The 41,647-nt window shown below is 74.1% G+C and carries 39 protein-coding genes; 15 read left to right on the top strand and 24 right to left on the bottom strand.

Going from position 1 to position 41,647, the window contains the following annotated elements; translation table 11 throughout:
* Positions 1-94 precede the first annotated feature (94 nt).
* The 4 genes from ACI8AA_RS16765 to ACI8AA_RS16750 all read right to left on the bottom strand — a co-directional run bounded on the left by ACI8AA_RS16765 (position 95) and on the right by ACI8AA_RS16750 (position 3,442).
* On the bottom strand, positions 95-1,063 hold the full coding sequence (locus ACI8AA_RS16765; RefSeq protein ID WP_457045535.1) for an SDR family oxidoreductase: 969 nt from the start codon (positions 1,061-1,063) through the stop codon (positions 95-97).
* A gap of 178 nt (positions 1,064-1,241) precedes the next feature.
* The gene (locus tag ACI8AA_RS16760; protein ID WP_457045534.1) at positions 1,242-1,655 is read right to left on the bottom strand and encodes a VOC family protein; all 414 of its coding nucleotides are present in this window, start codon (positions 1,653-1,655) and stop codon (positions 1,242-1,244) included.
* Between the two features lie 117 nt (positions 1,656-1,772).
* On the bottom strand, positions 1,773-2,435 hold the full coding sequence (locus tag ACI8AA_RS16755) for a GAF and ANTAR domain-containing protein (RefSeq protein ID WP_457045533.1): 663 nt from the start codon (positions 2,433-2,435) through the stop codon (positions 1,773-1,775).
* Between the two features lie 275 nt (positions 2,436-2,710).
* Positions 2,711-3,442 carry a GAF domain-containing protein gene (locus tag ACI8AA_RS16750; protein WP_457045532.1) on the bottom strand — a complete coding sequence of 244 codons (732 nt, stop codon included), beginning with the start codon at positions 3,440-3,442 and terminating at the stop codon, positions 2,711-2,713.
* Between the two features lie 451 nt (positions 3,443-3,893).
* On the opposite strand from ACI8AA_RS16750, the gene trhA reads away from it, so the two are divergent.
* A complete protein-coding gene (trhA, locus tag ACI8AA_RS16745; RefSeq protein ID WP_457045531.1) occupies positions 3,894-4,604 on the top strand; it encodes a PAQR family membrane homeostasis protein TrhA in 711 nt (236 codons plus the stop codon).
* Between the two features lie 150 nt (positions 4,605-4,754).
* On the opposite strand, the gene ACI8AA_RS16740 is transcribed toward trhA, so the two are convergent.
* Complete coding sequence (locus ACI8AA_RS16740) at positions 4,755-4,985, bottom strand: hypothetical protein (protein ID WP_457045530.1); 231 nt, start codon at positions 4,983-4,985, stop codon at positions 4,755-4,757.
* A gap of 757 nt (positions 4,986-5,742) precedes the next feature.
* On the opposite strand from ACI8AA_RS16740, the gene ACI8AA_RS16735 reads away from it, so the two are divergent.
* Together ACI8AA_RS16735 and ACI8AA_RS16730 are read left to right on the top strand one after the other, a co-directional pair.
* Positions 5,743-6,705 (top strand): AraC family transcriptional regulator, encoded by a 963-nt coding sequence (locus ACI8AA_RS16735; protein ID WP_457045529.1) that lies wholly within the window; start codon positions 5,743-5,745, stop codon positions 6,703-6,705.
* A 35-nt stretch (positions 6,706-6,740) separates the two neighbouring features.
* Positions 6,741-7,718 carry a helix-turn-helix transcriptional regulator gene (locus tag ACI8AA_RS16730; RefSeq protein ID WP_457045528.1) on the top strand — a complete coding sequence of 326 codons (978 nt, stop codon included), beginning with the start codon at positions 6,741-6,743 and terminating at the stop codon, positions 7,716-7,718.
* A gap of 407 nt (positions 7,719-8,125) precedes the next feature.
* Here ACI8AA_RS16730 and ACI8AA_RS16725 read toward each other — a convergent pair whose 3' ends face one another.
* On the bottom strand, positions 8,126-8,401 hold the full coding sequence (locus ACI8AA_RS16725) for a hypothetical protein (RefSeq protein WP_457045527.1): 276 nt from the start codon (positions 8,399-8,401) through the stop codon (positions 8,126-8,128).
* A 336-nt stretch (positions 8,402-8,737) separates the two neighbouring features.
* Between ACI8AA_RS16725 and zwf the strand changes: the two genes are divergently transcribed.
* The gene (zwf, locus tag ACI8AA_RS16720; RefSeq protein ID WP_457045526.1) at positions 8,738-10,228 is read left to right on the top strand and encodes a glucose-6-phosphate dehydrogenase; all 1,491 of its coding nucleotides are present in this window, start codon (positions 8,738-8,740) and stop codon (positions 10,226-10,228) included.
* 506 nt (positions 10,229-10,734) lie between these two features.
* On the opposite strand, the gene ACI8AA_RS16715 is transcribed toward zwf, so the two are convergent.
* From ACI8AA_RS16715 to ACI8AA_RS16705, 3 genes are read right to left on the bottom strand one after another with little or no spacing between them, the layout of a single operon-like run.
* Positions 10,735-11,475, bottom strand: a complete 741-nt coding sequence (locus ACI8AA_RS16715; RefSeq protein ID WP_457045525.1) for an SDR family NAD(P)-dependent oxidoreductase — start codon at positions 11,473-11,475, stop codon at positions 10,735-10,737.
* A gap of 1 nt (position 11,476) precedes the next feature.
* The gene (locus ACI8AA_RS16710) at positions 11,477-12,493 is read right to left on the bottom strand and encodes a zinc-dependent alcohol dehydrogenase (protein WP_457045524.1); all 1,017 of its coding nucleotides are present in this window, start codon (positions 12,491-12,493) and stop codon (positions 11,477-11,479) included.
* An 11-nt stretch (positions 12,494-12,504) separates the two neighbouring features.
* A complete protein-coding gene (locus ACI8AA_RS16705; protein ID WP_457045537.1) occupies positions 12,505-13,356 on the bottom strand; it encodes a fumarylacetoacetate hydrolase family protein in 852 nt (283 codons plus the stop codon).
* Positions 13,357-13,587: 231 nt separating this feature from the next.
* Between ACI8AA_RS16705 and ACI8AA_RS16700 the strand changes: the two genes are divergently transcribed.
* On the top strand, positions 13,588-15,297 hold the full coding sequence (locus tag ACI8AA_RS16700) for an IlvD/Edd family dehydratase (RefSeq protein ID WP_457045523.1): 1,710 nt from the start codon (positions 13,588-13,590) through the stop codon (positions 15,295-15,297).
* A gap of 274 nt (positions 15,298-15,571) precedes the next feature.
* Here the strand turns inward: ACI8AA_RS16700 and ACI8AA_RS16695 are convergent, their stop codons facing one another.
* The 11 genes from ACI8AA_RS16695 to ACI8AA_RS16645 form a co-directional block, all read right to left on the bottom strand.
* Positions 15,572-18,610, bottom strand: a complete 3,039-nt coding sequence (locus tag ACI8AA_RS16695; RefSeq protein WP_457045522.1) for an ATP-binding protein — start codon at positions 18,608-18,610, stop codon at positions 15,572-15,574.
* A gap of 32 nt (positions 18,611-18,642) precedes the next feature.
* On the bottom strand, positions 18,643-19,014 hold the full coding sequence (locus ACI8AA_RS16690) for an alpha-L-rhamnosidase C-terminal domain-containing protein (RefSeq protein ID WP_457045521.1): 372 nt from the start codon (positions 19,012-19,014) through the stop codon (positions 18,643-18,645).
* A gap of 448 nt (positions 19,015-19,462) precedes the next feature.
* On the bottom strand, positions 19,463-20,563 hold the full coding sequence (locus tag ACI8AA_RS16685; protein ID WP_457045520.1) for an FAD-dependent oxidoreductase: 1,101 nt from the start codon (positions 20,561-20,563) through the stop codon (positions 19,463-19,465).
* Positions 20,560-21,864, bottom strand: coding sequence for an FMN-binding glutamate synthase family protein (locus tag ACI8AA_RS16680; RefSeq protein ID WP_457045519.1), 1,305 nt, complete (start codon positions 21,862-21,864; stop codon positions 20,560-20,562). The genes ACI8AA_RS16685 and ACI8AA_RS16680 overlap by 4 nt, the downstream gene beginning before the upstream one ends.
* A gap of 10 nt (positions 21,865-21,874) precedes the next feature.
* The gene (locus ACI8AA_RS16675) at positions 21,875-22,606 is read right to left on the bottom strand and encodes a GltB/FmdC/FwdC-like GXGXG domain-containing protein (RefSeq protein WP_457045518.1); all 732 of its coding nucleotides are present in this window, start codon (positions 22,604-22,606) and stop codon (positions 21,875-21,877) included.
* The gene (locus tag ACI8AA_RS16670) at positions 22,594-23,487 is read right to left on the bottom strand and encodes a hypothetical protein (protein WP_457045517.1); all 894 of its coding nucleotides are present in this window, start codon (positions 23,485-23,487) and stop codon (positions 22,594-22,596) included. Before ACI8AA_RS16670 ends, ACI8AA_RS16675 begins: the two co-directional genes overlap by 13 nt.
* Positions 23,488-23,519: 32 nt before the next feature.
* Entirely contained in the window at positions 23,520-24,878 is a 1,359-nt protein-coding gene (gene glnT / locus ACI8AA_RS16665) for a type III glutamate--ammonia ligase (protein ID WP_457045516.1), read from the bottom strand.
* A 199-nt stretch (positions 24,879-25,077) separates the two neighbouring features.
* Positions 25,078-26,049: a heme-dependent oxidative N-demethylase family protein gene (locus ACI8AA_RS16660; RefSeq protein ID WP_457045515.1), complete on the bottom strand. Its 972-nt coding sequence runs from the start codon at positions 26,047-26,049 to the stop codon at positions 25,078-25,080.
* Positions 26,046-27,026: a PDR/VanB family oxidoreductase gene (locus ACI8AA_RS16655; protein WP_457045514.1), complete on the bottom strand. Its 981-nt coding sequence runs from the start codon at positions 27,024-27,026 to the stop codon at positions 26,046-26,048. Before ACI8AA_RS16655 ends, ACI8AA_RS16660 begins: the two co-directional genes overlap by 4 nt.
* A complete protein-coding gene (locus ACI8AA_RS16650) occupies positions 27,023-27,484 on the bottom strand; it encodes a dimethylamine monooxygenase subunit DmmA family protein (protein WP_457045513.1) in 462 nt (153 codons plus the stop codon). The genes ACI8AA_RS16655 and ACI8AA_RS16650 overlap by 4 nt, the downstream gene beginning before the upstream one ends.
* Positions 27,485-27,541: 57 nt before the next feature.
* Positions 27,542-27,898, bottom strand: coding sequence for a cupin domain-containing protein (locus ACI8AA_RS16645; protein WP_457045512.1), 357 nt, complete (start codon positions 27,896-27,898; stop codon positions 27,542-27,544).
* Positions 27,899-28,029: 131 nt separating this feature from the next.
* On the opposite strand from ACI8AA_RS16645, the gene ACI8AA_RS16640 reads away from it, so the two are divergent.
* Positions 28,030-28,644, top strand: coding sequence for a helix-turn-helix domain-containing protein (locus tag ACI8AA_RS16640; protein ID WP_457045511.1), 615 nt, complete (start codon positions 28,030-28,032; stop codon positions 28,642-28,644).
* A 70-nt stretch (positions 28,645-28,714) separates the two neighbouring features.
* Here ACI8AA_RS16640 and ACI8AA_RS16635 read toward each other — a convergent pair whose 3' ends face one another.
* Positions 28,715-30,076: an ammonium transporter gene (locus ACI8AA_RS16635; protein WP_457045510.1), complete on the bottom strand. Its 1,362-nt coding sequence runs from the start codon at positions 30,074-30,076 to the stop codon at positions 28,715-28,717.
* Positions 30,077-30,767: 691 nt separating this feature from the next.
* Positions 30,768-30,947, bottom strand: a complete 180-nt coding sequence (locus ACI8AA_RS16630; RefSeq protein ID WP_457045509.1) for a hypothetical protein — start codon at positions 30,945-30,947, stop codon at positions 30,768-30,770.
* Positions 30,948-31,230: 283 nt separating this feature from the next.
* Here ACI8AA_RS16630 and ACI8AA_RS16625 point away from each other — a divergent pair, with 283 nt between their 5' ends.
* Positions 31,231-31,527 carry an antibiotic biosynthesis monooxygenase family protein gene (locus ACI8AA_RS16625; RefSeq protein WP_457045508.1) on the top strand — a complete coding sequence of 99 codons (297 nt, stop codon included), beginning with the start codon at positions 31,231-31,233 and terminating at the stop codon, positions 31,525-31,527.
* Positions 31,528-31,790: 263 nt separating this feature from the next.
* Here ACI8AA_RS16625 and ACI8AA_RS16620 read toward each other — a convergent pair whose 3' ends face one another.
* Together ACI8AA_RS16620 and ACI8AA_RS16615 are read right to left on the bottom strand one after the other, a co-directional pair.
* Positions 31,791-32,675 (bottom strand): MBL fold metallo-hydrolase, encoded by an 885-nt coding sequence (locus ACI8AA_RS16620; RefSeq protein WP_457045507.1) that lies wholly within the window; start codon positions 32,673-32,675, stop codon positions 31,791-31,793.
* Between the two features lie 50 nt (positions 32,676-32,725).
* Complete coding sequence (locus tag ACI8AA_RS16615; RefSeq protein ID WP_457045506.1) at positions 32,726-33,391, bottom strand: GntR family transcriptional regulator; 666 nt, start codon at positions 33,389-33,391, stop codon at positions 32,726-32,728.
* Between the two features lie 253 nt (positions 33,392-33,644).
* On the opposite strand from ACI8AA_RS16615, the gene ACI8AA_RS16610 reads away from it, so the two are divergent.
* From ACI8AA_RS16610 to ACI8AA_RS16575, 8 genes are all read left to right on the top strand, one after another.
* Positions 33,645-35,408 (top strand): PEP-utilizing enzyme, encoded by a 1,764-nt coding sequence (locus ACI8AA_RS16610; protein ID WP_457045505.1) that lies wholly within the window; start codon positions 33,645-33,647, stop codon positions 35,406-35,408.
* Between the two features lie 10 nt (positions 35,409-35,418).
* A complete protein-coding gene (locus ACI8AA_RS16605) occupies positions 35,419-36,297 on the top strand; it encodes a PEP/pyruvate-binding domain-containing protein (protein WP_457045504.1) in 879 nt (292 codons plus the stop codon).
* A 105-nt stretch (positions 36,298-36,402) separates the two neighbouring features.
* Entirely contained in the window at positions 36,403-37,248 is an 846-nt protein-coding gene (locus tag ACI8AA_RS16600; RefSeq protein WP_457045536.1) for an FAD binding domain-containing protein, read from the top strand.
* Entirely contained in the window at positions 37,245-39,374 is a 2,130-nt protein-coding gene (locus tag ACI8AA_RS16595) for a xanthine dehydrogenase family protein molybdopterin-binding subunit (protein WP_457045503.1), read from the top strand. The genes ACI8AA_RS16600 and ACI8AA_RS16595 overlap by 4 nt, the downstream gene beginning before the upstream one ends.
* A complete protein-coding gene (locus tag ACI8AA_RS16590) occupies positions 39,371-39,826 on the top strand; it encodes a (2Fe-2S)-binding protein (RefSeq protein ID WP_457045502.1) in 456 nt (151 codons plus the stop codon). The genes ACI8AA_RS16595 and ACI8AA_RS16590 overlap by 4 nt, the downstream gene beginning before the upstream one ends.
* Positions 39,823-40,671 carry a fumarylacetoacetate hydrolase family protein gene (locus tag ACI8AA_RS16585; protein WP_457045501.1) on the top strand — a complete coding sequence of 283 codons (849 nt, stop codon included), beginning with the start codon at positions 39,823-39,825 and terminating at the stop codon, positions 40,669-40,671. The genes ACI8AA_RS16590 and ACI8AA_RS16585 overlap by 4 nt, the downstream gene beginning before the upstream one ends.
* A 1-nt stretch (position 40,672) precedes the next feature.
* Positions 40,673-40,966 (top strand): putative quinol monooxygenase, encoded by a 294-nt coding sequence (locus ACI8AA_RS16580; protein ID WP_457045500.1) that lies wholly within the window; start codon positions 40,673-40,675, stop codon positions 40,964-40,966.
* A complete protein-coding gene (locus tag ACI8AA_RS16575) occupies positions 40,959-41,642 on the top strand; it encodes a phosphoglycerate mutase family protein (RefSeq protein WP_457045499.1) in 684 nt (227 codons plus the stop codon). Before ACI8AA_RS16580 ends, ACI8AA_RS16575 begins: the two co-directional genes overlap by 8 nt.
* Positions 41,643-41,647 lie beyond the last annotated feature (5 nt).

The raw sequence follows: 41,647 nt of genomic DNA, 5'->3' as shown, positions 1-41,647 counted from the left end.
GCGCGTAGCTGGTGCAGGTGGGGCCGTCCGGCGCCAGGGGGGGGGTGCCGGGGCCCGGGGCCGCCCGGGGGTGTGGGGGGCCGCCCCGGGACGGTCAGCGCGGGAGGGGGCGCACCCCGTCGGGCGCGGCCGCGGGGAAGGACACCCCCGTCAGCTGCTCGGACAGGCGCCACATCCGCTCGGCGTCCCCGGTACCGCGCACCGGGCGGTAGGGCTCCTGCTCCGCGGGGGCGCCGGCGGCGGAGCCGGGACCGTCCGGGCCGTAGAACCGGCCGCCGGCGTCCGGCGCCGTCGCGGCGAGCAGAGCCGGCAGCGCCGCGCTCTCCGCGGTCCCGGCGAGGCCCAGCCGGGACAGCACGCGGACGAGCCGCACCCCGGTGGTGTCCCGGGCGCGGCCGACCTCCGGCCGGGCCGCGAGCAGGCTGGTCGGCGCGATCCCGGGATGCGCCAGGTTGCTGGTGACCCCCCAGCCGCCGGCGGCGCTGCGCCGGTGCAGCTCGAGGGCGAACAGGCCGACGGCGACCTTGGACTGGGCGTAGGCGCGCTGCCCGTCGTAGGACCGCTCCCGGTTCGGGTCGTCCCAGTTCACCGTCCCCCGGCGCGCCGCGACGCTGGTCTGCGAGGTCACCCGCGCCCGGCCGGCCCGCAGCAGCGGCAGCAGCGCGGCGACGAGCGCGACGTGCCCCAGGTGGTTGGTGCCGAACTGCAGCTCGAAGCCGTCGGCCGTCGTCTGCCGCTCCGGCGGCGTCATGACGCCGGCGTTGGCGACGAGCAGGTGCACCGGCCGCTCCTCGGCCCGCAGCGTCTCGCCCAGCGCCGCGACGGAGGCGAGGGAGGACAGGTCGAGGTCGCGCAGGGAGACCTCGGCGTCCGGGACCTGCGCGCGGATCCGGGCGACCGCGGCCTCGCCCTTGCGCGGGTTGCGGACCGGCAGGACCACCTCGGCGCCGGCCGCGGCGAGCCGGCGGGCCAGCACGAGGCCGACGCCGTCGCTGCCTCCCGTGACGACGGCGCGGCGGCCGGTGAGGTCGGGGATGGAGATGTCGGGTCGGGTGCGCGGCATCGGGTGCTCCTCGGGTCGTGGGGACCCCAGCCTCACCGCGCGAGGCGCCCGTGTTCAGGGACGGCCGATCCGCGGATCGCCGGTCCCCCGCTGCGGCGGCGCCCGCCGGGACGCACCCCCGCGGGCCCGCGCGGCCACCGTCCGGCGACGGCGCGGGAGCCGCCGCTGGGGCCGGACGCTACGGCTGCTCCTCCACGGGGCCGAAGACGGTCAGCAGGAGCCCTTCCGGGCCGTGGAGCCGGGAGTTGAGCGTGTCCCACGGGGTGAGGGTCGGCTCGGCGACCAGTTCCGCGCCGGCCCCGACCAGGTCCGCGGTCGCGGCGCGGGTGTCGGGTACCTCGAACGCGACGCGGATCCGGCCCGGGACGCGGTGTCCCACCTCGACCTCGTCGATGTAATCGGCGTAGGCCGGGTCGTTGATCTCCAGCGTCGCCCGCCCGGCGTCGAGGACGACGACGTGGCCGCCCCGGGCCTCGTGGGCCTCCTGCTGCGGCAGCCCCAGCACGTCGCGGAAGAAGCGGACGGCGGCCTCGTGGTCCGTCGCGGTGACCACGAGGCGGAGTTCGGTGACCCGCTGCCGTTGCTGCGTCATGGGAGCCTCCTCGGCCGCGGTGGGGGCGTGCCGCGCGAGGTCATCGTGTCGCACGCGCGCAGGTCGGCCCGGACGCCGGCGCGCATCCGGCGGTGGTGACCGGTGCCGCCGGGGCGGTCAGCCCTCCCCACCCGCCGGGCCGGCCGGCAGCTCCCCCGTCCGCGCCGGGTCGGGGGTGACGTCGCGGACCCGGCGGGCCGCGCCCGCCGACGCCCGGACCAGCGCCCGGACCGCCTGGTCGGCGGTGAGCCCGAACCGCTGCATCAGCACGCCCGCAGCCTGGTCGACCACCGCGCGGGCCTCCAGGCCGATCCGCAGGTCGTCGGCCATCGCGCGGGCGCTCTGCATCGAGTGCAGGTCACCGGCCGCCGCCGCGGCGTGCGGGCCCAGGCGGGTGGCGGCGGCCCGGGCGCCCTCGTCGAAGGCGTGGGCCTCGCGGGCGTAGATGTTCAGCGCGCCGGTGACGCCGCGGTCGGCGTCGATCACCAGCGGGACGGACAGCGAGCTCAGGGCGCCGTGGGCGACCGCTCGCGGCATGTAGTCCGGCCACCGGCTGTCGGTGCGGGTGTCGGCGACCTCGACCAGCTCACCGGTGCGCGCGGCGTGCAGGCAGGGCCCGTGGTCACGCTCGTACTGCGCCTCGTCGACGTCGACGGCCAGCCGACCGGTGGCGATCACCGTGGTGGGCACGTCGTCGACGAGCAGCGACACCGACGTCTCGGTGTCGCCGGGCACCACCGTCCTGGCCAGCGCGGCCACGGTGTGCAGCAGGTCCTCCATCGACAGCTCCGGAGCAGGGAGGCGCCCCCGGCGCCGGACTGCCCGGGCAGCGTCGTCGGGGTGGGGGTCCTGGCTGCTGTCCACGGCACGGCTCCGGTCTGCTGTACCGGGGCGGGCACCTCGGTTGCGGACTCCGCCTCGGAGCCCGCGCTGACGTGGCACGCCGGGGTCGGACGCACGGTCGGCGCGGGGTGGCTCCCACGACCGGACCCGAGCGTACGCAGCTCTCCGTCGGGGCGGGCGCATCGCCGCGTCGAGGACGGCGACGGCTGGGGCTAGAGGTCGCCGCCGCGGTCGAGCAGGCCGCTCAGGGGGATCTCTCCCGCGACGACGCGCCGGGCGAGCTCGTCGAGGTCCCCGCCGCGGGTGTAGGCGTGCGCCCGGAGCAGCGCCAGCGCGTCGGTGCTGCTGACCTCGAGGCCGGCGTTGACGAAGCCCATGGCCCGCCACACGACCGACCGCCGTCCGGCGGCCGGCGCGTCCAGCCACACCGGCCCGCCGCTCTCGCCGCGCGTCGCCTCGCTGTGCTGCTGGAACGCCGAGGTCACCTCGGCGCTGATCGCCAGCGCGTGCGCCAGGCTCAACGCCGTCACGTCGTTCGGCGGGACCGTGTACAGGTCCAGCGCCCCGATGCCGCGCAGTCCCCCGTGCAACGGCAGCGAGATGACCCCGCGGATCGGGGTGCTGGTGACCAGCCCGTCGTGGAACGCCGGCCACCGGGACCGGATCGTCGCCTCGTCGGCCACCACGGGCCTGCCCTCGGCGTGCGCCGTCAGGCACGGCCCCGCCCCGATCGTGAACTGCAGCCGCTCTGCCGTCGCCGCCGCCGCGTCACTGGAGCCCAGCGGCAGCCGTTGGCCGTCGACGAAGAAGAGCCCGATGCCCGCACCGTCGACCGGCAGCACCCGGGCGCAGGCGCGGGCCAGCCGCTCGGGCAACAGCTCGGGACCGGCCAGCTCCCCCGCCAGCTCGGCGAGCACGGCCCGGAACTCCCCGACGACCGTCACGTTCCTCCCGTCCCGACCCGTCGGTGGCGCCGGCCCCGTCCGCCGGGGCCGGGCGGCGAACCGCCCCGGGCGTCGCGCGTCGGCACGGTGGGACCGCCTGCGGTCCCTACCTCCCGCAAACGACGGGTGCCCAAACTCCGGACGCCGGGTGACCCCCCCCCGTTCGCGCGAGTGCGAGCCGGGACGGCGGGAGAGGTCGGGCCGGCGTCCGCGTGGCTGCCCGGCCCGGCCGGCGCGTGGGTGCTCGGACTCCCGCACCGTCTCCTCGCGGGTTTCGCGACGTGAGGGCGGGGCACCGATGGACATCGGCTGCGCATCCGCTCGTGCCCGCGGCTCCCCACCTGCAGGACCGTGGAAGGCCAGCCGTGGACGTCGCGACGCGCACGACCGGGACGGCGTCCGGGGACGCCCCGGCCGGTGAGCAGGCCGGCCGCGGGCGGGGTCTGCCCGCATGACCGCCGGACGGCCGGGCCACGGGAACCTCCAGGCCACGACCGGTCCGACGGTGCACTACGACGCGCGGCGCGCGATCTACTACGCCAAGCCCCTGCTGCGCGGCTGGCTGCACCTGGTGTGGTTCGCCGCCTCGCTCGTCGCCGGCCCCCTGCTGTGGGTCGCCGTCCACGGCCGCGGGCCGGTGATCGGCGTCGGGATCTACACCGGCTGCCTCAGCGGGCTGTTCGGCGTCAGTGCCCTGTACCACCGGGGCAGCTGGGGGCCGGTCGCCGCCCGGGTCCTGCAGCGGGCCGACCACGTGATGATCTTCCTGTTGATCGCCGGGACGGCGACTCCGGTGTTCCTCCACGCCGTGACCGGCACCTGGGGCCGGCTGGGCCTGGTCCTGCTGTGGACCCTCACCGCCCTGGGGATCCGGGCCCGCCTGGCCCGCATGGACGCGCCGGAGTGGCTCGTCGGAGGCGCGTTCATCGCGCTGGGAGCCGTCAACGCGCTCGCGGTCCCGGCCCTGTGGGCCGCGGCCGGGGGTCCGGCCGCGGCCCTCGTCGTCGCCGGCGGGCTGCTCTACATCACCGGCGCCGTCGCCTACCACTGCCGCCGCCCCGACCCGCTCCCGTCGGTCTTCGGCTACCACGAGGTCTTCCACGCGTTCGTGTGCGCCGCCGCCACCTGCCACTACGCCGCCATCGCACTGCTGGTCAGGTGAGCCCGCGCGGTGGAACCGGCGCACCGGCGCCGGGCCACCGGATCCACGGACCGGCCGGAGGCCCGGCGCCGGAGGAGGTCCCGTCCCTCGAGGAACCTGCACGGGGACACCGGCCGGCCGGGCCGACCACGTCCCGGCGGGGGGCGGGGTTCAGTGGGAGCGGACGGGGCGCGGCGGAGCCGAGGGGTGCTCGGCGGCCCGAGCCTCGGCCCGGGCGACCGCTCGCGCGGCCTCCTCCCGTTGGGCGGCGGCCTCGACGTCACGCTCGACGGCGCGGCGGGCGTTGGCCAGGGCACCGCGGGTCGGTGCTCCCGCGAGGACGGTCCGCACGCGCTGCCGGATCCGCCACCACCGGGACAGCAGGCTCAGGACGACGGTCATCGGCTCAGCGGTGGGGACCGTCGCCGGCCCCGTGGGTGAGGGCCAGGCAGGTCCAGCACAGCGGGTGGACGCGATCGGCGGAGTCGGGCCAGGTCCAGATCCGGGGATCCAGGGGAACGACCGGGGACGAGCAGATCGCCCGACCGGCCCGTCCGACCGCGTGCAACCGGCCGACCGCCGTCGCTCCGGCACCCGGGGACCCAGCGGCCGGGCGGGGGCCGGGGAGCACACCGTCGGCACCGACAGCCCAGCCGGCCGCGCCGGAGCACGCGGGGGCTCGCCGACGGCCGGCGTGCCGGCCGTGCGGGGCTCGCGCGCAGCTCATCGGGCGCCGTCGGCGGGAGCGTGCCCGGCCGGGTCGAGCACGGCGGGGCAGGCGTCCGCCGACGTCGGGAGGTGTCCGGCCGGGGCGGCCGTGGTCTCAGCCATGCCGCCACCGTGGCCGAGCGGTCCTGTCGGATACAGGGACCAACGCCTCTGTATCGAAACGAGGCGATCCGGATCCGCCACCGGTCCCGCTGTGTCACGCGAGGCAACGGACGTCTTCGGCGCCGCCTCCGGCGAGTGAGGTGGCCTGGTGGTGGTCGACCGCCCCGGAGAGCAGTCGGGGGCCGCGCCCGATCTCAGGGTGGAACCGACTGCGCCGGCGGGCGAGAGGCTTCGCACAGCGGGTGTCGGAGGCTACGGTCGGCGGGGCCGGCGCTGCCGGCGGCGGCCCAGCCACGGCCTTGCGGAACGCGCACCCCGGAGGCGCGTCATGCCCGTTGAGGCCGTCGAGTTGTCCATCCGGGAGCCGGACGTCGCCGAGGCCGTGCTCACCGACCTCTACCACCCGGAGCGGCCGCTCGCGTTCTCCGGCGTCCGCGGGTCGTTCACCTGCGAGATCCGGTCGGCGACGGCCGGCGACGTGAGCGCGGACCGGCTGCGGTTCACCGCGGGCATGCGCTGCGCGGTCGCTCCGCTGAGCGACCTGGTGGTGGCCAGTCCGGTGAGCGGTGGGTGCCGGTACGTGGCGGGCCGGGACCAGGTCACCACGCGACCGGGCGTGGTGTTCCGGTGCCCGACCGGCGTGCCGTTCACGAACGTGTGGGACGACGTGGACGTGGGCATCGTGCGGCTGCCGCTGGCGGTGATCGAGCGGGTGGCCGAGGAGCGGCTGGGGGTGCCCGCGGTCGACGTCCGGTTCGACGGGCTGAGTCCGGTGTCCGAGTCGATGCGCCGCACGTGGTTGGGCCTGTCGAGGTTCGTCCACCGGGAGATGGCCGACCCCGGCAGCGGGCTGGCCGAGCCGCTGGTCGCCGCGCACCTGGCCGAGCTGGTGGCGGCGGCCGCGCTGGCGGCGTTCCCGAACACCACGATGACGTCGGACCACCTGCCCGGCGCCGGCGCGGTGGCGCCGGCGGTGGTGCGCCGGGCGGTGGCGTTCATCGACGCGCACGCCTCGCTGCCGATCACCGTCACCGACGTCGCCCGGGCCGCCGGGGTGGGCCCGCGGGCGCTGCAGCTGGCCTTCGCCCGCCACGTCGGGCTGTCCCCGATGGGCTACGCGCGGCGGGTGCGGCTGGAGGGCGCGCACCGGGAGCTGCGGGCCGCCGACCCGGCGGCCGGGGACACGGTGGCGGCGATCGCGCTGCGCTGGGGATTCGCCAAGCCCGACCGGTTCGCCGCCGCCTACCGCGCCGCCTACGGGGTGGCCCCCGCCCACACCCTGCGGACCTGAACCACCGCGGCCGCACACGCCCCGAGGGGAAGGTCATGACCGCCGAGACTGCCCCGACTACCACAGCGCCCCGACGCACCGAGTTCCGCACCCGCGACCCGGCCGAGGCACGCGAAGTCCTCGACACCCTCTACAGCGGCCACCTCCAGGTGGACGCCTCCCGCGACGCCACTTGGCTGCTGGACCTGCGGACGGTCGACCCCGGTCCGTTCACCTTCTGCGACCTCACGCTGCCGGCCGACATCACCTTCGACGTCCACGGCCGAGACGACGTCGTCATCAGCACGGTCATCCGGGGCACCATCGGGCTCGAGCGTGGACAGAGCACCGACCGCTACGCGCCGGGGGACGTCTACATCGCCGTCCATCCCCAGTCCACCGACGTCAGTCGCACCCACAAGGCCCAGGCTCGCACCGTCACCCTGCCGCAGGCACTGCTCACCGACGTGGCCCGCGGCGCCGCCGCGCCCGGCGGGCGGTGGCAGTTCACGGCCATGCGGCCGGCCCCCGGTGACGCCGCACGCTGGCGTCAGACCACCCGGTTCGTCGACGACCTGCTCGCCGACCCCGAGGCGGCCGCCTCGCCGCTGCTGCTCGGGCCGGCCGCGCGGCTGCTGGCCGCCACCGCGCTGACGATCTTCCCGAACACCGCCGTGGCGCCAGCAGCCGCCGCGGACAGCGTCGACGCACACCCGGGCACGCTTCGCCGCGCGACCGAGTTCGTTGAAGCCAACTGTCATCGCGACATCTCCGTCGCCGACATCGCCCGGGCCGCCTGCGTCACCCCGCGTGCGGTGCAGCTGGCCTTCCGCCGGCACCTGGACACCACGCCCCGCGGGTACCTGCGCACGGTCCGCCTGGCACAGGCGCACCGGCAGCTACGCGACGCCACCCCCGGCAGCGGTACGACCGTGACCTCCGTCGCCGCCCGCTGGGGCTTCACGCCCAGCCGGTTCACCGAGCGCTACCGCGCCGCCTACGGCGTGCTGCCCAGCGCCACCCTGCGCACCTGAACCGCGGTCCGCGGCGGCCCGCAGCCGGCGGGCCTCCAGTCCCCGGCGCAGCGCCTCGGCCCGCTGCCGGCTGGCGCCGGCCTCGGCGACGAGCTCGGCCGCGGAGCGCCGGGCCCGCTCGGCCGCGGCGCGCCGCGCCGCCACCCCGGGCCGGGTCCCCGGCCCCGCGCGCTGCGCGTGCCCCCGGCTCTCGACCATCGCGCCCACCCCGTGCCCCTGCTGCCTGCTCCTGGGGCGCCGCGCGCGGGAACACCCCGCCTGCGCTCAGCGGCGTCCTGCTCGTCCGAGGAACCGACCGCGCGCGGCCACCCGCGAACAGCGAACCCGCCGCCCGCGGGCCCCGCCGGACGAGGGGCCCGCGGCTGCGCACCGTGGGGGTGTCGGTTCGCCTGTCCGGGAACCGCCGGTCAGCGCGCGGCGGACTCGAGCGCGTCGGCCCGCGCCCACATCCGCAGCGCCTCGCGCCGCTCCTCCTCGGCACGCCGGCGCATGCGGGCTGCCCGGTCGCGGTGCGGCCCGGACGGGTCGGCGCTGCAGACGGCCTCCGCGGCGCCCGCGACGTCGTCGTAGGTCAGCGCCGCCTCCGCGGCGGCCGCAGCGGCCGCACGGATCGCGGCGACAGCGCTGCGCGAGGCCTCGGCCCGCCGGTGGTCCAGCGGCCGCTGTACCGGTGACGCGGTCACGACGCGAGCGTGACCGGCGGATCGCCGGTCGGCTACGACCGCAGGCGAACGATCGCCCTGCGGACTCGCCCGCAGGCGAACCCGCGCCCGGCGCACCGCCCGTCCAGACGATCGTCGCGCGACACCGGGCCGGCCCTGGGAACGCGCGGGGCTCCCGTGGGTCCTCCGGGGGTGCGCAGGTGGGCCGCCCGAGGGGGTCGCTGCTTCGGGTACGCGCCGAGCCGGCCGCCGCGGCCGGCGACGGGGCCGAGGAGCTGTCCGGCTCGGACCGGGCGCGCCCACCGGCGCCCCCCGAGACCTGTCCATCGCCATCCGGGATGGGCATGCTCTCCGGACATGAGCATCGACACGGGTCGTCGGTCTCCGCCCTGCGCGCTGGTGATCTTCGGCGCCTCGGGCGACCTCACCGCCCGCAAGCTCCTGCCCGCCCTCGCCGAGCTGGCTGGCTACGGGGCGCTCCCCCCGGAGGTGACGCTCGTCGGCGTCGCCCGCACGCCGATGACCGACGCCGAGTTCGCGGACGCCTGCCGCCGCGACGCCCCCACCGCGGGGAACCCGCGGTGGCAGGACATGACGGCGACGGCCCGCTACGTGAGCGGCCACTACGACGACCCGGCCACCTACCAGCGCCTGGCCGAGGTCCTCGCGACGTGCGACGGCCGGCACGGGACCGCGGGGAACCGGGTGTACTACCTCGCCACGCCCCCGCGCCTGTTCGGGCCGATCGCGGTCAACCTCGGCAAGGCGGGGCTGTCCGTGCCGGCCGGCGACAGCGCCATCCGCGTGGTCGTCGAGAAGCCGTTCGGCTGGGACGAGGCCAGCGCCCGGGAGTTGTACGCCGACCTCTCGTCGGCGTTCGTCGAGGAACAGGTCTTCCGGATCGACCACTACCTGGCCAAGGAGACGGTGCAGAACCTGCTGGCGCTGCGGTTCGCCAACTCGATCTTCGAGCCGATCTGGAACCGGACGTGGGTCGACAACGTGCAGATCACCGTCGCCGAGACCCTGGGCGTCGGCGAACGGGGCGGTTTCTACGAGACCACCGGCGCGATGCGCGACATCGTGCAGAACCACGTCCTCCAGGTGCTCTCGCTGTTCCTCATGGAGCCACCCACGTCGTTCCACCCGGAGGCGATCCGCGACGAGAAGGTGAAGCTGCTGCGCGCGATCCGGACGCTGGACGGCGACGCGGAGATCGCCGAGAACGCGGTGCGGGGGCAGTACACCCGCGGCGGCACCCGGGAGGAGCTGATGCCGGGGTACCGGGAGGAGCCCGGGGTCGATCCGCTGAGCGCGACCGAGACCTTCGTCGCGATGCGACTGGAGGTCCAGAACTGGCGCTGGACCGGCGTCCCGGTCTACGTGCGCACCGGCAAGCGGCTCCCCGCCCGGATCACCGACGTCGCCATCGAGTTCCGCCGCCCACCGCAGCTCCCGCTGTTCCCCGGTTCGGCGGCGGGTCTCGAGCCCGACGCCCTCATCGTGCGCGTGCAGCCCGACGAGGGTCTGAGCCTGCGCTTCGGCGCCAAGGTGCCCGGCCACGCCTTCCGCGTGCAGAAGGCCTCGATGGACTTCTCCTACGAGAGCTTCGAGGAGCAGTCGCCCGACGCCTACGAGCGCGTCATCCTCGACGCCCTGATCGGCGATCCCACCCTGTTCATCCGCGCCGACGAGGTCGGCCGGTCCTGGCGCATCGTCGACCCGGTGATGCAGTTCTGGGCCCGGGACGAGCGCCCCATCCCGCTGTACCAGGCAGCCACGTGGGGTCCGCCCGAGGCGGGCTCCCTGATCGCCCGGGACGGCCGGAGCTGGCGCCACTCGTCCTGACCAGCGCCGACGTGGCGGGTGCGACGACGAGCAGTCGCGCAGGCTCCCCGCGGCCCGGCGCAGATCCGCGTCGTCGGTGGAGTGGTGCGGCGCGAACCGCAGGTCGTCGCCGCGCAGTGAGCACCGGACGCCCCGGGACAGCAGCCGGTCGTGCACCAGCGGGGATGGCGGGGTCGGGTTCCACGCGGTGCTGCCCGGCGCGACGACGGACGACGACTGGGTCCAGCGCGAGGTGCGGGTCGTGCAGCGCTGCGCGCCCAGCTCGCTCGCCGTGGGGCAGCTCTGGCGGGAGCGCGGCACGACGTTCGAGGACGTGTACGGGCACGACCTGCAGCACGACGCGGCGCACGGGGCGCGTTCCCGTCGTCGTGCCCTCCGTCGGACTGGTCGGGGCCGTGGCCGTCTCCGGCCTGCCCCAGCTGGAGGACCACCGGCCGGTCCTGCCGGCCGTCCGGAGGCACAGCTCCGCCTGAGCTCCCGGGATGGACCGGCGCGCGACCGTCCCGTCAGAGCCGCAGGCTGGTCATCCCGCCGTCGACCCGGAGGACCGTGCCCGTCGTCGAGGCGGCGAGCGGGGACGCGAGCGACACGATCGCGTGCGCGACCTCCTCGGCGGTCACCAGGCGGCCCAGCGGCTGGCGGGCCCGCAGCGCCGCGGCGGCCGCGGCCGGGTCCTCGGCGGCGTCGAGCAGCCGGCCCACCCACGGGGTGTCGGCCGTGCCCGGGGCGACGGCGTTGACCCGGATCCCCTCACCGACGTGATCGGCGGCCATGGCCAGCGTGAGCGCGAGGACCGCGCCCTTGCTCGCGCTGTAGAGCGCGCGCTGCCGGACGCCGACGAACGCGACGGCCGAGCACGTGTTCACCACGGCCGCGTGCTCCGACCGCCGCAGGTGCGGCAGCGCCGCCCGGGTCACCCGGGCGATCCCGGTGACGTTGACGTCGAGCACCCGCGCCCACTCGGCGTCGTCGTTCTCCCCCACGTGCCCGGTCGCCCCGATGCCGGCGTTGTTGACCAGCACGTCCACACCGCCCAGCTGCTCGACCACCGTCGCGACGGCCGCGTCGACGGCGGCGCTGTCGGTGACGTCGCACGGCACGGCGAGCACGCCCTCGGGTGCGCCGTCGGGGTCGCGGTCGACGACGGCGACCCGCGCGCCGCGATCCTGCAGCAGCCGGGCGGTGGCCGCCCCGATGCCGCTGCCGCCGCCGGTGACCACCGCGACCAGCCCGTCGAACTCGGCCATGTCAGGACCTCCTGGGGTCGACGTGGATCTTGGGTCCCGGGCCGGCGCCCTCGACGCGCGCCCCCGCGAGCACGGCCCCGACCTGCTCGAGACCGACCGTGGCGGCGACGAGCGGCCGGGGGTCGACCCGACCGCCCGCGTAGGCGGCGATGGTGGCGTCCAGGCCGGGCGAGGCCGAGAGGATCCCGACGGCCGTCACGTCCTTGAGCGCCAGGGTCCGGGTGTCGACGGTGCTGGGGCTGCCGGCCAGCCCGATGTAGACCACCCGGCCGGCGGGCTCCACCAGGTCCAGGGCGCGCGCGGGCAGGTGGACCGCGTTCGAGGCCTCCACCACGGCGTCGAAGGGCACGTCCGGCAGCGTCTCCTCGGTCCAGGCCTGCTCGAACCCGAGGCTCCGGGCGAAGCCGAGGGAGCTGTCCGAGCGGCCCAGCAGGTGCACCTCGGCGCCTGCGGCACGGGCGAACACCGCGACGAGCAGCCCGATGGTCCCGGGGCCGGTGACGAGGACCCGGTCGCCGGGCTGCGGGTCGGCGGCCTGCGCCGCGCGCAGGGCGTTGCCACCGGGCTCGACGAGGGCGCCGAGGACGTCGTCCACCGGGTCCGGCAGCGGGTGCAGCGACCAGGCGGGGACGGCGATCTGCTCGGCCAGCGCCCCGTGCCGCCCGCCGCGGACGCCGACCTCCTGCCGGTGCTCGCAGACGTGCTGGTGGCCCTTGCGGCAGCGGCGGCAGGTCCTGCACCCGAGCATGGTGTCGCCCATGACCCGGCGGCCGAGCCACGACCGGTCGACGCCGTCGCCGACGGCGGACACGGTGCCCGCCCACTCGTGGCCCAGCCGCAGCGGGTACGACGCGTGCCCCTGGTGCAGGTACGCCATCTCACCGGTGAAGAACTCGACGTCGGTGCCGCACACGCCGACCCGGTGGACGTCGACGACCACCTCCCCGGGCACCGCCACCGGCGCCGGGACCTCCTGCACCGACCCCTCGCCGGGCCCGGTCAGCACGAAGGCCCGCATCGTGCGTCCGCTCACCGGGGGGCGAGCACGCGCTGCCGCTGGCTGCCCAGCCCCTGGATGCCGAGCTCCACGACGTCCCCGGGCTGCAGCCAGACCTGCGGGGACATCCCCATCCCCACGCCGGGCGGGGTGCCGGTGTCGATCAGGTCCCCGGGCTCCAGGACCATGAACTGGCTCAGGTGGTGCACGACGGACCACGGGTCGAAGACCATCGTCTTCGTGTTCCCGGTCTGCCGGCGGACGCCGTTCACGTCCAGCCACATGTCCAGCGCGAGGACGTCGTCGATCTCGTCGGGGGTGACCAGCCAGGGACCGGCCGGGTTGAAGGTCTCGGCGGACTTGCCCTTGGTCCACTGGCCGCCGCGCTCCATCTGGAAGGCGCGCTCGCTGCCGTCGTTGACGACGCAGTAGCCGGCGATCGCGTCGCGGGCGTCCTCGACCGAGTCCAGGTAGCTGGTGCGCCGCCCGATGACGACGCCCAGCTCGACCTCCCAGTCGGGCTTGGTCGAGCCGCGCGGGATGCGCACGTCGTCGTCCGGTCCGATGAGCGTGTTCGGCGACTTGGTGAACAGGATCGGCTCGGCGGGCACCGCCTGGCCGGTCTCGGCGGCGTGGTCGCGGTAGTTCAGGCCGATGCACAGGATCTGGTGCGGGCGGGCGATCGGCGCGCCGATCCGCTCGCCGGCGAACCGGGACACCCGGCCGGCGGCCGCCCGCTCGGCGACGACGGGACGGATCCGGTCGAGGCCACCGCCGCCGAAGAACGCCTCGTCGAGGTCGGGGGTGACGTCGGAGAGGTCGACGTAGGTGGCGTCGTCGATGCGGGCGACGGGCTTCTCGGCGCCGGGCGCGCCGATGCGCATGAGGTGCACGGGCGGGGACTCCAGGGATCGTCGGAGGTGACCGCGGAGGTCAGGGGTGTGTCCGGGTCGCCAGGCGGACGCCGGGCACCCGGTCGGAACCGACGAGCCGGCTCTCGCCGAGCCGGGCCCCGCTGCCCGTGCCGGGTGCTGTCGTTCCCGCGGCCGGGTGGTTACCGTCCATCGGGTTCCAGAAGCTAGACCGTCGGGTCGACAGTCGGAAGGCGGACGGCCGTGGAGCTCCGGAGCGCCCAGTGGTACGCGGGGGACGACCGCAACGCCTACATCCACCGCGCGTGGATGCGCCGCGGCGTACCGGGCGACGCCTTCGACCGGCCGCAGATCGCCATCGCCAACACCGCCTCGGACCTGACGCCGTGCAACGCGCACCTGACCGAGGTCGCCGCGTCGGTGCGCAACGGCATCCACGAGGCCGGCGGCAGCCCGCTCGAGCTGCCCGTCGTCTCCCTGGGCGAGACCAACGTCCGGCCCACCGCGATGCTCTGGCGCAACATGGCCGCGATGGCCACGGAGGAGATGCTCCGGGCCAACCCGATCGACGGCGTCGTGCTGCTCGGCGGCTGCGACAAGACGATCCCGTCGCTGCTCATGGCCGCCGCCTCGGTCGACCTGCCCGCCGTCGTCGTGCCCGGCGGGCCGATGCTCACCGGGACCTTCCGCGGCGTCCCGCTCGGCTGCGGCACCGACGTGTGGCGCCTGTCCGAGGAGGTCCGGGCCGGGACGCTGTCCCAGGAGGCGTTCACCCGCTCGGAGTCGTCGATGATCCGCAGCCGCGGCCACTGCAACACGATGGGCACCGCCTCGACGATGGCGCTGGTCGCCGAGGCGCTGGGGGCCGTCGTCCCCGGCCTGGCCGGGACCCCGGCCCCGGACAGCCGGCTGCTGGAGGCCGCGCACGGCACCGGCCGGCTGGTGGTGGAGATGGTCGCCGCCGACCGCCGCCCGTCCACCCTCCTGACCAAGGCCTCGTTCGCGAACGCGATCGTGGCGCTGGCCGCGATCGGCGGGTCCACCAACGCCGTCGTCCACCTGCTGGCCATCGCCGGACGCCTCGGCGTCGACCTGACGCTGGACGACTTCGACCGGATCGGATCCGGTGTCCCGGTGCTGGTCGACCTGCTGCCCGCCGGGCGGTTCCTCATGGAGGACCTCCACCGCGCCGGCGGGTTCCTCGCCGTCCTCTCCGAGGTCCGCGACCTGCTCGACCCGACCGCGCTCACCGTCACCGGCAAGCCGCTGGTCGAGTACCTGCACGACGCGCCGATCTGGGACCCGGAGGTCATCCGGCCGCGCCGCGAGCCGCTGGTCGAGCACGGCGGCATCGCCGTGCTGCGCGGCAACCTCGCACCCTCCGGCGCGGTGATCAAGCCCGCCGCCGCCTCCCCCCACCTGCTCAGGCACCGCGGCCGGGCGGTCGTGTTCGACTCGATCGAGGACCTGCACGCCCGGCTGGACGACCCCGACCTCGACGTCGACGCCGACTCGGTCCTGGTGCTGCGCGGCTGCGGGCCCAAGGGCTACCCCGGCATGCCGGAGGTGTCCAACACGCCCATCCCGAGGAAGCTCCTGGAGCAGGGCGTGCGCGACATGGTCCGCGTCTGCGACGGCCGGATGAGCGGCACCGCCTACGGCACCGTCGTCCTGCACGTCGCCCCGGAGGCCGCCGCCGGCGGGCCGCTCGCGCTGGTGCGGACCGGGGACGTCATCAGCCTGGACGTCGAGGCCCGGCGCATCGACGTCGAGGTCCCCGACGACGAACTGGCCGCCCGCACACCCGCCCAGGCCACCGTCGACGGCTTCGCCGCCCCGCGCCGCGGCTGGGAGCGGCTCTACGTCGACCACGTCCTGCAGGCCGACACCGGCGCCGACCTCGACTTCCTCGTCGGCTCCAGCGGCTCGCGGGTCAGCCGCGAGTCACACTGACCGCCTCGGCGACCACGGCCTCGCGCCTCCGACCCTGCCGGGCGCCGACGGAGCACCGTGTCCCACCCTCACCGGCTTCCCCGAGGCCGGCCGGAGGCGGCCACCTCGCCGCCGGGGAAGAACCGGACCTGCTCACCACGGCGGTGGAGCCGCGTTCGGCGGTCTCCGTCAACCGCAGGTCCCACGTCCCTGTCGCTGAGATGTGTGCCCCGATGGACGCCCGCGCCGCGACGAAGGGGCCGCTCGTCGTCCGAGATCGCGTGCCCCAGGGCCGTCAAGCTCCGTCGAGGAGGGCGCGTGCGGCGACGAGTTGTGGGGTGTCGAAACCCTCCGTGAAACCGTCGTACGCGGCGCGGAGGTCGGCGAGTGCCTCGTCGCGACGAGGGGTCGAACGTCGTAGGGTCGCGAGTCGCGTCGCCGCGACGAGATGGATCATGCGCGCGCCGTACGCTTCCGCGGATGCCGCGGCGCGCTCGAACAGCTCATCGGCGGCGGAGACGTCGGCGACCGGGGACGCGAGGAGCAGGTCTCCCCACAGGATGTCGAGCTGCGGGTCCTGGAGGCCCTGGCTCCACACCGTGGACACCGCCTCCTCCACGAAGGCCGCGCCACGCTCCGGCTGACCCGCCATCAGGCACCCGGCCGCTCGGACCATGAGCAGGCTGCTCCAGAAGACCGGCGGGGTCGACAGTCCCTCGTAGAGGCCGAAGCCCCGCTCGACGTCGGCGAGTCCCTCGTCCAGCTCTCCGAACCCCACTCGTGCAGTTCCGCGCATGACGAAGGCCAGTGCCCGCCAGATCGGGTAGTCCTGCGCCTCGGCGATCCGCAGCAGCTCCTCGGCGTACTCGGCCACGCGCCCGAGGTCCTGCCGGCCGAGCGCCGCGAACGACGCGTGGAAGTAGGCGTAGGCCACCGAGTAGGGATGTCCGATCTGCCTGGCGAGCTCGATCCCCCGCTCGATGCGCACCTCGGCACGGTCCGGGAAGCCCGCTTCCCACAGCAGCAACCCGGAGACGACGTAGGCGACCACCCCGGGGTTCGGACCGACGCGGAACTGCACCCGGGACGTCCGCTGCTCGAGGAAGTGCTCGATGGACTCGTCGAGGTGTCGCAGGCTCCCGGTGAGGTCCTCCGTCGCGACGGCACCGACGACGAGGTGCGCATCGGCCAGCAGGGCGGGCTCCCGGTTCTGCTCGGCCAGGGCCAACAGCTCACGCCCCACGGCAGCAGCGCGCTCGAGATCGGCCCGGAGCAGGTGCAGCGTCGCCACGGACCGGAGCACCGAGAAGCGTTGAGGCACACCACCCGCAGCATCCGACCGATCGAGGGCGGCTCGGATGCGCCGCTCGACCTCGGCCGTGTAGCCGCTGACGGCGATCATCGACCGAGCCAGGCTCGTCTCCACGGCGATCTCGTCCCGGATCCGCTCCGGCGTCTCCGGCTGGACGGACAGCACAGCGAGGAGGTCGCTCCCCAGCTCCACCGCCCCTCGGTAGTTGCCACGCGCGTCGTAGTAACCCCACAGCGGTTCCAGCAGGTCGTTGAGCCGCGCGACGGCGCCCTCGCGGACCCAGTAGGACCAGGCCGCCCGGACGTTGCCGAGCTCCAGGGACAGCGCCGCGAGCACCTCGGCGCGATCGGCATGACCGGACGGGCTCCCCCACGCGCGCGCCTGCTCCGTGTAGTGCTCGGCATGAGCGCGACGTGCGGCCGCCGCGACGTCGGGCCGGGACCCGAGCTGCTCGGCCGCGTAGGTGCGGATGGTGTTGAGCATGGACAGACGGGGCCGGCCATCGCCTGCCTGGGTGCTGCGCACGAGGTTCTTGTCCACCAGCGAGCCCAGGCTCTCGACGACGTCGAGCCCGTCGAGGCCCGGCACACGCCCGATGACCGCCTCCACATCGGCCAGGCGGGCCCCGGCGAACACCGACAGCACGCCCAGCACGGCACGGTCCGCATCACGGAGCAGTTCGGTGCTCCACTCGATGGCGCGACGAAGCGTCTGCTGGCGCTCCGGGAGGTCACGCGGCCCGCCCCGGAGCTCGTCCAGCCGCAGCTCGAGGCGTGCACGCAACTCGTCGACCGCGAAGAGCTTCACCCGCGCCGCGGCGAGCTCGATGGCCAGGGGCAGGCCGTTCAGCAGCCTGCACACGGCCGCCACGTCGGTGACGTTCCCGTCGGTCAGTCCGAACCCCGCGACCACGGCAGCAGCTCGCTGGACGAACAGGCGCACGGCCTCGGATGCCTCCGCCTCCCCGACCGTCACCGTCTCTCGCTCCGGTAGTGACAGAGGAGGGACCGCGAAGAGGACCTCACCGCGCACCCGCAGCGACTCCCTGCTCGTGACCAGCGCCGTGAGGTGCGGACAGTGCTGGAGCAGATCACTGAGATCGGTAGCCGCCTCGGCCACCTGCTCGAAGTTGTCCAGCACCAGCAGCATCCGGGCGGTGCGCAGACCGCGCCGGAGCGCCTCCAGCGGTTCGTCCTCGGTCACGCCGGGAAGCGACACGGTCCGGACGATGGCGGCAAGGACCTGTCCCGGTTCGTGCTCCATGCTCAGGTCCACGAAGAACACGCCGTCACGGAAGGCGGCGACGACGTCGGAGGATGCCTCGAGCGCCAATCGTGTCTTGCCGATGCCTCCTGGGCCGGTGAGGGTCACGAGCCGTGTCTCGACATCGGTCAGCAGGGACGTGAGGGCCGCGAGTTCACGACCGCGGCCCAGCAGCGTTCCGGTCGGGGACGGCAGCCGCTGACCCACCTCCAGGGTGTGCAGCGGCGGGAAGTCGGTGGGCAGCCCGGCGATGTCGAGCTGGTACAGCACCTCTGGCTGAGGGAAGTCCTTCAACCGGTAGCCGCCGAGCCGGCGCAGGGCGCTGCCTCCGGGAAGCGCCCCAGCGAGGAGAGCCGCGGTCGCCTCCGACAGCACCACCTGTCCGCCCGAAGCGGCCGCCGCGATCCGCGCCGCCTGGTGCACGGAGAGGCCCACGTACCCGTCCTCGGTGGCCATGACCTCGCCGGTGTGCAGCCCCATCCGCACCAGGACGCGTCGGCGGTCAGGCCACGGGTGCGCCGCCAGCGACCGTTGGCCCTGGGCCGCCGCCGCCGCTGCCTGTCCGGCCGTGGCGAAGGCGACGAAGAACCCATCTCCCTGGGTGTCCACCTCGTGGCCACCGTGCGCGGTGAAGGCCGCCCGGAGCAGGGACCGGTACTCCGCGAGCGCATCCGCATAGCCCAGCGCGTCCTCGCGCAGCAGCCTCGTCGACCCGGCGATGTCCGTGAAGAGAAAGGTGACCGTTCCCGTGGGAAGCACATCGACCTCCGGCCGCGTCCCCGTACCCGAAGTCAAACACGGGTGTCACTCGCCGAGGAAGGTCTCGGCGCCAGCGACACCGAGGGCGGCTCCTGCCACCGAGGCGCCCGAAGGACCCACTCGAACCGGTGCCGTCCCGGCCCGACCCGCTCCGGCCGCGCCCCCTCCTGCGGCAGGGTGATGACGGCGGTGGTCCCGGTCAGGACGGCGACGTCGACGGTGAGCCGCCCGCCCTTCCGACGCCACGCGACCGCCGCGCGCCCGTACGACGTGAGGTGGGCGGTGGACGCGGAGGTCAGCCGGCCGCCGGACGGGAGCTGTACCCCGTGACCGTGGGGGCCCCGACGATCCCCGAGTGCCCTCGATGAAGTGTCAGGGATCCTCGGCCACGCGTCGATCGCCACCGCCCGCGACGTCTCCGAGCACGTCGCCCCTGGCGTCGCGCGCGAGGCGATGGACGTCCTCGGCGGCGTCTCCGGCGAGCGAGGGTGGCCTGGTGCTCAACCGCCTCAGGAAGCAGTCAGGGGCCGGTCCGGATCTCTCCGGACACGGCCCCTGACCTGCGCTGTCGGGCTGACAGGACCCGAACCTGCGACCCCTCGAGCCCAGACCTGCGCAGCGCACGGGCCGCTCGGCGTGGCCGGTCGGCGGAGCGACTCCCGCCCGTGACCCCCGACCTGCCCAGGGTGTCCGCCGCAGTTCGGTGTCGTGCGTCTGTGCAGCCCGACCGGCCCGCGGAGCGCGCGCACCACGGTGGAGGACACCGTCCGAGGGACGACGGTGGCCGGGACGGTGGTCGACCGTGTGCCACGGACATCGCCAGAGCACGTCGTGCAGGAGCCGGGACCGCCGTCAGACGAGAGCGCGCACCCGGCTGAGCGCGAACCTCGGTTCCGCTCGCGCTTCACCGAGGGCGAGGTCGGCCGCCATCCTCCCGACCAGGGCGGCGAACTTGGCGCCGTGTCCGGAGCAGGGCGAGGCGACGACGACGGGGCCGATCCGGTCGAGCACGAAGTCCTCGTCCGGGGTGACGGTGTACAGGCAGCTGCCCTGGGCGACCGGCTCCGGGTCCAGGCCGGGCAGCCACGCCCGGACGAACGCGGTCACCCGCTCGCGCGCGGCCGGGTCGATGACGCCGTCCCGGGTGGACGCCGTCGTGGGCCGCCCGCCGTCGTGCTGGGCGACCTTCACCGCCGGGCGCGGGCCGCCATCGGCGCCGGAGGGCAGGCCGAACAGCTGCAGGTCGCCCTTGTGCACGAAGGTCGGCCAGCCGGCGGCGGGGTCGCGCTGCCGGAAGTGGAAGACCTGCTGCTGGGTCACCGTGAACGGCGGCAGCGGGAGGTCGAGCGGCAACTCCGGCAGCCACGGTCCGGCCGCGACGACGACGCTGCGCGCGCTCAGCTCCGGTCCGTCGGTGACCACGCGCGCGCCGTCCCCGTCCGGTGCGACGGCGAGCACCCGGGTGCGCTCGAGCACGGCGCCGCCGAACTCGTGCACGCGCCGCACCCAGGCGGCGACCGCGGCGTCGGCGTCGAGCACCGCGCCCTCGGGGTGGAACAGCACGGGGCCGTCGAAGCGCATCCCCGGCCAGCGGGCCTCCGCCTCCCCCGCCGTCAGCAGCTCGTGGGGCACCCCCTCGGCGGCCATCAGCCGGGCCAGTCCCACGGGGTCGCGGCGGGCGCCGGTGTCGAGGCCGCCGGTGGTGCGCAGCAGCGCCGTCCCGGTGTCGTCCTGGGCGTCGGCCCAGGCGCCGTACGCGCGCCCGGTCAGCCGCACCCAGAACGGGTCGGCGTAGGCGCGGCGCACGATGCGGGAGGTGCCGTGCGAGCTGCCGTGGACGTGCCCGGCGTCGAACGCCTCGACCAGCGCCACCGACACCCCGCGCCGGGCCAGCTGCCACGCCGTCGCGGAACCCATGAGCCCCGCGCCGACGACGACGACGTCGACCCTCACAGCCCGCCCTGCCCGGGGATCCACGACGTGCCGGCGAGCGGCACGCGGGCCATCGCGGCGGCCTCGATGGTGAGCGCCACCAGGTCCTCGGGCTCCAGCGAGTGCAGGTGCGCCTTGCCGCAGGCGCGGGCGATGACCTGCGCCTCCATCGTCATCACGCGGATGAGGTTGGCCACCCGCCGGCCACCGGCGACCGGGTCCAGGCGGGCCGCGAGCTCCTCGTCCTGCGTGGTGATGCCCGCCGGGTCGCGGCCGGCCTGCCAGTCGTCGTAGAACCCGGCAGCCGAGCCCAGCGCCCGGTACTCCTCGTCGAGGTGCGGGGCGTTGTCACCCAGGGCGACCAGCGCCGCGGTCCCGATCGCGACGGCGTCGGCACCGAGCGCCATGCACTTGGCGAGGTCGGCGCCGTTGCGGATCCCACCGGACACGACCAGCTGCACCTGCCGGTGCAGCCCCTCCTCCTGCAGCGCCTGCACCGCCTGCGGGAGGGCGGCCAGCGTCGGGATGCCGACGTGCTCGATGAACACCTCCTGCGTCGCCGCGGTGCCGCCCTGCATGCCGTCGAGCACGATGACGTCGGCGCCGGCCTTCGCCGCCAGCTTCACGTCGTAGTAGGTGCGGCTGGCGCCGATCTTGACGTAGATCGGCTTCTCCCAGTCGGTGATCTCCCGGAGCTCACCGATCTTGATCTCCAGGTCGTCGGGGCCGGTCCAGTCCGGGTGGCGGCAGGCGCTGCGCTGGTCGACCCCCATGGGCAGCGTGCGCATGCCGGCCACGCGCTCGGTGATCTTCTGGCCGAGCAGCATCCCGCCGCCGCCGGGCTTGGCGCCCTGGCCGAGGACGACCTCGATCGCGTCGGCGGCCCGCAGGTGGTCGGGGTTCATGCCGTAGCGGGAGGGCAGGTACTGGTAGACCAAGTGCTTGGACTGGCCGCGCTCCTCCGGGGTCATGCCGCCGTCGCCGGTGGTGGTGCTCGTGCCGACCTCGCTGGCGCCGCGGCCCAGCGCCTCCTTGGCCCGGCCCGACAGCGCGCCGAAGCTCATCCCGGCGACGGTCACCGGGGTGGACAGGTGCAGCGGGTAGGTGGCGTGGCGGTCGCCGAGGACGACGTCGGTGTCGCAGCGCTCCCGGTACCCCTCCAGCGGGTAGCGGGACATGCTCGCGCCGAGGAAGAGCAGGTCGTCGAAGTGCGGCACCCGGCGCTTGGCGCCGCCGCCGCGGATGTCGTAGATGCCGGTCTCGGCGGCACGCTGGATCTCGGCGATGGTGGCGCGGTCGAAGGTCGCGGACTCGCGGAGCATGGGGGTCTCCTCAGTACGCCGAGGCGTTGTCGACGTGGAAGTTGTAGAGACGGCGGGCCGAGCCGTAGCGCCGGAAGTCCCGCGGGTCGGCGTCGATGCCGGCCGCACGGAGCAGGCCGGTGAGCTCGGCCAGGTGCTCGGGTCGCACCTCCTTCTCCACGCAGTCCGCCCCGAGGCTCCTGACCGATCCGGCCACGTAGATCCGGGCCTCGTAGACGGAGTCGCCGAGCGCGTCGCCGGCGTCGCCGCACACGACCAGCCGCCCGGCCTGTCCCATGAAGGCGCTCATGTGCCCGACGTCGCCGCCGACGACGATGTCCACGCCCTTCATCGAGATCCCGCAGCGGGCCGACGCCGAGCCCTCGACGACCAGCAGGCCGCCGTGCGCCGTCGCCCCGGCCGACTGGGAGGCGTTGCCGCGGACCCGCACCGTGCCGCTCATCATGTTCTCGGCGAGCCCGACCCCGGCGTTGCCCTCGACGGTCACCGTCGCGAGCTGGTTCATCCCGGCGCAGTAGTAGCCGACGTGTCCCTCGATGCGGACGTCGACGGCCGCGTCGAGCCCCACGGCGATGTTGTGCCGCCCGGCGGGTGAGGTGACCCGCCAGGCGGACGCCTTGTCCGCGACGTCCGGGGCGTGCAGGGCCGCGTTGAGCTCGCGCACGCCGGTGAGGGACAGGTCGACGACGGCGGGCTCCACCGGGGTGTCCACCGTGACGTCGGTCGTGCTCAGCGCTGCCATGCGTAGACCTCTTCCGGCTCGGGCTCGAAGATGCGGGCGGCCTCGACGCCGGGCAGGCCGGCCAGGGCGCGGTACTCCGACGCCATGGCGACCCACTGCGGGGTCTCGGCGACGACGGCGGGCTTGCAGGCGATGGCGTCGCGGACGACGGCGAAGCTGTCGCGGGTGCTGACCAGCAGCGTGTAGAAGCCGTCGAAGCGCTCGCACAGCAGCTTCAGCGACTTCTCCAGGGAGTGGCCGGCGGCCAGCTGGGCGGCGACGAAGCGGGCGCCGACCTCGGAGTCGTTGTCGCTGTCGAAGACCGCGCCCGCGGCGCGCAGCTCGCGGCGGATGGTGGCGTGGTTGGCGAAGGAGCCGTTGTGCACCAGGCACTGGTCGGTCCCGACGGAGAAGGGGTGGCAGTGCGCGGGGGTGACCGCCGACTCCGTGGCCATCCGGGTGTGCGCCACGCCCTGCCAGCCCTGCGCGGCCGCCAGGCCGAACTCGGCGGCCAGGGCCTGCGGGTGCCCGACGCCCTTGAGGACGGCGACCTCCTCCCCGGCGCCGATGACCACGGCACCCGGGACGGTCTCGCGGACGGCGGCGGCGAGCGCGCCGGGGTCGGTCGCCGCGTGGACGACCAGCGTCTGGCCGGCGTCCACCACCTCCGCCTCGGGGAGGACGGCGCGGACGGCTGTGGCGACGTCGTCGGCGGTCCGGTCACCGGTGAGCAGCGAGACCGACGCCTCACCCGGCGGTGACCAGCGCGGGTCGCCGTAGACGGCGACCCCGGCGGAGTCCGGGCCGCGCTCGGTGACCTGGCAGAGCATGCCGGTCAGCAGCTCGCCGAGCCGGGGGTACAGGGAGGGCTCCCGCAGGTGGAGCCCGACGATCCCGCACATCGCAGGACGGTTCCTCTCGTCGGTCGGTCGGGTCAGAACGCGGTCACGTAGCGGTCGACCTCCCAGGGGGTCACCTGCCCGTGCCACTCGAAGAACTCCTCGCGCTTGAGGCCGGCGAAGTACTCGCAGACACCGGGCCCGGCCGCGTCCAGGGCCGCGGCGACCACCGGGTCGGCCTGCAGCGCCTCGACCGCGTGCAGCAGCGTCGGCGGCAGCGGGCTGCTGGTGGTGGCGCCGGGATCGCCGGGGTCCAGGCCGCGGCGGACCCCGTCGAGGCCGGCGGCCAGCGCCGCCGCGGCGGCGAGGTAGGGGTTGGCCGAGCCGTCACCGCCGCGCAACTCGACGCGGTTGCCGTCGGGGACGCGGAGCAGGTGGGTGCGGTCGTTGCCGCCGTAGGACGCCGTGCGCGGGGACCAGGTCGCGCCGGACCGGGTGGAGCTGGCGCCGGTGCGCTTGTAGGCGTTCACCGTCGGGGCGAGCACCGCCTGCAGGCCGCAGGCGTGCTCGATCAGGCCGGCCACGAAGGAGTAGGCCAGCGGGGACAGGCCCAGGCCGCGGGGATCGGCGTCGTCCGGGAACGCCGGCTCGCCGTCCCGCCACAGCGACAGGTGCATGTGCAGCCCGCTGCCGGTCCGGTCGGTGAAGGGCTTGCCCATGAAGGTGGCGGTCATGCCGCGCTGCTCGGCGAGCACCGACAGCAGGTAGCGCAGGGTGACCACCCGGTCGGCGGTGGTCAGCGCGTCGGCGTAGGCGAAGTTCTGCTCGAACTGGCCGTTGCCGTCCTCGTGGTCGTTGGCGTAGTTGCCCCAGCCCAGGGAGTTGATCGCCTTGGACACCTCGGTCAGGTGGTCGTACATGCGGGTCAGCCCGCGGGCGTCGTAGCAGGGCCGGGCCGCGGTGTCCTTCGGGTCGGCGGGCCGCAGCGCGCCGTCCGGGCCGCGCTCGACGAGGAAGTACTCGACCTCGGCACCGACCTTGAGCTCCAGTCCCAGCTCCGCGGCGCGGGCCAGCTGCGCCTTGAGCAGCACCCGGGGCGCGTACGGCCAGGGGCGGCCCTCGACGTGCGGGTCGCAGTGCACGATGGCCAGGCCGGGCCGGATGAACGGGACCGGCATGTAGGACGACGGGTCGGGGACGGCCATGAGGTCGGGGTCCCGCGGCTCCTGCCCCATCGCGCCGACCGCGTAGCCGGCGAAGCCCACGCCCTCGGTCTCCAGCTCCTCGACCGCCTCGACCGGTACCAGCTTGGCGCAGGGCTTGCCGGTCAGGTCGACGAACAGCGCCATGACGAACTCGATCCCGTCGGCGCGGGCGCAGCGCGCCAGCTCTCCTCCGGTGGGCAGCTCGACGGGCGCCGGCGGGGCCTCGGGGCGGGTGGCGGTGAGCGACACGGGTCCTCCCGGACGGTCGAGGTGTTCACTGTTGTGAACCTCTGTCGCCCCGGAGTGAACAGGCTGCGTGTTTCCGCGGCGTGACCGTCCGGGGAGATCCCTGTTTCCTCCCGTCCCCGGGCGCCGGGCACCCGGGCCACACGGCGGCGGCCCGCCGTCCCGGAGCAGGACGACGGGCCGCCGGTCGGCCGGTCCGGGGTCAGCCGCCGGCCAGCCAGGCGGCCGCGGCGTGCCGGTAGCGCTCGATGCCCTTGTAGGCGGCCACGTCGTCGGGCAGTTCGGCGAGCACGGCGGCCGTCCTCCGCCGCCACGCGGGGACGGCCGCGAGCTCGCGGAGGGACAGCAGGTGGGTGCGGATGAGGAAGCAGACGGCGTTCGAGACGCCGAGGCGCAGCAGGTGCTGCACCTCCACCCGCAGGTGCAGCCGATCGGGCAGCGCGGGGTCGTCCACCACGAGCCGGCGGTCCCGGCCCCACTCCGGATAGGTCTCCGTGGAGGTGTCCAGGCGCCGGTCCACGGTCATCGTCCAGTTGGTCCGGCGGTAGGCGTCGCCCGGCTGCAGGCGCATGAGGAACTGCTCGGCGCGGGCGACCACCCCGGTCTCGTGCACCCGCGGCACCGGCCCGTGGACCTCGAGGAAGCGCATGCCGACGTCGAACCCCAGGGACCAGTCGGCGGCGAAGGTGACCAGCCCGGCGTCGGCCCACAGCGAGCCCTCGCGCTGGTCGAGCAGGACGACGTCCTCCTGCACCTGGCTGCCGAGGAAGGCCAGCGGACCGCCGAGCAGCGAGTCGTCGTCGCCGAGGACGAAGGACGACGACGTCCCGAGCAGGTCGTTGCGCCAGTGCCACCGGTCGCCGCGCCGGTGCAGCGCCATCACGTCGGGACGGGTCGCCGCGAGCTCCGTCAGCAGCGTGGCCAGCGCGTCCCAGGCGGCGACGCGCATGTGCGGCAGCTGCGCGCACCGGGAGGGATCGGCGGCCAGCACGTCGCGGCGGACGACGAGCTCGAGCGCGTAGTCGTCGTCGACGTCGATCACGTGCTCCCCCCACGAGCCCGCCGCGGTTGCCACGGGACGGCGGGCCGGCTCGACGTTGGTGGCATAGCGGTAGGCGTCGGCCGGGAAGGGGAACGGGAAGCGGGTCACCCGCGGCGGCAGCGTCGTGGTCACAGGTCCAGCTCCAGGTCGTCGTCGAGGCTGCGCGAGACGCAGCACATGACCGCGTCGCCGGCGGCACGCTCGGCGCCGGACAGGTACAGGTCGCGGTGCAGCGGCCGGCCGGAGACGACCGGGACACGGCACTCGCCGCACACGCCCTGGCGGCACATGCTCGGGACGGCGACGCCGGCGCCCTCCAGCGCCGCGAGCAGGCTGACGCCGGCAGGTACCGGCACCCGGACGCCGGAGCGGGTGAGGTGTGCGGTGAACGGCTCCCCCGGGTCGAGGTCGGCGGCGGAGAACCGCTCGGCGTGCACGCGCTCGGGCGGCCACCCCAGCTCGGTCGCCGTCCGCTCGACGAACTCGATGAGCGGCGCCGGGCCGCAGACGTAGGCGTGCGTGCCGATCGGCCGGTCGGCGAGGACTGCGGCGACGGCGTCGAGCAGGGCCGGCGTGGACTCGTGCACGGTGAGGCGCTCCCCGCACAGCGCCGCCAGCTCCTCACGGTGGGCGCCCGCGCCGGGCCGGTGGCCGTAGAGCAGCTCGAACGAGCGTCCCCAGCGGACCGCGGCCCGCGCGTGGGACAGCATCGGGGTGATCCCGATGCCCCCGGCGACCAGCACGTGGTGCCGCGCGGTCCCGACCGGGGCGAAGGCGCTGCGCGGCCGGGAGACGGCCACCCGGTCGCCGACGGCGAGCCCGTGCACGAACGCGGAGCCACCCCGGCCGTCGGGGCACAGCAGCACCGAGACCCGGTACTCCTGCCCCGGCGCACCGTCCCCGGTGAGCGAGTAGGCGTTGCGCCGCTCCCCGCAGGTGAGCACCACGTGGCTCCCGGGCGCATACCCCGGGAGGAGGGCGTCGTCCGGGTGGCGCAGGACGAGCGTCCGGATGCCGGGAGCGGCATCGGTGACGGCGGCGACCTCGAGCTCCAGCGGCGGGGCCTCCCCCGGCGCAGCCGTCGGCGGCGCGGGCAGGACGGCGGTCACGCGACCTCCTCCGCGTCGGCCATGAAGCCCAGGTAGGCGCCGGTGCGCCGGGAGACGTGCGCGTACACGTGCAGCCGGCGGGCGCAGCCCCGGCAGGGCACCTCCGCCCCGACCGGCACCTCCGCCTCGGTCGTGGTGCGGCAGTGGGGGCAGTGGACCCGCTTGCGGTCCGTACCGGTCACCGCCGTCCTGATCTCCGCGTCGAGCAGGCCGAGGCCCGTCGCGACCGCGCGCGCGGCGAGGACGTCCACCTCGGGTCCGGCGAGCATCAGCCGCCAGCCGACCCGGGCGGCGCGCACCTGCTCGGCGAGGGCCGCCAGCGTCGCGTCGTCGGCCCGCTCGGCGACGAGGGTCCAGACCAGCCGCCCGGCCGGCGTGGCGGCGAGCCAGTCCTCGACGATCACCCGTCCGCGGTCCCCGAAGCCCAGCACGGAGACGGTGCGGCCGGTGGGGTCCACCGGAGGCACGCTCGCCGGCCAGCGCGGGACGCTCGTGTGTTCGGCTCCCACGGCCGGTCAGGGGGCGAAGGAGCGGTGGCCGGTGTAGAAGCCCAGAGCCCGATCCGGCGTCTCGAAGCGGATCCGGGAGCCGGCCGGGAAGAACAGGACGTCCTTCGGACGCGCGACGACCCGCTGACCGGAGTCGAGGTCGGTGAGGTGGAACTCGCCCTCGACGACGACCTTCATCTCGTCGTAGGTGTACTCGTAGTCGAGCGGCGCCCCGGCGAAGAGCTCGAAGAAGCCGCTGCAGATCGCCGCCCCGCCGGGGTTGGCGAAGACGTCGCCGATGTGGGCGCGGACGCCCTCCACCTCCATGCTCGGCAGCCCGAGCGAGCCTCCGGTGACGTGGCCGATGGTGCCGGTGACGGGCATGGGTCCTCCTGGGGATCGTCCACTGGTGTGAAACGGAGGCTACGAGTGGTGGACCCTCCTTCGGGTTACCCGTCCGTTACGTTCTCGTCGCCGGGCGGTTCGGACGAGCGCACGCGACCTAGGCTCGCCGGGTGGAGGTCTCCCCCGGTCCGGGCGCGCACGACGACGCGCCGAGCGGTCATCTCGAGGACGTCATCGCACTGCGCGTGCGGGAGTTCCGGCTCGCGCAGGGCATCTCGCTCGCGGAACTGGCCCGGCTGACCGGCATGAGCAAGGCCATGCTCTCCAAGATCGAGAATGCGCAGACCTCCTGCAGCCTGTCCAGCCTCGCCCGCCTCGCCGAGGCACTCGCCGTGCCGGTCACCGCCCTGTTCCGGGGCGTCGACGCCGAGCGGGAGGCCGTCTTCACCCCCGCCGGACACGGATCGCAGATCGTCCGCCGCGGCAGCAACGTCGGCCACCTCTACCAGCTGCTGGGGTCCCTGCGGGGCGAGCACAAGCGGCTGGAGCCGCTCCTGGTCACCCTCACCGAGGCCAGCGAGGTGTTCCCCCTGTTCCAGCACCCGGGGACGGAGTTCCTGCACATGCTGGAGGGTGTCCTGGTCTACGGGCACGGTGAGGCGCGGTACGAGATGCACGCCGGGGACTCCCTCGTCTTCGACGGCGAGGGGCCGCACGGTCCGGTCGGGCTCGTCGAGCTGCCGGTCCGCTTCCTCAGCGTCACGGCCTACGGCCACCTGACCTGATCCTCCTCACCCCGGACACACCGGAGGCCGGTCCCGCGGCGCGGGACCGGCCTCCGTCGTCCGTGGACGGTCAGTGCGGCGTGCCGCTCCCGGCGCGCGGGGCCGGCGCGGAGCCCGCGACCAGCCGCTCGGCCGAGGCGACGACGGCCTCGGGGGTCGGGCCGCTCCCCGGGGTGTGCACGGCGCCCTCGAGGTCGTAGGCGACCTCGGCGTGCTCGGTCAGGTCGAGACCGGCCGACTCGCCCTCCTTCGACACCCGCAGGCCCACCGTGTGCTTGACGACCAGGGCGATCAGCAGGCTGACGACGAACGAGTAGGCGACCACCGCCACGACGGCGACGGCCTGGGTGCCGAGGAGCCCGAACCCGCCGCCGTAGAACAGGCCGGCCCGACCGCTGGGCGCCTCGGCGGAGCCGAACAGGCCGACCAGCAGGGTGCCGACGACACCGCCGACGAGGTGGACGCCGACGACGTCCAGGGCGTCGTCGTAGCCGAAGCGGTACTTCAGCGCGATGGCCAGCGGGCAGACCGCGCCGGCGACGGCGCCCACGGCCAGGGCGCCGAGCGGCGTGACGGCGCCGCAGGCCGGGGTGATGGCCACCAGCCCGGCGATGGCGCCGGACATCCCACCGAGGGTGGTGGCGTGACCGTCGCGCAGCCGCTCCACCAGGAGCCAGGCGAGGATCGCCGCGCAGGTGGCGTTGAACGTCGTGAGCATGACGACCGAGGCGCTGTTGCCCGCGGCCAGGGCCGACCCGCCGTTGAAGCCGAACCACCCGAACCACAGGATCCCGGCGCCGAGGGCGACGAAGGGCAGGTTGTTCGGCCGGGCCTGCCGGGGCCAGCCGGTGCGCTTGCCGACCACCAGCACCAGGGCCAGGGCGGCCACACCCGCGTTGATGTGGACGGCCGTGCCGCCGGCGAAGTCGACCGCGCCGAGCGTGTTGGCGATCCAGCCGCCCTGGACGCCGCCGTCGGCGGAGTCGAAGGCGAACACCCAGTGCGCGACCGGGAAGTACACCAGCGCCGCCCAGAGCCCGGTGAACAGCAGCCACGGGCCGAACCGGACGCGGTCGGACACCGCGCCGGCGATGAGGGCGGTGGTGATGACGGCGAACAGGGCCTGGAACACCGCGACCAGGGCCGGCGGCAGGGCGGCCGTCTCGTCACCGGCCACGAGGTCACCGAGACCCAGGTACTCGGTCACGTTCCCCAGCAGACCCAGGCCGCCGTAGCTGTCGCCGAAGACCGCGGAGAAGCCGAAGAGGGTCCACAGGACGCCGACGACCGCGACGGCTCCGAACACCATCATGATCATGTTCAGGACCGAGCGGGACCCGACCATGCCGCCGTAGAAGAGCGCGAGGCCCGGGACCATGAGCGCGACCGCCATCGTGGCCGCGAGGATGAATGCAGTGCTGCCGACGTCCACGGCACACCTTTCGTCTACTGACAGTGGTCACTGTTCGGCTGCAGTAGACGGCCCGCGTGTTGCCCCCGCGGTCACTCCCAGATGACTTCCATGTGACATGAACGGCGCCCGGGCGCCACGCACCTCGTCAGCTGCACGCACGGCCGAGAGGTGTCGACCGAGACCTCGCGCACCACTGCAGAACCGCCGGAGGAAGTGCCACACCTCATGCACTCGGCGTTCCGCGATCCGTTGTGACGGGTCCATCCGGCCCCGACCCGCCGGGACTGGCCGGTCGGGCTCACCGGGCTCGCCCGGCAGCTCGACGACGGTCGCATCCACGACCGCGACCTCCCCGGCCTCGCCCGAGAACTGGAGCCCGTACTGCAGGCCTACCGGCGACGGGCACGCAGGACTCGCGCTCCCGCCCTGGCCGGAGCTCCGCCTCCGGGCCCCCTCCAGTAGCCACGGACGGGCCGGTGGCGCCGTTCACCAGACGGGCGGGAGTCGCCGCCGACGCGACTGGAGAACGGCGGAGGCCCCGCCCCCACCGTTGATCGAGGGCGAGCTGACTGTGCGCGCGGGGTCGGCCGTGCCCCAAGGTCTCCTTTCAGCCGACGCACTCCTGCCGCACGACACCGAAGCGGAGGAGTGGCACGACGACGCCGGCGATCTCCGGTCCAGTCACAGCGGCACACCCGCCGATGGCCGGTCAGACGATGCGCAGATCGATGTGCACGTCCTGGCGGGCGGCGTGGGTCATGGCGACGACCAGCTCGAGTGCCATCTCCTCGAGGTCCTCGACCGTGTCGGCCTCGGCGGTACCGACACCCGGCACGTCGATCACCCAGTGGTCGCCCTCGCTGATGGCGGTCGCGGTGAAGTCGGCCATCCGTCCTCCCGATCGCTGCCAGCGGCCGGGGTGTCGCGTCAGCCGACCGTCAACTGCCCGCGTCGTCTGGGCAGCCGGAGCCTGGACGGGCCGAGCTCGTGTCGAGGCGGGACCCGGCCGCCGACCCCGCCTGCCCAGTGGACAGCGTGACGTCCCGCGGCCGAAACCCAGCCGGCCCCGGGACGGCGGTGATCCATGGCGTCAGGGTTTCACCGCCCGACCCACGGACACCGGAGGACCTGCAGGGGCGGATCCTTCGGCGAGGGAGCGGGCGATGATGACCGTGCTCACCACCAGCACGCTGCGGCCTGGAGGTCAGCAGGAGTGGGACGCAGTGATGCGGGATCGTCTCGAGGCCGCACGACGCATGCCGGGCTGGGTCTCCGGCCAGGTGCTGATCCCCGAGGACGACCCGCTGTCGCGGGTGATCGTCGGCACCTGGAACAGCCGCGAGGACTGGATGGCCTGGCACGACGATCCGGCGTTCCTCGACAAGCGCACAGTGCTCGAGGGCCTGGAGTCAGCGCCCAACGTGACCCGGTGGTTCTCCGTCGTGGCCGATGCCGGGGTGGGCGGCTGACCGACCTGCCCTGAGCTCGGGATCGGTCCGCCTCCCGCTGGGTCGAGCTGCCGGTCTCGGCGGCAGCTGCGCCCGCGCCCGTCACCGACGACGGCCGCTCCGCCCCTCAGCGCGAGGCCGGGCCGGCCGGATGACGAGCGCCTCGCCTCCCCAGGCGACGACCACCGCAGGACCGGCAGGCTCCTCATGGGCCCTCATCGCGGCCACCACGTCAGGGCGGCTGGAGCGCTCGGGATGGCGCGGCCGCCACACGGCGTCGGGGCTCAGCTGCTGCGGGGAGGGACCGGTGCGGCTCGGCGGGCGGTGAACCTGTCGAACAGCGAGCCGGCGTTGAGGGTCTCGACGTACTCGAGCATGTACTCCTGGCCGACGTCGACCGGGCCGAGCTTCGGGAACTTGACCCGTTCCTGGGTCTCCTCCCTGGTCCAGCCGGCGGCCACGGCCTCGGCGACGGCCGCCTTCCAGCTGAGCAGCGCCGCCCGCTGCTTGTCGACGTAGGACAGGTCCGTGACCGGCCCGTGGCCGGGCACGACGACGTCGACGTCGAGCGAGCGGATGATCTCCAGCGACGCCAGCCACTGGTCGACGTCGCTGGTCATCAGCCACGTCTGGCACTCGCAGAAGACGCTGTCCCCGGTGAAGACCATCCGCTCCTGCGGCACGTACACGGCCAGCTGGCCGGGTGTGTGCCCGGGGGTGTGCAGGAGGTGGAAGTCGTGGTCGCCGACGCGTAGTGACAGGTCGCCGGTGAAGACGACCTGCCCCTTGTTCGGGTCCTCGTAGTACTCGTCCCGGTCCGGGAACAGTTCGATGCCGTCGGGGTCGTCGGTGGCGAGGGCTTCCCGGGCGTACTCGAACGGGTCGAGCTCCGGGTAGACGGTCATGAAGTTGTCGTAGAGCCCCTTGTGGTTGACCACCGTGCCGGCGCCGCGGAAGTAGTAGTTGCCGAAGATGTGGTCGACGTGGTGCTCCGTGTTGATCAGGTACTGGACCCGACCGAAGGACTCGACGAAGCGGCGCATCTCCACCGCCCGGGTCGGCAGCTGGGGCGTGTCGACGACGACCGGGCCGGCCGAGGTGACGACGAAGCTGGGGTTGCACCCCCGCACCTTCGTCTCGGTGAAGACACGGTCGTTGAGCTGCTGCATCGAAGCCTCCGTCGGCTCGGGTCGGTGCTCGGAGAGGGAGGACGGGTCGGTCAGTCGTCCTGCGACGCGGTGATGCGCTGCACCACGGAGGCGCCGAAGAACTCGATGTGGGCGCGCATCTCCTTGCCCGCCAGGTCAGGGTCGCGGAACTGCACGGCCATGAGGACCGGGCGGTGGAGCTCGGCGATCGCGTGCAGGTCGGAGTGGCCGCGCAGGACGCTCACCACGGTCCGGGCTTCCACCCGCAGGGAACGCCAGACCTCGAGCAGCACCTGGTTGCCCGATGCCTCCACGATGAGCTCGTGGAACCGCGTGTCGTGGACCAGGAGCGCGTGGAGGTCGTCGTCGGCGGCGGCCTGCCGCATCCCGGCGAGCTGTTCCTCCAGTGCCTGCAGCTGCGCCTCGGTCATGCGCGTCGCGGCCTCGCGGCCGGCGACCTCCTCGAGGGCCGCCCGGACGGGGTAGATCTGGCCGAGCTCCTCGACGGTCACCTCCCGGACCCGGGCACCCTTGTGCGGCTGTGACTCGATGAACCGCATGGCCTCGAGGTCGCGCAGCGCCTCCCGGACCGGAGCCTGACTCACGCCGAACTCGGCGGCCAGGACGCTCTCCTTGACCCGGTCCCCCGGGCCGTAGGTGCCGTCGAGGATGCGCTCGACGATGCGGTCCTTGATCTGTTCACGCAGGGCACCGTTGCGGTGCAGTGGCCGGTCCACTCGTTCTCCCTGGGCTGCGGACCGCCCCCGGCGGCCTGTCTGGTCATCGATAGTACGGGCGTGGACCGTGCTGTCAATCACGGTCATCGAGAGCCATGCCGGCGCTTCATGCGGTCCACGTCACGAAAAATCACGTCCAGGGGTTGACGTGCATCACACCCGTCCGCCAGATTATCGATAGTTCGGCCGACCCCAGAGAGGTAGCCGACGTACCGCCCCTCACCGATCCCGACACCCCTACACCGGAGTGGGCATGAGCGACGACAACGTCCTGGCGACCTTCTTCGGGGACGACGAGTTCCCCGTGCAGTGGGAGGCCGGCCAGAAGGAACTGTTCTGGGTGCACGACGACCTGCACATCCCGAACCCGGTCTCCCCCATGTACGCCGACATCGGCGGGTGGTGGCTGAAGTGCGACTACATGTTCCGGCGCTTCGGTACCCCGTTCGCCTCCGACTGGATCTCCAAGATCGTCAACGGCTACGTCTACACCGCGGCGATCCCGGCGACGCCGGGTCTGTCGGCCGAGGCCTCCGAGTACGGCGCCCGCTACACCCCGCGCGTCCCGCTGGACCCGCAGGACCCCGCCGAGCTCGGCGGCTACATGGGCTGGACGCTCCCGTACTACGCGGAGAACTTCCTCGTCTGGTGGCGCACGCGCCTGCGGCCGGAGATGGAGCGCAACTTCGTCCGCTTCGACGAGTACGACTACGCCGGCGCCAGCCTGGTGGAGCTCGCGATCCTGCTCGAGGACGCGATCGACGTGCACGACCGGCACTGGCAGATCCACTGGGTGCTGAACTTCGCCCAGTTCTCCTCCACCCTGGCCCTCAACGCCGCGATCGCCGCGGCCAAGGGCGAGGGCGACCACTCGGCACTGATGGGCCGGCTGCAGAGCTCCACGGAGAACCGCAACTGGGACTCCATCGAGGAGCTCTGGAACATCAAGGAGTGGGTCAAGAAGGAGCAGGGCGAGGTCGCCAAGGCCTTCACCCGCGCCACCGCCGGTGACGTGATCCGCGCCCTGGAGGCCACCGACGCCGGCCGCGCGTTCCTCGCCGAACACATCGAGCCGTACCAGAAGGTCTTCGGCTACAAGTCGATGTACGCCCACGAGTTCTCCTTCAAGACCTGGCGGGAGAACCCGGCGCCGATCGTCGAGGCCGTCCGCGGCTACCTGGAGTCCGACTACGACTACCCGGCCGAGCTCAAGGCCGTCGCCGAGGACCTGGAGAGGGCGAAGGCAGAGGTGTTCGAGGGCGTGGAGCCCGGCCCGGCGCGGGACGAGCTGGAGCGTGCGCTCGACCTCAGCCTGCGGATGAACCCCCTCACCCCGGACCACCACTTCTACATCGACCAGGGCACCAACGCCCGGGTGCGGCTGGTGCTCATCGCGATCGGCGAGAAGCTGGTCGGCGACGGCAGGCTCGCCGACCCCGAGGACGTCATGTACCTCAAGTACAACGAGCTGCGCCGCCTCATGGCCGGCACCAACTCCTTCGACGCCCACGAGCTGGTCGGCGACCGCCGCGACGCCCGCGAGGACGCCTACGAGCTGCGCCCCCGCGACTGGGTCGGCACCGCCACCCGGGAGGCCGTCGCCTTCCCCTACCTGTCGCTGTGGGCCTTCCCCGAGAAGCTCGAGCGCCCTGCCCCGTCGCACGCCGGCGAGATCCCGGGCCTGCCCGCGTCGGCCGGCGTCGTGGAGGGGACCGCGCGGGTCGTGCTCTCCCCCGAGCAGTTCAGCGAGGTCGAGCGCGACGAGATCGTCGTCTGCCGGATGACCAGCCCCGCCTGGGTGGTGCTGTTCACCAAGATCTCCGGCCTCGTCACCGACGCCGGCGGGATGGCCTCGCACCCGGCCGTCGTCTCCCGCGAGTTCGGCATCCCGGCCGTCGTCGGCACCTCCGACGCCACCCGGCGCATCTCGACCGGAGACCGCATCCGGGTCAACGGCTCCACCGGCCGCGTCGAGGTCGTCGGCGCCGTCCCGGCCGCGCCCGCCCCGGCCCTCTGAGGAGAACCCGATGACCGCGATCCTCCCGCCCCCGACCTCGCAGCAGCCCGCCGCCGTGTCGACGCACGACCAGCCGCTCGTCCTGCCCTTCAGCGACCCTCGCTGCCGCGTGGTGGAGCTGACCGGCGGCAAGGGCGCCAGCCTCGCGACCATGACCGCCGAGGAGCTCCCGGTGCCCCCGGGCTTCGTCATCACCTCGGCGGCGTTCTCCGCCGCGGTGGACGAGGAGGCACTCCGCGAGGCCATGCGCCGCAAGGACCTCGACGCCGCCCGGGCCCTCGTCGCCGCGGCGAGGCCCCCGCGCGAGCTCATCGAGCGCGAGTACGCGAAACTGCAGGGCCTGGTCGCCGTGCGCTCCTCGGCCTGCGCCGAGGACTCCGAGGGCGCCAGCTACGCCGGCCAGCAGGAGACCTTCCTCAACACCGACGGCCTCCAGGCGGTGCTGCACAACGTCGTCGAGTGCTGGCTGTCCTTCTTCACCGACCGCGCCGTCTTCTACCGGCAGGAGAAGGGGTCGCTGGAGGACGTCGCGATGGCCGTCGTCGTCCAGCAGATGATCGACAGCCAGAAGTCCGGCGTCATGTTCACCGTCGACCCGGTGCACGGCCGCAAGGACCGGATGGTCGTCGAGGCCGCCCGCGGCCTCGGCGAGGCCGTCGTCTCCGGCGAGGTCACGCCCGACAACTACACGCTGTCCCGCCAGGGTGTCGTGAAGAAGTCGAAGGTGGTCGACGCCGAACGGGTCCTCTCCGACGACGAGTGCGTCGCCCTGGCGCAGATGGGTCAGAAGCTGGCCGACCTGCACGGGGTCCCCCAGGACATCGAGTGGGCCTTCGACGCCGCCGGGGACCTCTACCTGCTGCAGTCCCGGCCGATCACCACCGTCTGAGCGGCGGCTGCGCCGGAGGCGCGGCGACCCGACCGCCGCGCCTCCGGTGCAGCCCTGCCCGCCGACGTCCCCGAACCACGATCAGGAGCACACGACGTGACCTGGATGGCGCCCCGCACCGTCGCCGAGGCGGTGGAGCTCAAGGCCGCCCACCCCGACGCCACCGTGGTGGCCGGCGGGACCTTCGTCGGCATCCTCACCCGACAGGGCCTGCTCGCCAGTGAGGACTGGATCTCGCTGCAGAACGTCCGCGAGCTGCGGCTGGTCTCGACCAGCGCGGAGCTGGCCCTGGGCGCGATGGTCACCCACCGGCAGATCGAGCTCCACCCCGAGATCGCCGCCGGGTGGCCGGGCATCCAGCGGGTCTTCGCCGTCGTCGCCAGCCCCCGGGTCCGCAACGCCGCCACCATCGGCGGCGTCCTCGGCGACGCCGACTACGCGTCCGATCCGCCGGCCATGCTCGTCGCCTGCGCCGCCTGGGTGGAGGCGCTGAGCGTCCGCGGCCTGCGCCGGATCCCCGTCGCCGACCTCATCGTCGACCACTACGAGACCAGCCTCGAGGAGGACGAGCTCATCACCCGGGTGCTCGTCCCGCGCGGCCGCCACCACACCACCTATCGCAAGCTGCTCACCCGCAGCCGGGAGGACCGGCCGAGCGTCTCGGTCGCCGCCGCCCTGCACGAGGGAGCGGTCACGGTGGCCGTCGGTGCGGTCACCGGGCGCCCGCAGGTGTTCCCCGACCTGTGCGCGACCTGGGTGCCCGGCAGCGAGGACAGCGTCCGCGACATCGCCCGGGGCTACGCCGAGCGCATCGACCCGATCAGCGACAACCGCGGATCGGCCGCCTACCGCACCCGCGCCATCGCCGTCGAGGTCCGCCGCGCGCTGGAGGACCTCACGCCGGCCGCCCTGAGCTCGCGCAAGGCCACCATCCAGGAGCACGTGGCATGACCGATCCCCGCATCCGCGCCCAGATCCGCTACCCCAACGACCTCACCGTCCCCGGCATGTGGCACGCCCGGCTGGTCCGCTCCCCGCACGCCGCCGCCCGCGTCACCGGCGTGGACACGTCCTCCGTCCCGGAGGGCGTCGTCGTCCTCACCCCGGCCGACGTCGAGCACCTCGGCCGCTACGGCGCGCAGATCGCCGACCAGCACGTGCTGGCCGGGATCGCCCGGCACGTCGGCGACCCGGTCGCCGTGGTCGCCGCCCCCGACGAGGCCACCGCCCGCGAGGCGGCCGCGCTCGTCGACGTCAGCTACGAGGAACTGCCCGCGGTCTTCGACGAGCGCGACGCCCTGCGCCCCGGGGCCCCGCTGGTGCACGAGACCATCCCGGTCAGCCGCAGCGACTCCGCCTACTTCGGCATGCGCCCCCTGGACGGGACCAACATCTGCCACCGGTTCCGGATCCGCACCGAGGGCATCCCGCAGGGCGAGCCCTACACCGCCGACCCGGTGCCCGACGACGTCGCCGAGGGCTTCGGGGCCGCGGACGTGATCGTCGACGAGACCTTCGCCATGCCGGCGGTGCAGCACGTGGCCATGGAGCCGCACGCCTGCATCGCCACCTGGACCGACGGGCGCCTGGAGCTGGTCACCGGCACCCAGACGCCGTTCAACATGCGGCAGGACCTCGCCGGGCTGTTCGACCTGCCCGAGACCGACGTCCGCATCGTCGTCCCGCCCATGGGCGGATCGTTCGGCGCCAAGACCTTCGTCCGCACCGAGGCCATCGCCGCCGCCGTCGCCCAGCGGCTGGACCGGCCGGTACGGCTGGCCCTCGACCGGGACGAGGAGTTCGTCACCCTGACCCGCCACGCGGCGACCGTGCGGATCCGGCTCGGCGCCACCCGCGACGGGCGGTTCGTGGCCAAGCGGGTGTGGTGCTGGGTCAACACCGGCGCCTACGCAGACTGCGGGCCCGGCGTCGCGATGAAGATGGGCTACGCCGGCGTCGGCCCCTACCGGTTCGACGCCGTCGCCGTCGACTCCTACTGCACCTACACCAACCTGCCCCCGGCCGGCGCCTACCGCGGCTACGGAGCCACCCAGTCGGTGTGGGCCTCCGAGCGGGTCACCGACCTCATGGCCGAGCGGCTCGGGATGGACCCGGTCGAGCTGCGCCGCCGCAACCTGCTGGTCGACGGGGACGTCTACTGCACCGGCGAGACCATGCACGACGTCCACTTCGAGGAGCTGCTCGACGACGCGGCCCGGGCCGTGGACTGGCAGCCCGGCGGGCCGAACCCCGGCAAGGGCATCGCCGTGATGCTCAAGGGGATGCAGACCCCGAGCCGGGCCGAGGTCGGCATCCGGCGCACCGGCCCCGACCGCTACGAGGTGCTCAGCGCCACCACCGAGATGGGACAGGGCTCGGCCAGGGCGATCGCCCAGCTCGCCGCCGACCTCCTCGGCGTGGACGCCGACCGGGTCGACGTGCCGCCCCCGGACACCGACCGCGTCCCCTACGACACCCGCACGACCTCCAGCCGGTCGACGCACATGATGAGCCGCGCGCTCGAGGTCGCCGTCGCCGACATGAAGGACAACGGCACCGACTCCGGGCACGGGCGCATCGCCAACGACGGCGGCCTCGACGTCGACACCGGCCAGGGCGTGGCCTCCTCGCACTGGCACCAGGGCGCCGCCGCCGCCCAGGTGGACGTCGACGAGGAGACCGGCGTCCTGACCCTCCGGCGGCTGCACGCCGCCTCCTACGCCGGGCGGGTGGTGAACAGGGCCGCCGCCGAGCTCCAGCAGGGGGGGTCGATGGTCATGGCGATCGGCACCACCCTGTTCGAGGAGATCGTCTTCGACGAGGGCCAGGTCGTCGGCCCCAACCTGTCGGACTACAACATCCCGTCCGCGCTGGACTGCGCCGCGATCAGCCAGACCATCCTCGAGATCGAGGGCGCCGAGGTGCACGGACTCGGCGAGACGGCCCTGCCCCCGGTGCCGCCGGCGATCGGCAACGCCCTGGCCAGCCTGGGCTACCGCCCCACCCAGCTGCCGCTGACCCCGGAACGGGTGCTCGCGGCGGCTCACGAGACGGTGAAGGAGAAGCAGCCCGCGTGAACATCACCCTGCAGGTCAACGGTGCTCCGGTCGACCTCGACGTCGACGAGGGCGTGATGCTGCTCGAGGTCCTGCGCGACCAGCTCGGCCTGCTGGGCGCCCGCGGCACCTGCGGCGTGGGCCTGTGCGGCGCCTGCACGGTGCTGCTGGACGGTCAGCCGATCTCCTCCTGCATCCTGCTGGCCCCGCTCGCCCAGGGCCGGGCCATCACCACCGTGGAGGGCCTCCCCGACGACGACCCGGTGGTGCAGGCCTTCGACCGGCACCACGCCTTCCAGTGCGGGTACTGCATCCCCGGGATGGTGCTCACCTCCAAGGCCTTCCTCGGCGAGTGCTCGGCCGCCCGCACCTGCCCGTCCCGCGAGCAGATCGCCGAGGCCCTCGGCGGCAACCTCTGCCGCTGCGGCTGCTACGTCAAGATCATCGACGCGGTGCAGGAGGTCGGGTCGTGAAGTTCGTGACCTACACGTCCCCGGACGGCGCGGCGAGGGTCGGCCGCCTCGACCGCGGGACCGTCCTCGACGTCGGCTTCGACGGCGACATGATCGCCTTCATCGAGGCCGGCGCCCCGATCGGGGCCGAGCACCCGGTGCCGGACGCGCGCCTGCTCGCCCCGCTGCAGCCCCGCTCGTTCCGGGACTTCCTCGCCTTCGAGGGACACCTGAAGAACGCGTTCAAGAACCTCGGCCGGGACATCCCCGCCGAGTGGTACGAGGTGCCGGCCTTCTACCGCAGCGTGGGCACCACCGTCACCGGCCCGGACACCGAGCTGACCTGGCCCTCCTACACCCGCCAGCTCGACCACGAGCTCGAGCTCGCCGCCGTCATCGGCCGGCCGTGCAAGGACGTCGACGCCACCGAGGCGCTGGAGTACGTCTTCGGCTTCACCATCTGGAACGACGTGTCCGCCCGCGACGTCCAGCGCCGCGAGCTGCCGGTCGGGATGGGCCCGGCCAAGGCCAAGGAGTGGGACGGCTCCAACGTCCTCGGCCCCTGCATCGTCACCCCCGACGAGATCGACCTCAGCACCCTCGAGCTCGAGGTCCGCGTCAACGGGGAACGCTGGGGCGGCGACAGCACCGCCGCCATGCACCACAGCTTCGGTGACCTCATCGCCTACGCCGCCCAGGACCAGACCCTGCTCCCCGGGGAGGTGCTCGGCTCGGGCACCGCCACCGGCGGCTCGGGACTGGAGCTCGACCGGTGGCTGCAGCCCGGCGACGTCATCGAGATGGAGGCCGGCCCGATCGGCGTCCTGCGCAACACCGTCGGAACACCCCACAGGAAGGACCACTGACATGGCGTTCGTCGTCGCGGCGATCTGGAAGGCCAAGCCCGGAGAGGCCGATCGGGTCCGCGAGGTCATCGAGAAGATGACCCCGCTGTCCCGCGCGGAGCCGGGCAACCTCTACTACCAGGCGCAGGTCAGCCCCGAGGACCCCGAGACGTTCTTCCTCTACGAGCAGTACACCGACGCGCAGGCCTACGAGGACCACAAGAACACGCAGCACTTCCAGGAGAACGTGTTCGGCTACATCCTCGAGTACCTGGCCGAGCGCAACGTGAAGACCTACGAAACGATCGATGCCTGAGCGCAGCGACGTCGCGGTGGCGCACCGGCTCCTGCTGGTGCGCCACAGCGCGATCGCCTCCCACCGCGGCGACGTCCCCCTGACCGACGAGGGGGTGCAGATCGCCCTGCGCGCCGGCCGCGAGCTGGGCAAGGAGAACTCCGCCTTCCGGGTGCTCACCGGTGGCACCCTGCGCACCCGGCAGACCGCCGACGCCGTGGCCGAGGGCGCCCGCAGCGAGGGCGCGCAGGTCGACGGGCCGCGGGTGGCGTTCGCCCTGCGCAATCCCGACGTCTACGTCGCCGGCGAGCGGGTCGACATGGTCAGCAGCGCCGCCGCCCTCGCCGAGCAGGTGCCCGGCATGAGCGAGGACGAGGCAGCCGCCAATCCGTTCTTCACCGGGTTCTTCGACCACCCCGACCGGATCGGCTGGTGGCTGCGGCTGTCCGCCGTCCCCGGCGACGACGCGGCCACCCTCGCCCGCCGCATCGACGCGTTCGCCGGCAGCCTCGCCGACCCCGGCGGGCCCGCCGGCGGGCTGACCGTCGCGGTCACCCACTCCCCCGTCCTGCGGGCCTGCGCGCTGGCCCACCTCGGCGACGACCCCGGCGAGCCGCCGTGGGTGGGCGGCCTGGAGTACGCCGTCCTCCCCGACCGCACGCTGCGGGTCAGCTCCTTCGCCGTCGACCCCACCTGACGTCG

Source organism: Geodermatophilus sp. SYSU D01180, from assembly GCF_054050415.1.
The sequence above is the reverse complement of the archived record's forward strand: the minus strand, read 5'-3'. Positions and strand labels throughout refer to the sequence as shown.

What these genes read in the sequence shown, in the direction of transcription:
- ACI8AA_RS16765 (WP_457045535.1), bottom strand. Translation starts at nt 1,063, where the DNA reads ATGCCGCGCACCCGACCCGACATCTCCATCCCCGACCTCACCGGCCGC.
- ACI8AA_RS16760 (WP_457045534.1), bottom strand. Translation starts at nt 1,655, where the DNA reads ATGACGCAGCAACGGCAGCGGGTCACCGAACTCCGCCTCGTGGTCACC.
- ACI8AA_RS16755 (WP_457045533.1), bottom strand. Translation starts at nt 2,435, where the DNA reads ATGGAGGACCTGCTGCACACCGTGGCCGCGCTGGCCAGGACGGTGGTG.
- trhA (WP_457045531.1), top strand. Translation starts at nt 3,894, where the DNA reads ATGACCGCCGGACGGCCGGGCCACGGGAACCTCCAGGCCACGACCGGT.
- ACI8AA_RS16740 (WP_457045530.1), bottom strand. Translation starts at nt 4,985, where the DNA reads ATGACCGTCGTCCTGAGCCTGCTGTCCCGGTGGTGGCGGATCCGGCAG.
- ACI8AA_RS16735 (WP_457045529.1), top strand. Translation starts at nt 5,743, where the DNA reads ATGCCCGTTGAGGCCGTCGAGTTGTCCATCCGGGAGCCGGACGTCGCC.
- ACI8AA_RS16730 (WP_457045528.1), top strand. Translation starts at nt 6,741, where the DNA reads ATGACCGCCGAGACTGCCCCGACTACCACAGCGCCCCGACGCACCGAG.
- zwf (WP_457045526.1), top strand. Translation starts at nt 8,738, where the DNA reads ATGAGCATCGACACGGGTCGTCGGTCTCCGCCCTGCGCGCTGGTGATC.
- ACI8AA_RS16715 (WP_457045525.1), bottom strand. Translation starts at nt 11,475, where the DNA reads ATGGCCGAGTTCGACGGGCTGGTCGCGGTGGTCACCGGCGGCGGCAGC.
- ACI8AA_RS16710 (WP_457045524.1), bottom strand. Translation starts at nt 12,493, where the DNA reads ATGCGGGCCTTCGTGCTGACCGGGCCCGGCGAGGGGTCGGTGCAGGAG.
- ACI8AA_RS16705 (WP_457045537.1), bottom strand. Translation starts at nt 13,356, where the DNA reads ATGCGCATCGGCGCGCCCGGCGCCGAGAAGCCCGTCGCCCGCATCGAC.
- ACI8AA_RS16680 (WP_457045519.1), bottom strand. Translation starts at nt 21,864, where the DNA reads ATGCTCCGCGAGTCCGCGACCTTCGACCGCGCCACCATCGCCGAGATC.
- ACI8AA_RS16675 (WP_457045518.1), bottom strand. Translation starts at nt 22,606, where the DNA reads ATGGCAGCGCTGAGCACGACCGACGTCACGGTGGACACCCCGGTGGAG.
- ACI8AA_RS16670 (WP_457045517.1), bottom strand. Translation starts at nt 23,487, where the DNA reads ATGTGCGGGATCGTCGGGCTCCACCTGCGGGAGCCCTCCCTGTACCCC.
- ACI8AA_RS16645 (WP_457045512.1), bottom strand. Translation starts at nt 27,898, where the DNA reads ATGCCCGTCACCGGCACCATCGGCCACGTCACCGGAGGCTCGCTCGGG.
- ACI8AA_RS16630 (WP_457045509.1), bottom strand. Translation starts at nt 30,947, where the DNA reads ATGGCCGACTTCACCGCGACCGCCATCAGCGAGGGCGACCACTGGGTG.
- ACI8AA_RS16620 (WP_457045507.1), bottom strand. Translation starts at nt 32,675, where the DNA reads ATGCAGCAGCTCAACGACCGTGTCTTCACCGAGACGAAGGTGCGGGGG.
- ACI8AA_RS16610 (WP_457045505.1), top strand. Translation starts at nt 33,645, where the DNA reads ATGAGCGACGACAACGTCCTGGCGACCTTCTTCGGGGACGACGAGTTC.
- ACI8AA_RS16605 (WP_457045504.1), top strand. Translation starts at nt 35,419, where the DNA reads ATGACCGCGATCCTCCCGCCCCCGACCTCGCAGCAGCCCGCCGCCGTG.
- ACI8AA_RS16600 (WP_457045536.1), top strand. Translation starts at nt 36,403, where the DNA reads ATGGCGCCCCGCACCGTCGCCGAGGCGGTGGAGCTCAAGGCCGCCCAC.
- ACI8AA_RS16595 (WP_457045503.1), top strand. Translation starts at nt 37,245, where the DNA reads ATGACCGATCCCCGCATCCGCGCCCAGATCCGCTACCCCAACGACCTC.
- ACI8AA_RS16580 (WP_457045500.1), top strand. Translation starts at nt 40,673, where the DNA reads ATGGCGTTCGTCGTCGCGGCGATCTGGAAGGCCAAGCCCGGAGAGGCC.
- ACI8AA_RS16575 (WP_457045499.1), top strand. Translation starts at nt 40,959, where the DNA reads ATGCCTGAGCGCAGCGACGTCGCGGTGGCGCACCGGCTCCTGCTGGTG.